The sequence below is a fragment of the Candidatus Methylacidiphilales bacterium genome (assembly GCA_028713655.1).
GTDB lineage: Bacteria > Verrucomicrobiota > Verrucomicrobiia > Methylacidiphilales > JAAUTS01 > JAQTNW01.
Window position 1 is genome coordinate 1 of sequence record JAQTNW010000005.1, and the last position, 57,671, is coordinate 57,671.

Genomic DNA, 57,671 nt, shown 5'->3' on the forward strand with positions numbered 1-57,671 from the left:
TGAAACGCGGGTGCGCGTCGAGCTTTTTGAAACAATCAAGCCGTAGGTCTGGCCCCGCAGCAACTCGGCATGAAACCGGCCCCGCTGCACTTTGAACTGCTTGGCGAGCCGGAATATCTCATAGGCTTCGTCCCGCGAAAAATCATGAACTCTTAAAAAGCTTCTCATAATGTCTTTTTGATTATCTCCAGAGCCTCTTCCAAATGCGCCTGCTCCACATTCAGCGGCGGAAGGAAGCGAAGCACATTACCCCCGGCAGGCACCAGAAGCAATCCCGCGGCGGCGAGTTTTCCGGCCGCCTGGATCGGGTCTCCGTCCAGCACCAGCCCGACAATGCCTCCCATGCCCCGCACAGCGATGATTCCATGTCTGCCCACCATCCGGCCAAGCGCGGCCTTCAAAAATTCACCCTGCTTCCAGATGTTTTGGTCGAGTTTCTTTTCCTCAACTTCATCCAGCACCGCATTGGCAACCGAACAGGCCAAAGGTGTGCCGCCAAAGGTTGTCGCGTGTGTGCCCGGCTGCAGAACATCGGCATGCGCCGCCGCGATCCATACCGCGCCGATCGGGAATCCGCCACCCAGGGATTTAGCCATGGAAATCCCGTCAGGCAGCCAGGGCTCCTTGACGCCCGCATCACCGAGGATCCGTTGAAAACTCTGGAACCGTCCGCTGCGGAAATAACCGCACTGGACGGCGTCCATAAGCAGGAGCAATCCGCGCTCGCGAGTTAATTTCCTGAGACCCAGCAAATACTCCGGTGTTGCGGCGGTGACCCCGCCCTCGCCCTGGATGCCTTCGATCAATACGGCCGTTGTTTTATCCGTGATGGCGGCCTTCACAGCGGACAGATCATTGTAGGGCACATACTTGAATCCCGGCATTGTGGGTTCGAAGCCGATCTTTACCTTTTCCTGTCCGGTTGCGGCGATGCCCGCGAGGGTCCGTCCGTGAAACGAGTTCAGGGCGGTGATGATTTCATAGCGGCCTTTGTCGTGGCCGACCTTGCGGGCCAGCTTGTATTGGGCTTCATTGGCTTCCGCGCCGCTGTTGCAGAAAAACATCTTCCCCGGGCCGACCAGGCCCACGAGGCGCGCGGCGAGCACACCCTGCTGTTCGTTGTAATAAAGATTTGAGGTATGCACCAACTGGGACGCCTGCTTCGCCAATGTTTCGGCAATCCGGGGATGCGCGTGGCCCAGTGAATTGACCGCAATGCCGCCCCCCATGTCCAGATAGCGTTTGCCGTCGGCATCCCAGACATACATGCCCTGGCCATGCGAAAGCACCAAGGTCTGCTTGTAGGTCGGCACAACATATCCGGCATAGAGGTTCCGCACCGCTTCGGCGCGGCTTTGCGCCTCCGTCCGCTCCGCTCCCAAAATATGTTCGATCTTTGACATGTTTCTGTTCCAGCAAGACAGCACCACAGGCGCCCATTCGCCCGGCAATGCCTTATTTTAAAATAATTTCCGTGCCGATGCCCTTGTCGGTAAAAAGTTCCAGCAGCAGCGCATGCGGAATGCGTCCATCAATCAAGTGCACCTTTTCAACGCCCAAATGCAAGGCCTTCAGGCAGGAATTCACCTTGGGGAGCATTCCACCGTCGATAATGCCTTCCTTTTTCAAATCCTCCACATCCGATTCCGTAATCGTTGGGATACGGGTTGAAGCATCTGCCGGATCGCGCAAAACACCATTCACGTCCGACAGGTAAATGATCTTTTCCGCTTCAAGCGCGATGGCCATCTCGGCGGCGGCGATGTCGGCGTTGATGTTATACACCTGCCGGGATTCATCCTGCCCAATAGGTGAAATCACCGGCACAATTTCCTGCTGGATGCATTCCAACACCTTCGGCACCTGGCACCCGGTCACATCCCCGACAAAACCAAGATCCACGTTTTCGCCCTTGTGTTCAAAGGGCGGCGACTTCCGCGCGCGAAACACATCGGCCCCTGAAAACGACCGGGCCTTGCCTCCCAGCTCATTAAGCTTCGCGACGATGCCCGGGTTGATTCCGGTATCGAGGACTTCGGACACAATCTGTACCGATGCCAAATCGGTCACACGCAATCCGGCAATGAACCGCGCCTCCAGCCCCTGTTCCTTCATCCGCCGCGTGATGGCCTTGCCTCCGCCGTGCACAACGACCGGATTGATGCCAACCGCTTCGAGAAAGACAATGTCGCGCAAAACCAGCGACACGAGCTCAGGGTCTTCCATGGCGCTGCCTCCGTATTTGATGACGATGGTATGCCCGCGGAATTTTTGCAGGTAGGGGAGGGCTTCGACAACCACATCGGCCCGCCGGATCTCGGCGGCAAAAGCTGTATCCAAATGAGTGCTCATTCGCCTTTGTTTAAGGAAACATATTCCTCTGTCAAATCATTCACCAACAACCAATAGGACCCCTTGCCAAGATGCAGATCAATGTAGAGGGCAAAACTCGGCTTGCTGGCTACTTTTTTCAGCCGCGCACGCGGCGTCGCCGCAGCCAGGCCGCCTTTCACCGCGAGCAATCCATTGTAATAAATATCCACCAGTTCCTCACGGAGTTTCACCCCGCTATAACCGAGGACATCCATCAACCTCCCCCAATTGGGATCATTCCCGCACCAGGAACATTTCACCAGAGGCGACCGGGCAATGGCTTCGGCGGCCTTCCGCGCATCGGCGTCGTTGTTTGCGCCCTGGACGGCAAGCTCGACGACCTTTGTAATCCCCTCGCCATCCTCGATGATCAAACGGGCCAGTGCGGACAAAACCTTGTTTAGGGCCTCCTGAAATTTTGAAAATTCCGGATGGGTACGCCCGATGGGCTCCGCCATCGCCATGCCGTTGCTCAATAAAATAACGGTGTCGTTCGTGCTTGTGTCGCCATCGACGGAAATCCTGTTGAAAGACTGCTCGACGGCGTCCGCCAGAGCGTGCCGGAGCGCCTTTAATTCGACCGCCGCATCGGTTGTGACGCAACAAAGCATGGTCGCCATGTTGGGATGGATCATTCCAGCGCCCTTGGCCATGCCGCCGATCACGACCTCGCGCCCATCGATCATGATCTTGACGGCGCATTCCTTCGCATACGTGTCCGTTGTCATGATGGCCTTGGCCGCCACCCGCCCGCCCTGATGGCTGAGTTTTTTGACAAGCTTGCCGATTCCCTTTGTAATTTTGGGCATGGGAAGCGGAATTCCTATCCTTCCTGTAGAGCAAACAAGGACTTCCTGCCGCCGACATCCGAGCCTTTTGGCGGTTTCGGCCGAGCTGGCCTTGGCGTCCTTGATTCCCCGGACGCCGGTGCAGGCGTTGGCATTGCCGCTGTTGAAAATGACGGACCGGACCTTGCCCCGCTTGACGTGCTCCATACTCAGCTTGACGGGCGCCGCTTTGACCTGGTTGGTGGTAAAAGTTGCTGCAACAGCTGCGGGGCACTCGGACACAACCAGCGCCATGTCCTTTTTTGAGTCGGACTTGATCCCCGCGGCGACGCCAGAGGCCACAAATCCGCGCGCGGAAGTCACGCCGCCGTTCTTGATCCATTTCGTTTCCATAAAATCCTTACACAAGCCCCGTTGCCTCGTTGAATCCAAAACGCACATTGAATGCCTGCAACGCCTGCAGGGCTGCTCCCTTGCCGAGATTGTCCAATGCGCTGAAGCAGAACAACCGGTTTGTCCGGGGATCGCAACGCACCGCCACCTCGCAGGCGTTTGTATGCATCACCCGCCTGGTTTCCGGCAGTTGGTCCGAGGGAAGTACGGGAACGAAACGTTCACCCGCATAATCGGTTTCATAAATCTTCTGCGCCTGCTCCTGCGTCAACGGGGCCGTCAGCGTCGCGCAGCATGTGGTCAACATGCCCCGCACCACGGGAACAAGATGCGGTGTGAAGGAAAGAGTGACCGCCCCGCCCGCCACACATGAAAGTTCCTGCTCGATTTCCGGAATATGCCGGTGCCTGGGGACGCTGTAGGGCGCGAGGTTTTCATCCCGTTCGCAAAATGAATAGAGCGTGTCGGCCTTTTTTCCGGCGCCGGAAATGCCTGACAAAGAGTTGACGATAATAGTCTCATGCCGGACGAGCTTGTGCCGCAGGGCCGGGGCGAGCGCCAGGATCGCGCTGGTCGGATAACATCCGGGGCAGGCAATCAGCCGCGCCTGTTTCAGTTTCTCCCGGTAAAGCTCGGGCAGGCCGTACACAGACTCCTGCAATAAGGCAGGGGCCGGGTGCGCAGCCTTGTAATATTCCTGGTAAAGGGCCGTGCTCTTCAGCCTGAAGTCCGCGCTCAAATCCAGGACTGTCTTCCCTGCTTTCAGCAGCGGTACGGCATATTCCGCCGCCACTCCGTGCGGCAGCGCCAGAAAGAACACATCGGCGCAGGCGGCCACAGCGTCGGGCGCCAGATTTTGAAAAACCAGATCCGTGGGAGGGGCGGAAGGCCCCAGCACGCGGGCCAGGGGCTGCCCGGCCTGCTGCCTGGATGTGATCGCCGTTATTGAAATGTTAGGATGCCGCAACAAGGCGCGCAGAAGCTCCTCTCCCGTGTAACCGGAGGCGCCGATCACCGCAACTTTCTGGCTGCCGGACATAAGAAGAAAAACATGCAGGAACTCAGCCCGCTTAGCAAGACTGCGCTGACGCCAACACGCGGGATCGGTGAATGATTGTTTGGAGCATAAACAAAAAAAGCGTCCCGGATGAACGGGACGCTTTTTGAAAACGTTTCGCAATCAACGCTTGGAGAACTGGAAGCGTTTGCGGGCGCCCGGCTGGCCTGACTTTTTACGCTCTTTCATGCGCGAATCGCGGGTCAACAAACCTTTGGCCTTGAGCGTGGGGCGCAACGCGGTGTCCACCTGGATCAGCGCCCGTGAAATTGCGAGGCTGGAAGCCCCGGCCTGGCCCTGAAGTCCGCCGCCTGCGGCGCGGATCTGGACATCAAATTTTTTCTGGTTTTCGGTGAGGATCAGGGGCTGCAACGCCTGCAAGCGCTGTCCCGCCGTGCGAAAATACTCTTCAAAGGGCAGGCCATTCACAGTGATGGTGCCTTTGCCGGACTTGAGATTGACCCGGACTACCGATGTCTTGCGGCGGCCAACTGCGTTAATGATTGAAGTGTCTGCCATATATGTAGATATAGAAAAAGGTTGAATATTAACGGACAGTGATTGCCTTGGGTAGCTGGGCTTCATGCGGGTGCTCGGCGCCCGCGTAAATGTGAAGCTTTTTCAGGACGGTGCGGCCAAGACGGTTGTGCGGCACCATGCCCTTCACAGCGCGCTCGATAATCAATTCGGGGCGGCGACGGCGCAAATCCTTGGCAAGTTCGTTCTTCTGACCGCCAATGAAGGCCGAATAGGTGCTGTACACCTTCTGGTCTTCCTTTTTGCCGGTAAAGACCGCCTTGCCCGCGTTGATTACAATGACATGGTCGCCCGTGTCCACATGCGGGGTGAAAATAGCCTTGGTCTTGCCGCGCAACAGGTTTGCTGCTTTCTCCGCGACACGGCCTATGACTTGGTTTTGTGCGTCAATCACAAACCATTTGCGTTCAAGGGACTCTGCTTTAGCCGAAAAGGTCTTCATAAAAAGGAACGTAGAACTTATTTTCCATAACCCACTCTGTCAACGCTTTTTGTTGTCAGAATGAAAAATTCTTTTACACTGGATGATCCAGTTTGGCAGTTGCATGACGGACCCAGGAGCCCGCCACGCAGAAACAAGCCGGAAAACTGAAGCAGTACTACACAGCGAAAACCTATGAAAAAGGCAAAGACGAAAACGACGGCATCCACCTCATCCAAACGGGCGCTTGGCTCGGTTATGAATGGCGCTGAAGTCCTCGTCGCCGCTCTTGAGCGTGAAGGCGTGGATACTATTTTCGCCTACCCCGGCGGTGCCAGCATGATGTTCCACCAGGCGCTCACACGGTCCAAGAAAATCCGCACCATCCTGCCCAGGCACGAACAAGGCGGCGGTTTCATGGCCGAAGGATATGCCCGCGCCACCGGCAAGGCCGGCGTGTGCATGGCCACTTCCGGCCCTGGCGCGACCAACCTCGTGACCTGCGTGGCCGATGCCTTCATGGATTCCATTCCGCTCATCGCCATCACCGGCCAGGTGGCCCGCCCCATGATCGGCAAGGGCGCCTTCCAGGAAACCGATGTGTTCGGCGTGGCCGTGCCGATTGTGAAGCACAGCTACCTTGTGATGGATGTGAACGACATCCCGCGCGTGGTGAAGGAAGCTTTTAAAATTGCCACCACCGGACGCCCCGGCCCGGTGTGGATCGATGTGCCCAAGGACGTTCAAGCCTCCACCACCCAGCCCGTTTTTCCGGATCATGTGGAATTGCGCGGCCTCGGAGAGCCTCCCAAGGCCGATGACCTGGCCTTGCACGAAATTCTCGGACTGATCGAAAAATCAGAGCGTCCCATGCTTTATGTGGGCGGCGGCATCATCTCGTCCGATGCCACAGCCGAACTCCTCAAGTTCGCGGAAGCCACGGACATTCCCGTGACCACAACCCTGATGGGAATCGGTTGTTTCCCGGAAACCCATCCCCTGTCCTGCAAATGGCTCGGGATGCATGGCTCGGTTTACGCCAATTATGCGGTGGATGAATGCGACCTGCTCCTGGCCCTCGGCGTGCGTTTTGACGACCGCGTGACCGGCAAGGTGAGCGAGTTCGCCAAGAAAGCCACCATCGTGCATGTGGAAGTGGACAATGCCGAGATCAACAAAAACAAGACGGTGAATCTGCCCATTCTCAGCGATGTGAAATACGCGCTGAAACGGTTGAACCAGATCATTCAAAAGGAAAACCGCAAGCGGAAGAGATTTCCGGCCTGGCGCCAGAAAATAAACGACTGGAAACGCAAGTATCCCCTCCACTACAACGAAGTGCCCGGCCAGATTCTGCCGCAACGCGTGATCGAGGAAGTGTACAACCTCACCAAGGGCGAGGCCATCATCTCCGTGGGCGTGGGCCAGCACCAGATGTGGGCGGGACAATTTTACGACTTCGCCAAGCCCCGAAGCTTCCTGAGTTCCTCGGGACTCGGCTCAATGGGCTTCGGTTACCCCGCCGCGCTTGGCGCCAAGGTGGCGCTGCCCCATCGCCAGGTGATAGACATTGATGGCGACGGCAGTTTCGTGATGAATATCCAGGAACTGGCCACCGCCACCGCCGAAAACATCCCGGCCAAGATCATCATCATCAACAACCAGCACCTCGGCATGGTGGTGCAATGGGAAGACCGTTTCTTTGACAGCAACCGCGGGCATACCTACCTCGGCTTGCCGCACCGTCGCGAGGAAATGTATCCGAACTTCGTGAAAATTTGCGAAGGGTTCGGCGTGCCGGCGGAGCAAGTGGCCAGGCCGGAAGACCTCATTCCAGCGCTCAAGCGCATGCTGGCGGCCAAAACCCCTTACCTGCTTGATGTGCTCGTGCCCTACACCGAGCATGTGCTGCCAATGATTCCAGCCGGACGCACGGTAAAGGAGATCATCATCGAACCGATGGTGAAAGGCTCAACCCGGATCCACGGGGAAATTCCCGGTTGAACTCGGCGGTTGCCAGAAAATCAGCCAAGCTGCTCCCTATACAGGTCAGAGGCAACTTGCTATACTTCGCGGGTGAACCCCCGGCATGCGTCATGAGGAAACGCCTCATTACCTCAATATGCATCTGAAGAGGCACTCCGACTTGTGGCGTGCTGCAGAAAGCTTGGGTATCCATGCTTGCCATCACGTTTTTTTGGATATAACTCAAGTATAGGCCCATTTCAAACGACATACCCATGAAAGCCCAGACCCTCCAAAAGATCCTGCCCGCCAGCGCACTGCTCATATCGATTCTGATTCATCTGTGCATTTTCGTGGCCATCAGCGGGATCATCGTAATTGTAGCCTATGCTCCCCCGCAAGCCTTTGAGTCCGACAACATTCAGCCCAGCAGTGGCCCGACGGACCAACCGCCGGAGGCGATTCCAGAGCAGCAACCGGATCCGATGGCCACTACGCCGGATACCCCGCCAGACCCAACTCCCCAAACTCAAGTTGCCAACGTCAATACAGATGTCATCACATCCTCCAACCCATCCCAGGAATTTCAAATCGCAGCACCCCCCATCGGGGCCATCGCAACCAACAACCCTGAAAAAAGCAGCTCCGCCAATATTATTAGAAAAATCTCATTGGCGCCCACCATGTCGGCACGCAGCGGCGAGCAACGGGCCGAAGCCATGTCAAGATCCGGCGGCAAGGAGGCAAGCGAACAAGCGGTGCTGAACGCATTGCGCTGGTTGCAAAAAGTACAGAATCCAAATGGGACCTGGGGTGAAAGGTGGCCAGGCGCAATGACAGGCCTGGCAACCTTGTGTTACCTCGGACACGGTGAAACACCCATGACTTCCAGGGAATTTGGGAGTACAGTGGAAAAGGCCATCAACGCCCTACTGGATGCCGGCGCCAAGAATGAAGGAAACATGACACTTCGTGGGAAAGACTTCGGAGACAATGAGAGTACCTATGAGCATGCCATAGCCACCTATGCGCTCTGCGAAGCTTATACCATGACCAAGGACGAACGTCTTGCGCCCGTGGTCACAAAGGCCGTTGGCTACATCCTGAAAGGCCAGGGACCCGATGGCGGCTGGGTGTATCGTTATACAAAAGCCGTACCCAGCGATACCTCCGTAAGCGGCTGGCAAATCCAGGCACTGAAAGCCGCAAAACTGACAGGGCTGCCAATTGATGGCATCCCCGATGCCCTGGACAAGGCCATGAAAAATCTGGATCGCGTGTATAACCCCAAGACTGGAGCCTATGGATACCATGTGCCGACGGATCGCGCTTACTCACTTACCGGCGTAGGCGTCCTGTGCAAAGTATTCTGGCAGGAGAACATCGACGGCAGCATTCGCCAGTCGATAAAAGAAATTATGGCCGGGCCGCCTGTAAAATACGACCTGCCTACCTGCAATTTATACGCGTGGTATTATCATACACAGGCCTGTTTCATGGTCGGTGGCGGCGCTTGGGCAAAATGGAACAGAATGTTCCAGGACGAAATCGACAGAAGCCAGGATGCGGACGGGAGCTGGCCTCCAAATCCTAAAAGCAAGGAAGGGCTGACCACGGCCGATACCGTGGATGGCTCGCTTTACCGCACCTGTCTTTGCACGTTGATGCTGGAAGTCTATTATCGCTATTTGCCCACGGGCAAACTAAGCGGCGAAGTAAAAGAAGACCCGGAGTAGGGCGTAACGAGCCCGGAGGACGGCGCAATCTGTCACTTGCAGGCTTCTCGAATTTGTTCCAACTCCTCCCAACGCTGATAGCCCGTTGAAATGCGCACCTGCAACGCGGCCAGCTCTGCCTCCAACAACTTCGCTTTCCCGCCTCCGTCCTTATACAATTCCGGATCACAGAGCCTTTTTTGCAACTCTCCCAGCTCCGTTTCCAGCTTTTCCAGCAGCCCCGGGATTTCTTCCAATTCGCGCTGTTCGCGATTGCTAAACTTCCTGGGCTTGACCGGTTGCGTAGGTTCCTTCTTTGTTTCCACCCTGGTCCTGGCTGCCGCTGTTCCCGGCCTTTTTGCCGCCTGACTCTGTTTCAGCCAGTCGGCGTAGCCCCCATTATATTCAACGAAACAGCCAGGCCCCTCGTACACCAGTATGCTTGCCACGACATTGTCCAGAAAATCGCGGTCGTGCGAAACCAGCAGCAGTGTGCCGTTGTATTCGACTAGCAAGTCCTCAAGCAATTCCAGGCTTTCCGAATCCAGATCATTGGTTGGTTCGTCCAGGATCAGCACATTGGTCGGTTGCAGAAACAACCGTGCCAGCATCACACGATTGCGCTCACCGCCTGACAACACCTTCGCAGGCATGCGTGCCCGTTCCGGCTCAAATAAAAAGTCCTGCATGTAACTCAAGGCATGGCGCGTCTTGCCCTGAAATGTCACCGACTCAGCCTGGCCCACGACGTTTTGTGCGACGCTTTTGCTTTCATCAATGGTTCCCCGCATCTGATCCAGATACACAACCTGGAGCCTTGTCCCCAATTTGACCGCTCCCGAATCCGGTTTGAGATTGCCGAGCAAAAGTTTGATCAGCGTGGTTTTGCCACAGCCATTCGGCCCAATGATGCCGATCTTGTCCCCGCGCCAAACGGTGGTGGTCAAACCATCCACCACGGGTGTTGTGTCATAGGCAAACGTCACGGCATCGGCCTCAATGACCTTTTGCCCCGACTGGGAGCCTTCCTGGATTTCCATCTTTGCCGTCCCGATCCGCTCTCGGCGCTGCTTGCGCTCAGACCTCATCTGTTCGAGAGCGCGTACACGGCCTTCGTTCCGGGTGCGCCTCGCCTTGACGCCCTGCCGGAGCCAGGCTTCCTCTTGGGCCAGTTTTTTGTCGAAGAGCGCCCTTTGCTTTTCCTCTGCCTCCAATGTGGCCGCTTTGCGTTGTAAAAAGTCGTCGTAGGAACAGTTCCAACTGCTGAGATGTCCGCGGTCGAGCTCGACAATGCGCGTGGCCAGTTTGCGCAGGAAACTGCGGTCGTGCGTGACAAAAAACAGGGTCGGCTTGTGTTCCAAAATCCATTGTTCAAGCCAGAGTATGGATTCAATGTCGAGATGGTTGGTGGGCTCATCCAGCAACAACACATCAGGCTTTCCGGCCAGCGCCCGTGCCAGCAGTACCCGCCGTTTGAGTCCCCCGGACAATCCTTCAAAATCGGCGGATACCGGCAACGACATTTCCTCGGCCAGCGCATCGAGTCGCACATGGGTTTCCCATTCCTCCTCATGCCGTTCCGGGCTCAGGCCGGACTCAATGACCTGCATGACTGTGCCGGAGATATTTTCGGGGATTTCCTGGGTCAGGCGCGTGAACACGAAACCGGGCGGATGGGCAATCTCGCCCGAATTCGGGCTTTCCTCGCCTGCGATCAGGCGCATGAGGCTGGTTTTGCCGGCGCCGTTGCGCCCCAGGAGGCAGACACGCTCACCGGCATCGACCTGCAGATCCACCGCGTCAAGGAGCGGAACCGCGCCATAGCGGAGCGTGACTTCTTTGAATTGAAATTGCGGCATGGCGGCGAGTCTGGAGATCCAAGGGCCGCAGAGGAAGGCCAAAACTTACTGAGAGTTGTACTAACGGTTAATCTTGGTACAGTCCTTGCAGCAGGGGCAAGGGAAAAAAATACATAAGACCAAGCGTCAGGAAAGACAGGAAAGGCGGCGCTTGGAAGGCTGCCTATTATTGGATCAAGGTCACAGCCGGGCGGAAGTGGCTCGCAAGCTCAAGGCCAGTTGCAGCGGCAACTTGTAAATGGAACCAGCGACGGCAAAAGGGCACAGTCCAAGCCCAATCCTTCTGGAAGCAACCAGGTCTCTCCTGACCATAATAGGTTAACTACTTATGGGAAAGTTAGTAAGTTTTAGGAATTCGGCAGCCAAAATCCTCCTCAACGCTCTCCGCAATCTTTTTGTAAAAGAGTCCTCTTGGGTTGTTCATTATATGGCTTTGCAACCTCACAATTCCGCAAGGCGGGCCTCGCCCTTGCTTTGAATCAACACCTTGAAAAGGCTCCCCATCATCTCGGTATGCATCAACGTTTTAAAATGGCGCAGTTGTTGGCCCAGCCCCGGTTCATTGGGGTTCTGCTTCATGCCCTTTTCGATTTCCCGCAAAAAGCCCAGCCTGCCGAGTTCGATCAAAAAGTGGTGCTGGTCAGAGTAACGCAACGTTTTCAGCCCTTGGGCTTCCCCTTCCTCCTTCAAAAGGCTGAAATTGACGTTCGAAGTCAAATCCTGCGCGCCGGGCAGCGACAGCACATCCTCAAACTGCCGGTGCTTGGAATAAGCGCGCAAGGTCCCCTGGGGCCGCTCTGGCTTATATAAATCTTCCGCAAGGCCCCCATAATCGATTATCACAACAACCCCCTGCCCCAAAGTCCGCGCCACCTGCCGCATCCACTCTGCCGCCTCAATATGGATTTCCGCAACATACCCTTCGATCTGCGGCAGTTTCCACCGAATAATTTCACTTTGCAGGGATTCATTGCACGCCGCCTCCACCCAAACAAAGCGCTGAAGGTCCCCATCCCATCCCACAAGTCGTTCCTTCCAATCCTTGCCACGGAAGCAGACGCAATCCACAGGAAAACTGTCGATCAATTCATTGCTGAAAAAAACTCCGTTCAGCGAAGCATCCGGAATTTCATCCAAACCGCCATGCCAGACAATTTTACCATCAGCGGCGTACGGTTCGATTGCTTTTTCCTGCTTGCGGCGCAAGCCTGGCAATGGTTCTATCAAAATATAGGTGCATGCCGAGAAAGCCTCCGGATGCCGTTGGGTAAGCGTGTCAAGAATGTCCCGGCAAAGTTGTCCGTTGTGGCCCCCCTGCTCCACCAACTGCCAGGACGACGGCCTGCCCATCGACTCCCAGATTGTCGCAAACCCATCCGCAAGCAAACGGCCAAAAAGAGGTCCGGTTGAAACACTGGTAAAAAAATCACCTCTACGGCCCAGAGCGGCTGTGCCCGAAGCATAGTAGCCCAGCTCCGGTTCGTACAGGCACAGGCGCATGAAGCTGGAAAAACGGATCGCGCCGGATTTTTGGATGCGAGCGCGGATACATTCGCCCAATGGCTCCGGATTTTCAGGCATGGGCATGCAGGCTAAGCCCCCCTGCGGGTCGGGTCAGCGTTTGTTCCAGTCAAACACGCCTTTTTTATAGGCGTAAAGATGGCCAACTTCCAGGAGAAGCACAAACGCAACCATCGCCTCCAAGACAGACCAGCCCAGGGATTTGACCAGATCGCGGAAACAAACCGCCCACGGGTACATAAAAATCACTTCGATGTCGAAAAGGATGAAAATCATGGCGACCAGGTAGAACTTGACCGAAAAGCGGGGCTGGATGGCTCCTAGGGTGTCTTTCCCGCACTCGTAGGCAACGTCCTTGCCCTTCTGGGCGCGCCCGCGTTTCCCTAGTATGATGGAGGTGGCCACCCCGCCGAGGGCAATCGTCAACGCCACAACCAACTGAAACAAGACCGGTAGATAATTTCGAATCACAACCATCAGTTTATTAGATGCCTGCAATGCCATGACAAGGCTAATTTGCAGGGCTATTGGTCGGCTGTTTTAGCCGTATCATTATTAGAACTTTTGCGCTCGGCGTTTTGGCAGGAGTTATTCTAATTAACCCCGGTTAAATTTTAACTTTTGCTTGGAACCTGCGCAAAACCCTCACATGTTGCAAAACCTATAAAAGCGTCACTAACAAACATTTATTGAAATAAATGGCTTCATTTACTGGACAAGCTCCGGAGTTGGACCTAATGTGGTCATAAGTACTTCCATCCACTCTCGAAGTGCTTAACCAACAAAATATAACTAATTATGGCTAAATCCACCAAGAAAAAATCCGCTCGCCGCAAAGGCGCGCGCTATCCGGGAGTCAGCCGGATTGATCAACCCGAAAAACACAACCACGGTTTCTATGTGCGCCTGACCCGCAATGGAAAACGTTTCGCCAAGTTCTTTTCCGACCTCGGCTACGGCAGCAAGGAAAAGGCACTCTCATCCGCCCGCAGATACTATGCGGAGCTTGAGAAAAAGAACCCCCCGATGTCCCGCAAGGCTTTTGCTCAGATCGAGCGCCGGGCCAGCAAAACAGGCATCGTCGGTGTCAGCAAAATCACCAAGATCGTGAAAGGCCGCGCTTATAAATTCTGGCAGGCCACTTGGAGCCCCGTTGCAGGCCAAGTCAGGAAACAGGCGTTCTCCATCAAGAAATATGGTGAAGGAAAAGCCAAGGAACTGGCAATCAAGGCCCGCAAAAAGGGCTTGAGCAGCATGAAGGATTAATCGATCGCACTCCTCGATAACTTATTAAGTCTTAAAAGCCGGCCGGGATCATCCCGGCCGGCTTTTTCAACACGAACGGAGGATCTAGGGTTTTCGGAAGGAAAACATCATTTCGGAACGATTGCGGTCCGCCAGTTCCTGGAGGCGACGCAAGGCATCCCTGCCCGCCTCGTCCAACAAACCCGAGTTCACTACTTTTTCACGGGCCGTGCGCTCAAATTCGTTCAACGCCTGCTGGCGGTCGGCGGGCTGGACGCGGTTCCAAAGTCCGTCTTCATCCTGAAACGTCAGTTGTCCTGTTTGTTCAATCGATAGAATCCGGACCGGAGGCAAATCCGCAATCACGGCGCCGGTTTGCGGATCCAGCCGGACGACGAACCTCTCCTTCAAATCAAACCCGGCCTTGCCTTCAAACATGCCTTCTATCGTAATGACCTTCTCACTGCCCAGCCAGCGATGCTTCCAGACATAGCGGTGAAGATACTGTTTCTTCATCACCGCAAATTCGGCAATCGGACAACTCTGCTCCTGGATCACTTTTTCGGAAATCCGGATCTCCGGTCGAAGGTTCAGGAGTTCGACAAACACATTTGCGGCGTTGCGAACGGAGGCGGCGCTGGCGCGCGATACGCCGTCGATCATCTCGCCTGGGGCTTCCGAGAGATGATGAAAGCAGGAACGAACTGCCAAGCTCGCGACCAGAATGCCCGCGGCCAGAATAATCGCGAGAATGGCAAAACGTTTCACAATTTCAAATCCGCATCGGTCACGGCGCCTTCGGAGGCGGAACTTACATGCGCGGCATATTTGGCCAGTACGCCACGTGTGTAGTTGGGCTTGGGCTGTTTCCAGGCTTTTTTGCGTTTTTTAATCTCTCCCGGAGCGACCAGCATCTGAATCTGGCGCTTCTCGGCGTCAATCACGATCGTGTCGCCATTCCTGACCAGCGCCAGCGGTCCGCCCAAATAGGCTTCTGGCGTGATGTGTCCCACCACGAACCCATGCGTTCCTCCGGAGAACCGTCCGTCGGTAATCAATGCCACGTCCTTGCCCAAGCCGCGTCCCATGATTGCCGACGTCGGCGACAACATTTCGCGCATTCCAGGCCCGCCTTTCGGCCCTTCGTAACGAATGACGATGACATCCCCCTTTTTGATTTTTCCTTCCAGGATGGCGGACATCGCCGCAATTTCGGATCCGTAAACCCTGGCCTTGCCTTTAAAAAGCAATCCTTCCTTGCCGCTGATTTTTGCCACGGCACCGCCGGGCGCCAGATTTCCGTGGAGAATAACCAGATGCCCGCTCTTTTTGATCGGATCGGAAAGCGGACGGATCACCGTCTGGCCCTCGGGATAGGGTTTCACATCCGCTAGATTCTGCGCGACAGTTTTGCCGGTGACGGTCATGCAGTCGCCGTGCAGCAGCCCGGCGTCCAGCAGTGTCTTCATCAAAGGAGTCAGGCCCCCGATGGCGACCAGTTCCGACATGAGATGTTTGCCTGAAGGCTTCAGGTCAGCCAATACCGGCACACGTTTCCCGATTCGCGTAAAATCTTCCAGGGCCAGCTTGACTTTGCAGGCATGTGCGATGGCCAGCAAATGCAGCACGGCATTGGTGGAGCCGCCCAGTGCCATTACAACGGTGATGGCATTTTCAAACGCCTTGCGCGTCATGATGTCCAGGGGTGTGATCCCCTTTTCGATCAGGTTCAGCACTGCGGCGCCGGCATTGTAACAGTCCGCCTTTTTGGCATCCGAGACGGCGTCCTGGGCCGAGCTGTTCGGCAGGCTCATGCCCATCGCTTCGATTGCGGAAGCCATGGTATTGGCCGTGTACATTCCACCACAGGATCCCGGGCCCGGGATGGCGCAGGCCTCGATTTTTCCGAGGTCTTCGCGCGTGATTTTATTGTTGGCGTATTCGCCGACCGCTTCAAACACGGACACGATGTCCACCGAACGGTTGTTAAAGCAACCTGGCAAAATGGTGCCGCCATAAACAAAGACCGAAGGCCGGTTGAGCCGGGCCATCGAGATCACGCAGCCCGGCATGTTCTTGTCACAGCCTCCGACGGCCACCAACCCATCCAGGCATTCGCAGCCCATGACCGTTTCGATCGAATCGGCGATCACCTCGCGCGATACGAGGGAATATTTCATGCCCTCCGTTCCCATGGAGATGCCGTCGGAAATGGTGATGGTGTTGAAAATAATGGATTTTCCCCCGTTCGCATCCACGCCCCGTCCCGCTTCGACGGCCAGTTTGTCGATGTGCATGTTGCAGGGCGTCACCATGCTCCAGGTTGAAGCGATGCCGATCTGGTTTTTTGCAAAGTCTTCGTTCTTGAATCCGACTGCGTGCAGCATGGCCCGGCTTGCGGAGCGTTCAACCGGCTGGACGAGGCCACCCGAATGTTTTTGATGAAGGGAGCTTGGAGTTTTGGAATTTTTGGCCATTTGGAAATTCCAGCAAAAATCCGGCACGACGCAAGCGTAGCCTGCATGCTCCCGGGATATTACCTGCCTGCGCAGAAGGCCTCCGTGCGTGAATGCGAGGCAAGGGCATCCACTTTCTTATTCATCTCACGGCAGGAGTCTTTTCACAAATCTTTTCCATGGGCTTCGGGCGCGCCGGATTGAGGCGCTGATATCCATCATTCCACCGTTGTCAGGCTGGAATTCACGCAGCGTCTCCAAGCCGCTGACCCCATATCGTTTCTTTAGCTGCAGGCTGATTCTTTCCAATGTCTTCAAATAGGGCGCATAAATTCCCTCCAATACAACATTTTGTTGCAGCGCTTTTTTGGGGCAGAAGGTATGCCACCTGTGTCCATCACTGTGCAGAAGGGAGCTGTAATGAAAAAAAATCAGCGGAAGCCCATCGACGCTCACTCCTTTGCCTTTGGAAAGGAATTCAATGCGATGGGACCCGATATTCCACGGAGCCAAATTGGCTCCGGGATGCCGCAGAATCCTTACCCGTTGATAGCGTTCAGGCCATGTCGTAAGATAGCCCTGGTTCATGAAGCGTCCATCTTCCGTGGCTTCCAATTGGCACCAGTCCAGGCATTGCTCCGTCCATTCCTCCAAACACTGCCGGCCAGTCGAATCCTTGCGCCACAGTCCAAAGCCCGCGTTGAATTCACCGTACATGCGCAAATATTCCGTGTCCTTGTTATAGCGGTGCGGACTCACTCCAATCGATGCCGCTTCAAATTCCTGAAAAAGCGGCTCCGGATCGGAAAAAAACAGGGTGTCGGCATCAATAAATGCAATTGCCTCCCCGTCCGCACAGCGGCTTAACAGATGCTTCAACAGAATGGCCTTGTGTGTGGCGTAAAATTCCCAGGGCTGACGCCGCTCACGCAGTGGAGCCAGTCGCGGTTCCCAATTTTCAACCGTTTTCTGGGGAATAAGTTCCAGACGGGTTTTGAAACGGTCCTCCAGGATGCCCCTCAGTGTCTCATCATAACACACTACGATAATTTGAGCTTCGGGAGAATACTCCAGCAGGGATTCCAGCATCGCTATGCCTTTGGCGGCATAATTCGTGTCAAAATCAGTAACAAACCGTTGCATGATTCCACCCTGTCAAAGTTTCCTGACGATGGCACGCAATTTTTCTCCGGCTTCCTCCAAAATTTCCGGCGGTTGTTCAAACCAGAATTGCAATCTCGCGCGCAACCGCATAATCGCCTCGCCAAATTGTTCCGGCCCCAGTCCGCCCTGGAAAAAAGAGCGCGCAATCCAGGCGCTGCCGGCGCCGAGCCTGGCGTAACCGGCCAGCACCAGATCTGCAGGGACCGGCAGATCCTCCATTTCCGGCCGGGCCACACCTCCAAAACCGAAACGAATTCCAGCCCCCCGGATTTCCCCGGACAAGCGGCGCATGAGATCCGAGGCTGCGACCCCCATGGGACCTGCCAGATTCAATTCCAAACTCAAATCATTCATTCCGATCATGATTTCCTCCACTCCCGGCAGGGAAATAAAATCGCGCAACCGATCCACTGCCGTCGCGGTTTCCAACAGCAATACCGTTTCAGCCCTGCCATCCACCCATTCGATAAAGCGCGCGGCCTCATCCCTTAGGCGAAAACCCGGAAGCATGACGCAGCCTGCTCCAAGAGCCAATGCGCGTTCGATTTCATCCCTGGTTTCGGGATGCGGGCGATTCAAGCGCACAAAGGGCCTTGCCTTTCGTACCAGAGATGTCACGACCTTCAAATCATCCAATGTGTGGCTTGATATGCGGGCGTTGTGAATATGGCCCTGGCGTTCCAATTTTCCCAGGCGCTCAATATCCAACCCAATCCGCTCGATTCCGGCCTCGTCCCCGGGCCGAATCCAGTCAGGATCGTTGCTGATCAAGGTGAGAATAAACTCCCGGGGCGCCTGGGTCATGGCTGTCAATCCAACCGGACCGGAATGTCGTCCGAGCCCGCAGGAAGCAGCCAGTCATCCGGCTTTTCGTAATAAAAAGGCTTGTCGTTCAGCACCAGATAGGACGCCTCATCGACCCCGATATTCCGCAACGCATGCCAGACACCCGGAGGAACAACCACATAACGCGGCCGCAACAAATTGAATGTGGCCACAAGCGATTTTCCACAGGTCGGGGAATGTTTGCGGGCATCATACAAACCAATGCGCACATAGCCGCGGATCGGGAAAATAATGTCGGATTGTTCATGATGGCAATGCCACTGGGACGTATATCCCGGCAAAGCCGAGATATGCACCACGTGCTGGACCTGAAATTCATCCTGAAACCATTCCGGCCGATAGATTTCAGTCAGCGTTCCACCACGGATAACCAGATTTTTCACGTCCTTCACGCGGACGCCGTCAATCGGTATAGGCTTAACCGGGTCCCAATCCGGCGTGACGGTCTGGGAAGCCTGCCTTTCAGGCATCGAAGCGGAAAGATTCTCAGAATCGGTCATCTGCGTCCTAGAAATGCAGGAACAATTTTTTATATCAAGGCCAAAGTCCTGCCCCTCTATCAAGAGGGGCAACGTGGAAAATCTGCATGTCGGAAAAATACTTGACGCAGCGGGTGACTTCGGGGCTAATTGGGCTCAATGAATAATAAATGTTGCTTGGCTTGGGTGACATTGAAATCGGTGCTGGCCGCCTTGCTTTTGCTTGTATCGGTATTTATACAAACGGCACAATCGCAATCCGGCGGAGCGGACGCTGGCACTAAAGTAATGATAGGTGTCCACCTCTTTCAAAGCCAGCTCGGCGCAGGGGCGTGGAACGAACGCATTGCCTTTGTCAATACGACAAGAACCACACTGCCCGTGGGGCAGGTTATTTTTTGGTCGTGCGTCAACCGCCCGGGGCCGAAGATAAATCAGTACGCCAGCAACCAGTCCCTGGATCCCGGAAAAGAGAGTTACCAACTCAACTTGGGACAGACCCTCAGGCCTTCAAAAGAAAGCAATTACACGGCTTGGATAGTGACTCCTTCCCAAACGGCGCCATCCAGGTAGTCATTGCGCCCGGTGTGGTATTGAATCAACTCTTTAAAAGCCCCAAAGGGCCAGAGCAGACCGGCCTCACCTCCTAGAGCCGGAGCCATTTCACAAATCTCCTCCTGGGACTTTGGACACGTCGAATTGCAGCTCCGACATCCACCATGCCATCGTTGTCATGCTGAAGCTCGCGCAAAGTCCCCAATCCGCTGATTCCATGGCGTTGTTTTAACGCGGCGCTAATAGCCTCCAATCTTTCCAAATAGGGCGCATAAATCCGTTTCAACACAACGGGTTGCAGCAGGGCCTTTTTTGGGCAGATCGTGTACCAGCCACCTGAGCTGGTGTGCAACAGCGTGCTGTAATGGAAAAAAATCAACGGCTTCCCATCAGCCAGAACTTCCTTGGAATTGGATTTAATGCGATGTGACCCAATATTCCAGGGGGCAAGATTAGCTCCGGGATGGGGAAAAATCAGCACCTCTTGGTAGCGTTCAGGCCAGACTGTGAGATACCCCTGGTTCATGAAGTGGGCATCCCTGACGCCCTCGAATTCGCAGCGCTCCAGGCATTGCTCGGCCCATTCGTGCAAACACTTTCTGCCTACCAAATCATTACGCCACATTCCAAAGCCCGCATTGAATTCACCATACATGTGCAAATATTCCGTATCCTTGTTAAACCGGTGCGGACTCAGACCCACCGAGGCCTTCTCAAATTCCTGAAAAAGCGGCCCGGGATCCGAAAAAAACAGGGTGTCGGCGTCAATAAAAGCAATCACCCCGCCTGCCTCGCAACGGCTTAACAGATGCTTCAGCAGAATGGCCTTGTGTGTGGCATAAAATTCCCAGGGTCGGCGCTGTTCCCGCAACGGAGCCAGCCGCGGCTCCCAACTTTCAACCGATTTTTGGGAAACGGTTTCCAGGCGATTTTTAAAACGTTCTTCGAGAATGCCCCTGAGTGTCTCATCAAAACACAGCACGGTAATTTGCGCTTCAGGACAATAAGCCAACAGCGATTCCAGCATCGCGATGCCCTTCGCGGCATAATTCACGTCGAAATAAGTGACAAACCGTCGCATGAGCATGCTGGCAATGCAGCAACGATTTACGGGTTCTTTTCCGCATCAAGCTCCTGTTTGAGCTTATCGTATGCGGCCTTGACTTTGGGATTCAGATTTAATGTTTCGTCTGAAATGTTATCCAGCGGGATGTTAACTATCCCGGATTTGTAAATAACAACAACCACATGATCTCTCACCTCAAGGCTGGTAACGCCAGAATACATCTTCCCGTCGCGGGTGCTGACTTTCCTGCCTTCGTCTTCCCTGGGTGCGCTTTGTCTCTTCAGTTCAATTGCCGCCACATCTGCGGGACTGAGCCATTTGCCATCAATTTTTCTTTTCCCGCCCTTAAAAGATGTGGTCTCATCCTTTATTTGCTCTATGTACGCGCCAAGATTTTCCGAGTAACGGGGGTATTTCTTTTGCAGGTCACTGAGCTGTTTGATTTTGGAATCAAGTTTGGTTATATCATCCGCAGTCTGTATATTTTCAGGAAAAATTTCCGGGAGATAATTCACGTCAAAAATGAAATCCTGCTGCACTTTGAGCAGTTGCCCGTCCTTTGTGGTAATGGGAACGAAAAAGCCTTCCTTTTTATAATCGCCGAAATCTGTAAATTCCAGCATACGTGCCGAAACACCGTAATCCGGGACGTAAAAAAGAAAACCGGGCTTGGGCCCGGCATGAAGCGCCTGAGCGCAACAAAACACGCCGACCACAAAAAGACATGCCTTATGGGATAAAGTTATCATGCGCCCGCTCTTCTCAATCTAATCCAATCGGGCACTACTTCAACCCCAGGACGTCAAACATCCCATATACGCCGGCGGGTTTGCCCACCAGCCAGCGCGCGGCGCGCAGGGCGCCGGAGGCAAAGGTATCGCGGCTGGAAGCTTTGTGAACCAGTTCCACCCGTTCTCCGTCCGACGCGAAAATCACGGTATGATCCCCCACCACGTCCCCACCGCGCAACGCATGGACTCCGATCTCATCCGAAGTCCTCGGGCCCGGTTCCCCCACTCTTCCATGCTTGGACAATTCGGCTGCCGTTTTCTTTTTCACCTCAGCCAAAATTTCCACCAAAGTCCGCGCAGTCCCGCTGGGCGCGTCCTTCTTGTGGCGGTGATGCATCTCAACCACTTCCTGGTCAAATCCACTGTTCAAAATCTCTGCCGCCTTGCGCGTCAGATAAAACAGCGTGTTGACGCCGACGGAATAATTGGAGGCGAAAATTACCGGGATTTGCTTCCCGTAAGCCAGAACCTGTTGTTTCACCGCATCCGAATGTCCGGTCGTACCAATCACCAGGGCCTTCTTGTGTGTCGCAGCCAGCTTCGTCACATCCAGCGTGGCGCTGTGATGGCTGAAATCGATAATCGCATCCGCCTTGCCGGCCAGGGGCGCGAGCTCGTCGCCCTGATCCACTTCACCGATGATTTCAAAATCAGAGCCGGTCCTGGCCAGCCGCAAAATAGCCTGGCCCATCCGGCCCTTGGCGCCGACTACTACAATCCTGATCTTCATAGAATTCCGACCTTCTTTAATGTTGCCATCAGTTTCTCACGGTTGCCGGAACTCATGGCCACCAGAGGAAGCCTGACTTCCTCCTGGATCCAGCCCTTGGCGGCCATGGCGGCTTTGATCGGGCCCGGGTTGGCCTCCAAAAAGATGTCGGTGTAAACCCCGTAATATTTCCGGTGCAGCGCCTCAGCCCTCGCGTAATCACCCGCCAGGGCGGCGTCGGTCATGGTCTTCACTTCCGCAGGGATCAAATTCGATGCGACGCTGATTACGCCGCGCGCCCCAACGCTCATAAACGGCACCGTCAAGCTGTCGTCGCCCGACAAAATATCGAATGCATCCGGCAAAGCCTGGCGCAAACGGCTCACCCGGTCCACCGATCCGCCTGCTTCCTTGATGGCCACGATATTTTTCGCATCCCTCGCAAGCCTGACGACCGTTTCAACGCTGATCTCGATTCCACAACGTCCCGGGATGGAATACAAAATCAAAGGCAATCCCGTGCTCGATGCAATGGCCATGAAATGCTGATACAAACCCTCCTGGGTCGGCTTGTTGTAATACGGCGCCACCAGGAGAGCCACATCCACTCCCAGTTCCTCCGCCGCCTGCGTATATTCGATGGCCTCGGCTGTCGAGTTCGACCCCGTCCCGCCGATCACTTTTGTACGCTTCCGGGCCTGCTTCACAGCCAGTTCAATCACCCGGAGATGTTCTTCGTGGTTCAGCGTGGGCGATTCGCCCGTGGTTCCCACCGGCACAATGCCGTCGATGCCCGCTTCGATCTGCCGCTCGATCAGGGCATTGAACGCATCCGCATCCACCAGATTGTTTTTAAAGGGCGTGACCAGCGCCGTGTAGGTTCCTTTATAAGCTGACATCGATTTCTCCTTGGAATACAAAGTCCGCCGGGCCGTGCAACTTCACGTCCGTAAACTGTCCACCTTCGTTCTTAAAAAAAATCTTCAGGATATCTCCGCCCTGCACAAGAACCGAAACCGGCGACTTGAACCCCTTCACCAGCGAGGCAATCAACGCCACTGCGGTGACGCCCGTGCCGCAGGCCAAGGTTTCATTCTCCACACCGCGTTCGTAGGTGCGCACCCGGACTTTGTTGGGCCCCAGCACCTGGGCAAAATTGATGTTCGACCCCTTCGGCTGAAATGCCGCGTGGAAACGCAATTCGGCGCCAAGCCTGGCAATATCGATCTTTTCGATATCCTCCACAAAAAGCACCGCGTGCGGCACACCGGTGTTCAAACAATGCACCGTCAATTCACCCTGGGAGCTTGATATCTTTTGGTTCAAAGCCAGCCCGTTCGGCGAAGTCAGCTCGACTCGCACTTCGTCGCCCAAAAATTCCGCGCCGACTGGTCCCGCTGCGGTGTCGAAGCGGATTTCCTTTTTGCGCGTGCCTGTCGTCTTCTGCGCAAAGCGCGCAAAGCAGCGCGCGCCGTTGCCGCACATCTCGGCTTCGCCGCCGTCTGCATTGTAATAGCGCATCCGGAAATCGGTGTCCTTTGAGCCCGGCTCCAGCGCAAGTAGGCCGTCGGCTCCCACCCCGAACTGGCGATGGCACAGCTTCGCAATCTGCTTGCGGCTCAGCCGCAGGCTTTGCTTCAGGTTGTCGACGCACACAAAGTCATTGCCCGCGCCGCTCATCTTCCAAAATTTAAGTTTCATGCTAGGATTTCACCGCAGAGACACAGAGCTCGCAGAGTTTTCTGGATTCCAAGCTTTAAATATTTAGTTTCAAATCTCAAGGGTTAAGCTGTCTTTTTGCGTCTTTTGTGCCTTTTTGCAGCCAAATCTTATTCCGGTTTTAAGCCTTAAGTTTAAAGTCTCCGCGTTCTCCGCGACTCTGCGGTTAAGACCTCTTTTCCGTCCGGATCAGGTCCTCCAAGGTTTCGCGCTTCCGGGCCACAAGGGCCTTCTTGCCGTCCACCAGGATTTCCGCCACCCGGGGCCGGCTGTTGTAATTCGAGGACATGACAAAACCATAGGCTCCCGCGCTGAGAAACGCAACCCGGTCCCCTTGCTTCAATTGCGGCAGCGGACGCTCCTTGCAAAAGGTGTCGCCCGACTCACAAATCGGCCCCACCACATCCGTCTTGATCCGCCCGCCCTTTGCTTTCCGTAGAGGCACGATCTCGTGGTACGAATCATAAAACGCCGGCCGGATGAGATCGTTCATGGCCGCATCCACAACCAAAAAATTCTTTCGCTTGGTCTTTTTCACCACAACCACTTCGGACAACAAAACTCCCGCATTGCCGGAAATAAAGCGCCCCGGCTCGATCAAAATCTTTAGTCCCAGACCCCGGAGCAACGGAAGCACAGCCTCGGCGTAGTCGGCGGGAGTCATTGGCCGTGGCGAGCGGCGCTTCCACCAGGATGGCGAACCGCTTTCGAGCGCCGGGTCATAGACAATGCCCAGCCCACCGCCAATGTCGAAGAACTCAATGCCATAACGACGCTTCAGATTTGCCACCAGTGGCAGCATCTTTTTAACCGCCGCATGGAACGGCTTGACGGACGTGATTTGTGATCCGATGTGCATTTGCACCCCGCGCAGCCAGATATTGCGAAGCTTCGACGCACGGGCGTAGAGGGCCGGAATTTCCTCGATTGGAATGCCAAACTTGTTTTCATAGGTGCCGGTGGTAATTTTATGGTGCGTGTCCGCATCCACATTGGGATTCACCCGTACGGCCACCGGCGCTTTTTTCTTCAAACGGCCGGCGATCTTATTGATCTGATCCAGTTCGGCAGAACTTTCCACCGTGAAGGCATACACCCCTTCCCTGAGCGCAAACTCGATTTCAGCGGCTGTCTTGCCCACGCCGGCAAAAACACAGCAGTCGGGGCGGCCCCCGGCCTTGATGACCCGGAACAGCTCCCCGCCACTGACAATATCGAACCCGGCACCTTGCCTGGCCAGCAAGCGTAACACCGCCAGATTGGAATTGGCCTTCATGGCATAACAAATCCTGTGATCCAAAGGGGCCAGGGCGTGGCTCAGCCTGGTAAAATGATCACGAAATGTCTGGGCCGAATAAACGTACAGGGGCGTGCCGTGGCGGCGGGCAAGCCGGTCCAGCTCGATACCCTCGCAATACAGCGATCCCTTTTTCAGATAAAAATGGTGCATAATTCAGCCGTGTAAAATGATGAAATTGTAACGAAAAACGGGAATCTGGAAACTCTATTTGAGTTTCTTTTTCCAGCGCAACAATTGCGCCAATACTTGCTTCTGGCCCGGCGCCCCGGTCATCTTCCTGCGCCCCAACGCGGCCCGGACATGGAAGATGCGCGGAATCTTCTCGTCACAGGCCGGATCCAATTGTTTCCAGTCCGGCACTTTCAATTCCGACAGCAGGCAGCCTTTCTTTTCGCTCAGAGCCACGGCCTGGCCGACAATCTCATGCGCGCGCCTGAACGGCACTCCCTTTTGAACCAGCAGATCCGCCACATCCGTCGCCAACAGCAGCGGATCCGAAGCCGCGCATTCGCAGGCAGCCTGGTTCACTTTTACATCCTCCAGCATGGCGGCAAAAATTTCCAGCGACTCCTGCACGGTATCGACACTGTCAAACAGCCGTTCCTTGTCTTCCTGCAAGTCGCGGTTGTATGTCATCGGCAGGCCCTTCAACAGCGTCAAAAGCGCCACCAGATTGCCAATCACCCGCCCGCTCTTGCCCCGGACGATCTCCGCCACATCCGGATTTTTCTTTTGCGGCATCAGGCTTGAGCCCGTCGTAAACGCATCGCCGATCCGCACAAACCCGAACTCCGATGTGGACCATAGGACAAAATCCTCCGCCAGGCGGGAAAGATGCACGGCAACGATCGATCCGGCGGCCACATATTCTAGAATGAAATCCCGGTCGCCCACCGCATCCAGCGAGTATTGGGTCACATCCGGAAATCCTAACAATTTGGCAACCAGCTCCCGGTCAAGCGGAAGGGTGCTGCCCGCCAGCGCTCCCGAACCAAGCGGCAGGACATCCGCACGCGTCCTGGCATCCAGGAGCCGTCCGGCGTCCCGGTCCAGCATTTCGACATAGGCCAGCAAATGATGCGCAAAATAAACCGGTTGCGCCCGTTGCAAATGCGTATAGCCGGGAATCAGAACGTCCGGATATCTGCCAGCCAGATTGACCAGCGCAAACTGCAAGTTGCGGAGCAACTCCATGTCCCGTTCAATCTGGTTCTTGACCCAGAGCCGCATGTCGGTCGCCACTTGGTCGTTCCTGCTCCGGCCTGTGTGCAGCTTGGCGCCCGCAGGCGTGATTTCCGTCAGGGCCGACTCGATGTTCATGTGCACGTCCTCGAGCTCTTCCTTCCAGGGGAAAGCGCCCTCCTGGATTTGCGACAAAATCTGTTTCAGGCCCTTTTCTATCGCGACAAATTCTCCTCTGCTGAGGACGCCGATTTTCAACAGCATCTGCGCATGGGCAAGGCTGCCGGCGATGTCTTCCCGGTACAACCGCCAGTCGTAGTGGACCGATTTGGTGAATTTTTGCACCAAACGGTCGGGCCCGGACGAGAACCGTCCGCTCCAGAGGGCTTTGGATGGAGACTTCTTTTTCATGTCGTCAGATGTCCTGCTGCATCTACCCACTGTTACTACAGGAGGACGGGCAAAAAACCAAAATCTAAAATCGGGAAAGTTACAGAATCACTTGCCGGTTTCAGCGGCCAGCGCTTGGAGTTCCTTCGCTTCCAGCAAGCGCCATTCGCCCGGTTTCATATTATGCAGTTTGAGTGAACCCATCTGCACACGCTGAAGCTTGGTCACTTTATACCCCATTTTCATGAACATCAGCCGGATCTGCCGTTTCAACCCCTGCGTCAGGGTCACTTTCAACCGGTTGCGGCCAATTTTGAAAATCGATTCCATTTTTGCGTAGCCGAATTCAATCGTCATCCCCTTCAAAAAACGCGGCACCAGTGCGAAATCCAGTTCCCGGTCGATCTCCACATGATAAATTTTTTCGAGTTTAAAACGTGGGTGCGTCATTTTTTGCGCCAGATTCCCGTCATTGGTCATGATAAGCAGGCCTTCACTGTCCAAATCCAGGCGCCCGATATAAAACAGCCGCGCCAAATCGGACGGAACGAGATCGAAAACTGTTTTTCTCCTGCCTTGTGAGACTCGGGAACAAACAACACCTTTCGGCTTGTTCAGCATCAGGGTGATGGACTCCTCCTGCCGACAACGCACGCCATCGACTTCAACCTTGTCGGTCGGGAGGACCTGGGTGGCCAGTTGGACGACTGTTTTTCCGTTGATTTTGACTTTGCCGTCGCGGATGAGGGTGTCGCAAAAACGGCGGGAGCCATGCCCTGCGGCAGCCAGAAACTTGTTCAGTCTGGTCATAAGCAGGATGATAAGAGTGGGCGAGCCCGGCCAATGCCGGTCAAAGGCTCGTTCCGTCTTATCTTATTCTTCCGGCTTGGTCTTGGGAATTTTATAGACGTTGGCGTCGGTTTTCCACTGAGCGCGTTTTTTAAGCAGTTCTACCCGTTCAAAACGTTTCAGCACGTTCCGCTTGACCATGATCTGGCTGGAGCCACGGAGGCTTTTGTGTTGCGACATAGAGTGGACAAGGTAGCGATCCGCCCCCGGTCGGCAAGAGTAAAATATCAGCACATTTTAACGCAAAACAAAGGGCGAAAGTCGGATTTCTCACGTCCGCCAAAGTCCGCCGCGGCGGACAGTGTGCAACAAAAAGGCTTGTTGAACCACAGATGGACACGGATAGACGCAGATATGAAGCTTGAAACTTACGACCTTAAATTTGAACCTGGCGTAAGCTGATCCATCCCCCTGATAAGGGAAAACAAGGGGGTTTTGTTAAATCCGCCGTCGCAGTCTTGTATTTATGATTTATCATTCGGGAATCATCCCCCATACTCGAAGTCATGCTGCAGGACCTGCTCAAAAACCTGATTGTCAGCGCCAGCCTGGGCGGCCTGATCGGGCTGCAACGCCAGTGGGATGACCAGCACTTCCATCCGGAACGCAGAAACATCGCGGGCCTGCGCACGTTTACGCTTTGGGCCGCTCTGGGCACCCTCTGCGCCACGGTGGACCTGCAACGCCCCCTGTTTTATCTCGCCGGCTTCCTCGTAATTGCCGTCTTTATCGCCATCTTCATCCATCAAAAACTGGAGACCGCAGACGAGGGATTTGGCCTGACCACCGGGCTTGCCGGACTGATCACGTATCTCATCGGCGGATTGGTGGTCTGGGACCAGTGGAAAATCGCTTTGGTGCTGGCGGTCTCCTTGATTATTTTGCTGGCCTCAAAGCGGCGCGTGCGGGATGTCACCCAGCGCTTTACACCCCAGGACGTCAAACAGGCCCTGCAATTTGCAGCCATTTCGGGAGTAATTTTGCAGCTTGTGCCAAATCGCGAATACGGGCCCTTCCAGGCCTTTAATCCGCACATCCTCTGGCTGATGGTGGTGTTGGTTTCAGGCCTGGGCTTTTGCGGCTACGTCGCCGTACGACTGCTGGGCGAGAAAGGTGGCATCATCCTGACCGGGGTGCTCGGCGGCATGGCTTCGAGTACGGCCACCACACTGGCCATGAGCCGGCAGAGCAAATCCCAGCCCAAACTGAGCAGCGCCTGCGCCCTGGCCATTATTCTGGCCTGCACGATCATGCTGGGCCGCGTCGCCTTCATCACGCTCGCTGTCGAACACAGCGTTTTCTTCAAAGTGCTCCCCGGATTGGCTCTACTGGCTTTACCCGGGTTGGGGTTCGCGGCATGGTTCTGGTTTTCAAAAAATAAAGATAGTGCGACAAAAAAGAGCCCTAATTTCATCAACCCGCTCGGCCTGAAAGTCGCCCTGCAATTTGCCGTCATTTACATGGTGATTGTGTTCATCGCCCGCGCCGCAACCCAGTATTACGGCAATGCGGGGCTGTATTGGGCCAGCTTTATCTCCGGACTGACCGATCTCGACGCCATCACAGTCTCCGTCAGCCAGATGGCGGGCAAAGGCACCATCACACCGGACATCTCAGCCAATGCCATCGTTCTGGGCTGCCTTGCCAATACGATCCTCAAAGGAACAATGGCGTGCGTGCTGGGCGACGCGGGCCTTCGCAAGCCGATTATCATGATATTCGGATCCACCCTTGCCGTGGGCAGTGCGTATCTTTTATTCATCTGATTTTAAATTTTCAAGAAGTTGCCACTTCGCAACCCGGCCTCTAGGCTGATTCCATGTCCCAATCGCACTGGCTCGTCAAACAGGAACCCGAAACGTATCCCTTTGATCAACTGTTGCGGGATCAAAAAACCAGATGGGACGGTGTCCGGAATTTTCAGGCGCGCAATAATCTTCGTTCCATGAAGAAGGGCGATCTCGTTCTCTACTACCACAGCGGAGAGGAACGCGCCGTGGTCGGACTTTGTGAGGTCATCACGGAGGCATACCCCGATCCGACCGCCACCGAGGGCGATTGGTCGGCGGTTGATTTGAAGCCGTTGAAAAAATTGCCCCGCTCAGTCCCCCTCGCCAACATCAAATCAAAAAAGGCTCTGGCCAACATGGCGCTGGTACGGCAATCCCGGCTTTCCGTCATGACCGTAACTGCGGCGGAATTTTCTGAAATCCTAAGCTTGAGCGGTACGTCCTTAAAATAAATTCAATATGCATCTGCCCACTGCCAAACCTGCACTCCTGATTTCCACCGATTTCGACGGTACACTTATCATGGATTATGATGAAAAGCCCCTGGCTCCTGCTTTCTTTTCAAGGCTCGAAAAGCTCCGTCAAAATTACCACGTCGCATGGGTCATCAATACCGGTCGCGACTGGGCTTCGCTGGCTGAACTTCTGATCGAGAAAAAAGCGCCAGTCTTCCCGGACTGGGTTGTGCTGGTCGAACGCGAGGTTCACCGCGTTGAAAGGGGCGAACGCGTCGCCTTGAAACACTGGAACAAGCGCTGTGAAAAGGTCCATCTGGACTTGTTTCATCGAGCCGGGCCGGTTCTTGAACAAATGCGGCAAAAACTGCGGGGCTTCAAAAACCTCTCCGTTATTCAGGACATTGCTTCACCCCTCGGGCTGATTGCGGAATCGGAGGAACAGGCGGACGAAATCCAACGGGTGCTGGCACCCCTGTTCGATGAGTTCCCGGAAATTCACGCCGTGCGCAACACGGTCTATTTTCGTTTTGCCCATATTGACTTTCACAAAGGCAGTTGCCTGGCCGCCATCGCGGTTGAAGAAGGAGTCAGTTCGGATAATTGTTTTGCCATCGGCGATCATTTGAATGATCTCTCGATGCTGGATCCGCGTTACGCGCGACACATTGCATGCCCCTCCAACGCCATCCCGGACGTCAAATCAAAGGTTCGCCGACATGGCGGCTTTGTCGCCAGCAAAGAAGGCCCCGAAGGCGTCGGCCAGGCCTTGGATCATTTTTTTGGGTGAGCGAGGCGATATGGAATGCGGCGGCAAGATGCCGCTTTTCACTGCGGGCATCGCTCGTCGTTGCGAAGAGTCCGGCAGAGCCGGACGACGCGGCAATCCATCAAAATATCTGGATCGCCACGGCCCAACTCCGACATGCGTCGCGAGTGTTCCAGATGGGCCTCCTAATGAACACTTGTGGCAACATGTTAAAATGCAGAATCTTATAACGAAAATCATTTTTGACCATGAGGCGATATGGAGTGCGGTGGCAAGTCCGGCAGCATCTGGACGCGACACCGCTTTGGATTTTCCGCAAAAGTGCAACTCCGACATGGGTCGTGAGTAAAAAGCGTCCGCCGTGGCGGACGCACTCCAAAATTTCCCGTTCATTCCCGCTCAAAACACCTTCTTTGAAGGTTTGGATTCTCGCAATGACGAAAAACTCGTCTATGCTTGCAGATGAAAAAATATGTCCGAAATACGCACAGCAGCCGCAGAACTCAAGGCACTATTACCACATTACATCTCGACGGATTCAAAGGATGAACGCGCAAGTTACTTCCGCGGACTCATGGCAAAGACCGCGGATTCACTCACTGCAATAGATATGTTAATGACAAGCGGTGCGATCTGGCCGTTGCACTGCCGTTGGATTGTCGAGGCTTTTGGATACGCGGCTGCCTTGAACAATGACGCAAAGGTAATCGATCAGATCAAAAAAGCAGGTTTAAACACATACCTTCTGATAACCGATGTAGATGATGCCCAAAGAAAAAATATCCTCGGCTCGTTAAACTTGCCATCTCTACCTAAGATCGAAACTCTGCTAAACAATTTTGATAGGGAAATGGGAGCAAAAGAAGGGCGTCTCTACAAAATCTATCGCCTCTTATGCGAATACGCTCATTTTGAGTTTTATCGGACGGTCGCATATCCAGCCCTCGGGGTTGAAGCCCCAGATGTTTTGGAGAAAGGAAAGGAGTTGTTTCTGAAAACAACCATTGCTTGTGCTTTATCACTTCCCGCCTTTGCACATTGCCCTCCATACTGCGGATTTGATAACAAATACTTTCGTAAAATAACCAACCTACAGGAGAAGTCTTGGAAGGGAGTGGCTGAATATGCCGCAAAAAAGGATAGCTCTTACTGAAAAGACAACTATTTCAGTAAATCAGGATTAGCGCCACACTTTTCTCTGTTTGCTCAACCACGTCCTCTAGCTTACCTGATTTCGAGGGCTTTATATTTTCCTGAGGCAAACTGTTCGAATAGTTTTCAAGCATGGATAGGATGTACGAACTTTTGACCGCATAATTTACATTTTCGGGGATATCACCAGTAACTTTGGCGATTTTGATGGCATCGAGCTTAGCCACCACAATCCCCACCAAATTGCCGTTTTCATCAAATAAACCACCACCCGAGTTTCCAGGCTGAAGCGGTACGCTGATTTGCCATTGGCGCGGATCGTCTTGAATACCGGAAAGGCTGCTGATTTCGCCACGGGTCATTTTAGGGCTAAACCCCTGGAGTTGTATGTTTGGAAATCCCAATGTAAAAACCGTCTGACCCAGCTTCATGCTTTTAGAAGGCCTGACAGGCGCGGGCGTAAAAACCCCGTCGCACTTCAAGATGGCAACATCATTCGCAGTATCAATTTGTATTAACTGGGCTTTTTTAAGGCCTACGGTTGTCACTACACTGATTCGAATGGCATCACGCACAACATGCGCAGCCGTGATGAGCAGGCCATCAGTAGAAACAAAGACGGCTGAGCCGCTTGCCTTTGGCATATCCGCATTCGATTTTTCGTTCTGCAAACTGGATTCACTTGACTTTGCTTGCTTATTTTTTTCGATTTGTGCCAGTATTCGTTTGCTGCGTTGTTGTGCGAGTATTACCAAACTATGTCCAAGTTTATTCTCCAGCTTGTTTCTTTGACTAACAAATATATCTTCACCAGTAGAAGCAGCCAAGTTATACCATGCCAACGCCTCAATTTCATCTCGTGGAACGCCTTCGCCACTCTCGTACATGCCCCCGAGATTGAATTGGGCATTGTCATCTCCATGTCCAGCGGCCTTTTGAAACCATTTCACGGCTTCAACTAAATCTTTTGGAACTCCCGTACGCCCCTGGTAGATACATCCGAGATTGTTTTGAGCATCAACATTTCCTTGCTCAGCAGCTTTTCGATACCATTTTGCAGCCTCCGCAAAATCCTTGGGAACAGCCTTGCCTGTCACGTACATGCCTCCGAGTCTGCATTGAGCCTCGACATCCCCCTTTTCTGCTTTGGAACGCAGTTCATCAATTAGGGCTGCGGTTGCATTGTGGCAATACAGGGACAAACCAATCACTAGAAGCAGGAGTAGATTCTTCATTAGATCAATCCAAAAACCTGCCAATACCTATGCATTTTGTTTGTTTTGGAACGCTGAGTCCTTCCGGCAAGAGAATACTCTACTGACGCCAAATATTTTCCATAACTCGATTGCATTGTTAAGGATTTAAATTCTCTATTTTACCATCCACACTAAATCCTATAAATGATCTTTGTTTCTCATACTGGAGCGCTTCTAAATAAATAGTAATGGAGAACCTTTCTGGGGAGTAAAATGAAATTCTATTTCCTTCATCCCCATATATTCCAAAAAGAATATTTTTACCGAGATACCCAATCATTAATAATTGTTCTCTTGTATTGTTATCAACAACAAAGACTTCTCTGCCTTCTTTGCATTTATTTGCTTCCCTTATGATCAATTGAAGGCGTCCAAATATATCGCGAGCTTCTTCACATCCTGCGTCCACTGCTGCAAAATCGATTGACTTGATGATAGTTGAAAAGCTTGGCTTTTTCATTTTTCCTGTGCCTAACGCATATTAGTTTTAATTCCAGCTATCTCGGTAGGTAAAATCCAGATTGAAGCGGAGTGTTTTAAAAAAAACACCCTACGCACATCAACAGCATGCATGGATCCGGGCTTCAGACAAGTCGCGATTTGGTGACAGCGGGCGGACAATCGCGAGGAGTTTCAGGTTTCCTGCCTTCGTCGGTGGGTGCCGACTATGGCGAGCAGGCAAGTTTTCAGTTTCAAGCCTGTTTCTGATTTTTCTCCGCGCCGCTGCAGATACATCCTGCGTTGATATTTGTTTGCTTACAGGAGCGCGACCGTCCCGGTCGCACCGTTCGGCATCTTGCCGAACGGAAGGCAATGTCGCAGGCGGGACGCCTACGACTGCGGACAAGATGTCCGCGCTCCCTTAAATCAAAAAATCAACCACGCTGGGATGGATCAAGAATCACAAGTCCTTTGAAGTATTTCCGGTAAAACCCGCGGTCGCGGGTAACCAAACAGCCGGCGCGGCTCTGCGCGTGACCTCCTATCAAAAAATCGGTGATGATCCTTTCTCGTTTGCCTCCCGCCTTGCGGTAGGCCTTGAACGCCTGCCCAGCCAAAAACGCGCCGCTCCGACCCACGGATTCCACCTCAATCCCAATTTCTTCCAGCACGGAATCGAACCTGGATGCCGAGGAAAATTGCGATGCCAGCTCCGCATAAACAGGCTCGCAAATGACAAGTTGCCCGTCCAAGGCCGCCTCTTCAATCGCCTGCCGGGAGTTTTGAAGAAACAAGGGGTCGGGCAAAAAAACATCCAGCAAAACCGAGGTGTCCAAGGCGCTGATCATCTTCCACGCAGATCCTCGATCAGGCTATTGGTCCGCTTCCCCCCGCCCTTCAGGATGCCCTCAAACCGTTCAATCCCGCAGCCGGAACGCTTTTTACGCAACACCAGGCGGTGGTTTTCCTCCACCACCTCCACTTCCGTGAGGGGTTTGAGCCCGTGACGCTGGCGCAGCTCGATGGGAATCGTAATCTGACCACGTTCTCCTACTTTCATACCTTAAAATATGAATCAAACCCATGCGTCTGTCGAGAATTGTTTGTTTATCGATTGCGAGCAGGACAATCAAACCGTTCGGCATCTGGAACACTCGCGACACATGTCGGAGTTGCCGAACGGAAAACAATGTCGCAGGCAAGATGCCCGCGCTCCTGTAAAACAAATCACAATTCTGCCTCCGGCTCCGCATCCTCCGAAACCACGACCGGGGCAATGGCAACGAGCTTGTCTCCGCGGTCAAATGTAACCAGCTTCACTCCCTGGGTGTTGCGTCCGCATTCGCGGATGTCTTTCACAGGAGTCCGGACCATCTGGCCCTTGGCGGTGATCAACATGATTTCATCGGAGTCCGTCACGGTCAAGGCGCCCACGACACGGCCCGTCTTTTCACCGGTCTTCATCGTGATGATGCCTTTGCCGCCACGCGATTGCTGGCGGTACTCGTCAAAAGCCGTCCGCTTGCCGATGCCCTGTTCGCCGGCCACCAGCAAGGTCGCCTTCGCGTCCACGATGGATAGCGCCACCACTTCGTCCTTCTTTTCAAGTGTTATGCCACGGACGCCGCCGGCCGGACGGCCCATACTGCGGACATCTTCCTCATTGAAGCGAATGCTCATGCCGTCACTCGTGATCAACACAGCCTCGTCATGGCCTGAGGTCAGCTTTACGGATATCAGCGCGTCGCCCGACTCGATCCCGATCGCGATAATGCCGCCCTTGCGGAAATTGGCATATTGATCCAGCGGTGTCTTCTTGACCGTGCCGAGTTTCGTCGCGAAAAACACAAATTGCTCGCCGGAACTCCAGGTCACATCGTCGCCGTTCGCACCGCGCTTGGATTCCACACGCAACAGTGCCACAACTTTTTCGGTGCTTTGCAATTGGAGCACATTGGCAATATTGCGCCCTTTCGCCGATCTCGAGCCCTCGGGGATCTCGTGCACTCGCTCGACATACACCCTGCCTGAGTTCGTGAAAAACATCAGGTAATCGTGCGTGCTGGCGGTAAACAAATGCTCCACAAAGTCGCTGTCTTCCTCCGCTTCCACAGTGCGGGTTGTCTGCCCGATGACGCCCTTGCCGCCCCGCCGCTGGGCGCGATAGCTGGAAATCGCCGTGCGTTTGACCAAGCCGCTGTGCGTTAGTGTGATGATCACGCCTTCATTGGCGATCAGGTCCTCAATCGCCATTTCACCTTCATCCGGCACGATCTGCGTACGACGCGGGGTCGCATGCTTATCCCGAATGGCTTTCAGCTCCGCCTTGATGATGGTAAGCACCCGTTTTTCGCTTTTCAGAATGTCCACCAGATCTTCGATCTTTTTGAGCAGCTCGGCATATTCCTGCTTGATCTTTTCACGTTCCAACCCGACCAATTGATAGAGGCGCAGCTCGAGGATCGCGTCAATCTGCTGCTCACTGAACAGATAGCGTCCATTGACCAGGCGCGCTTCGCTGCGGATCATGATGCCGAATTTTTCGACATTCTTGCGCGTGAACTCATAGCCCATCAATTTCAGGCGGGCTTCGTCGCGCGTTTTGGACTCGCGGATCAGTCGGATGAACTCATCCATGTTCGCCATCGCGATCAGGAAGCCTTCCAGCACCTCGGCGCGCTTCTCCGCGTTCAACAGCTCAAACCTGGTCCTGCGAATGATCACCTCACGCCGGTGCTCAATGTAGCAAACGATCAATTCCTTGAGGTTGAGAACCTTGGGCCGGCGCTGGTCAATCGCCAGCATGTTGGATGAAAAGCTCGATTCCAACGACGTCAGCTTGAACAGATTGTTGATGACAACCTTGACGGCCGCATCGCGTTTTAACTCGATAACCACGCGCGTGTTTTCATCCGACTCATCGCGGATCGCCGTGATGTCGCCCAGCGTTTTTTCATTTACGAGTTCGGCGATGCGTTCCACCAGGGTGGCGCGGTTGACGTTGAACGGGATTTCATCCAGGACGATGATTTCCTTGCCGCCCTTCATTTCCTCGGTGTGCAGTTTGCCCCGGATTTTGACCGTCCCGCGGCCGGTCTTGAAATAGGACTTGATGCCGTCCATGCCGAGAATCGAGCAGCCGGTCGGAAAATCAGGGCCCTTGATATATTTGATCAACGCTTCCTGCTTCATCTCCGGGTTGTCGATCACCGCGCAAATGCCATCGATCACCTCGCCCAGGTTGTGTGGCGGGATGTTGGTCGCCATGCCAACCGCGATGCCGGTTCCGCCGTTGACCAACAGATTGGGGAACGCGGCGGGAAACACCACTGGCTCGGTCAAACGCTCGTCATAGTTCGGGACGAAATCGACCGTGTCCTTGTCCATGTCCTCCATCAGGCTGCCGCCCAGCGCGGTCAAACGGGCCTCGGTATAACGCATGGCTGCCGGAGGATCGCCTTCCACGGAGCCGAAGTTCCCCTGCGGGTCGATCAACGGATCGCGCATCGCCCAGGGCTGGGCCATGTGCACGAGAGTCGGATAAATCACGGCCTCGCCGTGCGGATGGTAGTTGCCCGAGGTGTCACCGCAAATCTTGGCGCACTTCATGTGCTTGCGGCCCGGGTACAAATTCAATTCATGCATCGCGTACAAGATGCGGCGCTGGGAAGGCTTCAAACCGTCCCGCACATCCGGCAACGCGCGGGAAATGATGACCGACATCGAGTAGTCCAGGAACGAGTCCTTGATCTCGTCTGCCACATTGATCTTTTCCACCTTCTCGTTCTGCGCAAAAAGCGAGCCGGACATTCTGATTTCATCTGCCATAATTTTTTCCAATTAACCTATAAAACGGGTATTCCAAGCCGCTGGGCGGCCGCCATCATCCGCGCATCGTTGGTGACGAGCGGAAAATCCTGTGCCAAATCGCAAGCCGCCAGGTGAAGCGCATCCAGCGAACGCAGCGGAACGGCTGGATGGCAACTTTGCATCATCTGCTGTGCTTTGCGAAAAGATGTGCTGTCTGCGGGCAGTAGTTTTAGTTCAGCCGAGTTCACCTGCCTCGTGAACCCTGTCCATGCGGCTTGCCGCGCTTCAAATGTTATTCTCCCGTTCCGTTCCTTGGCAAGCAGCGCGCTGAACACCTCGGTGTAGGCCAGTTCCAAACTGGCCGAGGGCTGGCCATCCACCAAGGCGATGTAATGTTCGCTATCCGGTTCCGGCGTCAATAGTTTGACAATGATGCTGCTATCCAAATACATGTGGGTCACCAGCGTTCGTCACGTTCCGCCCGGATCAACTCGGTTGAGAAGGGGCCTGCTGTTTGCATGGGCATGGAAGCCAGCAACTCACGATCCACCCGGAAAGGCTTGCGTTTCGGAGCAGAATCCACCGGCACCAAGCGGGCTTTGGGCTTGCCGTCACTGGTAATAACAACCTCCTTGCCCCCCGCCACCAGTTCCAACAAAGCTGACAAGTGTGCCTTGGCGGAACGGATGTTGATCGAAGGCCCGAAGGACGGAAGCACCATGACAGCGTCCCTGACCCGCGCCGATGAAGACCCAGTGGGGAGCTTGTATTTTATGACCTTCTGCTTTTTCATACTCTAAATGTAGTCACAAGTGGTCTCAATGTCAATATATTTCGAATCCTCACGTGACTACACGTCCAGATTCCGCACATTCAACGCGTTGTCCTCAATAAACTGTCGGCGCGGCTCGACTTCGTCGCCCATCAGCGTGGTAAACATTTCCTCCGCCTCGACGGCATCCGTCAAATCCACCCGCAGGAGCTTGCGGCGATCGGGATTCATCGTGGTCTCAAACAGCTCCTTGGCGTTCATTTCACCCAAGCCCTTGAACCGCTTGATTTGCACACCCCGGCGTCCGATCTCCAAAATCCCTTCAAGAATCTCCGGCAAGGCATGCAACGGTTTCGTCTTTGCATCGTCCCCCTCACCTTCCACCAGTTCGTAGAGCGGCTTTCCCTGTGAGGAATAATGCTCAACCCTCAAGCCCTTCTTTTCCAATTTATCAAGCAGCACCAGGATGGCCTTGCTTTCCGTCAGGACAACGTAACGCGCACGGCGCGTCGGGCCGCTTTTCTTCTTTTCAGCAGCTTCCTCTGCCGACTCTTCTCCGAAAATTCCAAGGTCCGGATTGTTCTTCGCAAACTTCGCCAGTTCCTCGTCCGTATGGAAATAATTCACGGACTCCTCATTGCCCTCGCGGATGCGCACCAGATGGTGTGGGAGTTCGCCTGACTTCTTATTGCGGGTTTCCAGATACGCCTCAAAATCGCCGCCGTGGCGCTTGATGCTGGTGGCATACTTGTCCAACTGCTGCAGCAATTCCAGAATCTCCGCCAATTGTTTCTGGTTGAATTCCTTTTTGTCCGCAAGGCTGCGAAGTTTCACGTCCTCCGTCCCGAGCTGGATCAAAATCTCGGTCATCTGGTGGTCGTCCTCGACATATTCCTCGCGCTTCTTTCTCCGGATCTGGTACAGCGGTGGCTGTGCGATATAAACATACCCCTGCTTGATGAGGAGCGGCATTTGGCGATAAAAGAATGTCAGCAACAGCGTGCGGATGTGCGAGCCATCCACGTCGGCATCGGTCATGATGATGATCTTGTGATAGCGCAGCCGCTCCATATTGAAGGCACCCTCGCCGTCGCCATCGCCGATTCCCGTGCCGATGGCCGTGATCATGGTCCGGATTTCGTTGTTCTGCAGCACCTTGTCCAGGCGCGCCTTCTCCACGTTGATGAGCTTGCCTCGGATCGGAAGAATCGCCTGGAACTTGCGGTCGCGCCCCTGCTTGGCCGAGCCGCCGGCTGAGTCGCCCTCGACAATGTACAATTCCGTGTTTGCCGGGTCGCGGTCCGAGCAATCGGCCAGCTTGCCGGGCAGGCCGCCGGTCCCAAGGGCGGTTTTGCGCACCGCTTCGCGGGCTTTGCGCGCAGCTTCGCGGGCACGGGCCGCAGTCAGCGCCTTGTCCACGATTTTCTTCGCAACGGACGGGTTGGAATCGAAAAAGCTCATCAGCCCTTCGTAGATGGCCGAGGCCGCAACGCTTTCAACCTCCGGTGAGAGAAGTTTCACCTTGGTCTGCGACTCGAATTTCGGGTCGCTGTGCTTGATGGAGATCACCGCAGCCAAGCCCTCGCGCACGTCATCGCCTGAAATCGCGGGGTCTTTTTCCTTCAGGATATTGTTGGACTTGGCGTACTGGTTGATTGACCGCGTCAATGCCGTCCTGAAACCGGAAAGGTGCGTGCCGCCATCCGGGTTATGCACCGTGTTGGTATAACAAAGCACCATTTCGCTGTAGCCGTCGTTGTACTGCAGCACCGCATCCAGATGCACCTCGACTTTTTTCTCCGCTGTCTCCACATCAGTCTGTTTGCGGATGATGACCGGCTTGGAGTGCACGGGAACTTTGCTTTTGTTCAGCTGCTTGATGAACTCCTCAATGCCGTCCTTGTAATAGTAAACTTCCGGCTCGCTCTTTGGCGTGCGTTCATCGAGGAAGGTAATTTTCAGTCCGGAATTCAAAAAGGCCAGTTCACGCAGACGCTGGGTGATCCGGTCCGACTTGAATTCCATGGTCTCCTTGAATATCTCATTGTCCGGCTTGAAGGTGATAAGGGTGCCGGTCGATTTGCTTTTGCCGATCACTTCAAGCTTTTGGGTCGTCTTGCCGCGCTCAAAAGCCATGTGATAGACCTTGCCGTTGCGCGACACCTCCACCTCAAACCATTCGGAAACCGCGTTGACGCATTTGGCGCCAACGCCGTGAGTGCCGCCTGAAAATTTGTAACCGCCCTGCCCGTATTTGCCGCCGCTGTGGAGGGTTGTTAGCACCAGTTCAACGCCGGGTATTTTGTATTGGGGATGCGGATCCACCGGAATGCCGCGCCCGTTGTCGCGGATGGAAATCGAGCCATCCACATGGATCACGACCTCAATCTTGTCGCAATGGCCGGCCAGATGTTCGTCCACCGAATTGTCCAGCACCTCCGAAACGCAATGGTGCAGAGCCCGTTCATCGGTCCCGCCGATATACATTCCCGGCTTCTTCCGGACTGCTTCCAAGCCTTCCAGTTTGCCCAATTTCGATGAATCATAATGATCTGGCATATCGGGAAATATTCTCAAAAACAAGCAGTGTCAGCAACCTAATTCTGGAGAAAAATCGCATCACAACCCATTAATTTTGAATGGGTTATGCGGCTTGCAAACATGCGCTGTGCGGAAGGAAAATGAAAGGCCCCGGAACCGCTTCGACAGCTCCGGGGCCAGCTTACTAACAAGGGAAACTGGATCAACTGCAACCGAGAGAAGATCCGCAATTCAAACAAGTGGCGCATGAGCCCGTATGCTTGATCTTGCTGCTGCCGCATTCCGGACAAGCCATCCCATCGCGGTAGCGTACCGTCAGCCCATCGCTCTCTTTTTCTCCGGAATGGCGTATCGCCATCTTGTGGACATTGGCTGTGGGCGAGTCATGCTCCACCGCCAATTCGGGCACCGGCCTATTTAACGTTTTTTTTTCAGCCTCCCGCACTTCCTTCATCGGGAATTCGGGCTGGTTGAAGTTCGGCGAATTGGCCTCGCGGTAACCCTCGATAAACTGGCAGCCCAGCCAGCGGAAAATGTAATCCGTGATCGACTTCGCAATCGGGATGTCGGGATTCTTTGTAAACCCGCTGGGTTCATACCGCGTATGGGCGAACTTCTTGACCAATGCCTCCAACGGAACGCCATACTGGAGCGAGAGCGAAACCATCGTGCCCAACGCATCCATCAGGCCGCCGATTGTGCTGCCTTCCTTGGCCATCGTGATGAAAACCTCACCCGGCTGCTTGTCATCAAACAAGCCCACTGTGATGTATCCTTCATGGCCTGCGATATCGAACTTGTGCGTGATGGAAATACGTGTGTCGCTCATACGGCGGCGCACGGGCCGGGGCATTTCGGCAACCACGGGCGCCGGAGCTTCATCCTTGCCGCCCATGTCCTTCGTCTTTTTCGTGTTCAGCGGGGCCGAACGCTTCGATCCGTCGCGGTAAATGGCGATGGCTTTCAAGCCCAGTTTCCACCCTTCGATGTAGGTGTTCATGATGTCCTCGACCGTGGCCGTGCTCGGCAGGTTCACCGTCTTGGAAATGGCGCCGCTCAGGAACGGCTGCGCCGCGGCCATCATGCGAATATGCCCTTTATAGTGGAGGGACCGGGTTCCATTGGCCGGTTTGAAGGCGCAATCGAAAACCGCAAGGTGTTCTTCCTTCAACGCCGGGGCTCCTTCGATGGTGTCATTTTTGTCAATATACTCAACCATGGCAGCGGTCTGTTCGTCCGAATACCCCAGGTTTTTCAACGCCTGCGGGACCATCTGGTTGACAATCTTCAGCATGCCGCCGCCCGCGAGAAGCTTGTACTTCACCAGCGCAATGTCAGGCTCGATGCCGGTCGTGTCGCAGTCCATCAGGAAACCGATGGTCCCGGTCGGGGCCAGTACGGTCACCTGCGCGTTGCGGTACCCGTGTTCATGCCCCTTTTCAAGGGCTTCATCCCAGGCGTTGCGCGCCGCTTCCTGCAGGTAGGCCGGGCAGCTCGGGTCGATATGATCCACGCTCTGGCGGTGCAACCGGATGACCTCCAGCATGGACTCCACATTGTCCTTGGACAAGGGCTTATCGATGTTGAAACAGCGCGCATCCCGGTAGCCCGGGAACGGGCCGACATGCGACGCCAGCTCGGCGCTGACTTCGTAGGCATGGCCGGTCATGATGGCGGTCAGGGCGCCCGCCAGCCCGCGGGCCTCGTCGGAATCATAACCATATCCATAACTCATGATAAGCGAACCAAGATTCGCGTAGCCCAGGCCCAAGGTGCGATAAATATGGGAGTTGACCGTGATGGCCGCCGTCGGATAACAGGCGTTGTCCACCAGGATTTCCTGAGCGGTAATGAAGATGCGCACCGCCGCCTTGTAGCGTTCCACATCGAAGGTTCCATCCTCCTTTTTGAATTTGACGAGGTTCAGCGATGCCAGATTGCAGGCCGTGTCGTTGAGGAAGAGGTATTCCGAGCACGGGTTGGTGGAATGCTGGCGGTCGGTGCCCTTGCAGGTGTGCCACTTGTGGATCGTGTCGTCAAATTGCATGCCCGGGTCCCCGCAGGTCCAGGTGCCTTCGGCGATTTTTCTTAACAACTCTCTGGCGCTCTTTTTCTCCACCTTGCGGTTGCCCATCACGGTGCGCGTCCACCACTCCCCGTCCTTCATGGCTGCTTCGACAAAGCTGTCACTGGCGCGGACGGTCAGATTTTCGTTCTGATACATCACGGAACCGTAGGCGTCGCCGTTGAAATTGCCGTCGTACCCCTGCTCAATGAGCGCCCAGGCCTTTTTCTCTTCCTTCATCTTGCACTCGATGAATTCCTCAATGTCCGGGTGCCAGTCCTTGAGCGTGTTCATCTTGGCCGCGCGGCGGGTTTTGCCGCCCGATTTCACCACATTGGCGATCTGGTCATAGACCTTTAAAAACGACAACGGCCCGCTGGGGCGCCCGCCGCCGCTCATTTTTTCGCGGGTGGAACGGATGGTTGAAAGGTCCGTGCCCGTGCCCGAACCAAACTTGAACAGCATGGCCTCGCTGCGCGCCAGTTCCATGATGGATTCCATGTTGTCATCCACGCTCTGGATGAAACACGCGCTGCACTGCGGCTTTTCATATTGGGTCGCCGCGCGCTCAGCCTTGCCGGATTCGCGATTGTAGAAAAAATTGCCGCGGCCGCTGGTTTTGCCGGTGCCATACTGGTGGTGCAAGCCCACGTTGAACCAGACCGGCGAATTAAACGCGCCGAACTGGTTGACGCAAAGCCAGGTCAGCTCTTCATAAAAAATCTCAGCGTCTTCCTTCGAGGCAAAATAGCCGTCGGCGATTCCCCAATCCGCGACCGTCCGCGTCACGCGATGGATCAACTGCTTGATGGAGTTTTCCCGGCCGCCCTTCGCCGGGTCAGTGCCATGCGAGATGTCGCCATAAAAATATTTTGAAACCGCTATCTTCGTGGCCAGAAGGCTCCAGGATTTCGGGACCTCAACATTCTCCTGCTTGAAAATAATTTTGCCGCCGTCATCCGCGATTTCAGCGGTTCGGAGCTCCCACTCGATCTCATCATACGGATGCACGCCGTCCCGGCTAAACACACGTTTAAAACTCATGCCTGTGCCTGTGGGAGCGGTTTGGCGTCTCCCCAATTTACCGGTTGCAGGCTCGTTTGTGCGTGAAATTTTGCTGGAAGCTTGGATCATACTTTTCCCTCAGATATCTAATTTAGCTTAACTATTCAAATGTTCTATGTACTTGTCGTGAAATCTACTCAAAATCCGACGATGAATTGCGAAAGTAACTCTACTAATTGTAGTGTCAAACCAAAATCTCGTCAAATATCCACAATATGTGGATAGAATGCGAATATCCTGTGGATATCAGGATTGGGGCGACATTTGGGCTTCGCTCTTGCCTTTCACAACCCATTGCAGCGGGCAACCTTCCAGATCAAACTCGGCCCGGACCTGGCGTTCCAGGTAACGCTGGTAGTCCGGCGTCCATAATTTCTTGTCGTTTATAAAGGCCACAAGCGTGGGAATTTCAACCCCCTCTTTCTTCGGGGAAACATAGTAAATCTTCATGGATTTACCCAGATTCGAGGCCGGATTCTGCAGGCTGAGCGCCTTTTGGATCACTCGATTCAAAATACCCGTCGGCAAAGCCTGCAATTTGAGTGCCCTGATTTTTTTCATCGCCTGCAGCCAAAGCTCCAGGCCCTTGCCTGACTCAGCGCTAATAAACAACACTGGCGCATAGCTGACAAAAAACAGCTCCCGGCGCACGGCTTCCTCATATTCCTTGCGGAACTCCTGGTCGTTCGTGGCTTTTGCCTGCTTCAACGCTTCCTTCGACACCAAATCCCATTTGTTCACCAAAATGACGCAGGGCTTGGCCGCGTCCTGGATCAATCCCGCGATCTTCTTTTCCTGTACACTGACACCTTGCAAAGCGTCAACAACCAGCACGCAAAGATGCGACCGGTTGATCGTGTGGGCCGTCCGCCCGGTCATGGCCTGCTCCAGTTCATCCTTGATGCGGCCCTTCTTCCGCATGCCGGCCGTATCCACAAAGCAATACGACTGCCCGTAGTGCGTGAACTCCACATCCACCGCATCACGCGTCGTGCCGGCAATCGGGCTGACAATGACACGGTCCTCTTTCAACAGCGCGTTGATCAGGGAGGATTTCCCCACATTAGGCCGCCCCACCATGGCCACCCGGAATTGCGTCTCGGATCTATCGGGCGGCGCCTCCCCGGCAGTCCAGTTTTCAGCCAGGGCCGACATGAGTTCGTCCATTCCCAGCCCGTGCGCCGCCGAAATCGGAAACACCTTGGAAAATCCAAGCCGGTAAAACTCGGATGCGGCATCCGCCTGCTTTCCGGAATCAACCTTGTTCACCACCAAAAAAATGCGCTTCTTCTGCGCCCTGCGAAGCTTGGAAGCCACCGCGGCATCCAGCGGATTCAGCCCGTCCCGCCCGTCCACCACCAGCAAGATGTCCGAAGCCGTTTCCATGGCAATATCGACCTCGCGCTGGATGGCCTCTTCAAAACCTGACTGGTCCTCGAGACCTATCCCACCGGTATCCACCAATGTGAACGGATGCCCCTGCCAGACGCAATCATGGCTGACCCGGTCCCGCGTCACCCCCGGGAAATCATAAACCAGGGAAATCTGCTTTCGCGCAATCCGGTTGAACAGCGCCGATTTGCCGACATTCGGCCTCCCCACAATTGCAACGATCGGACTCATGTAAAAAGCCTCAATGGCGCGACCCGCCGGACACGGTCGCGGCGCTGCCATTGGCCAGTTGGATGCCGCGCGACATATAGACAACCAGTGAAATAAAGGTGAAAAGCCCGGCCAACCACACCATCTGGCGGATGGGCAAAAAACTCAGCTTCAACAAAATGGCTGACACAGTTGCCAGTTGCAGGCAGGTGGCAACCTTGCCGGTCCAGTGGGGTATGACCTGGATCTTGTGGTTCAGAACATGCAGCACCAAAAACCCCACAAGCTGGATCGCGTCGCGCCCGAGCACCAGAACCAAAAACCAGAGTGGCAAATGGTTCAATCCCGGCACTTTAATAAAACTCAATGTGACAATCGCCGAAAGCATCAGCGCCTTGTCCGCAATCGGGTCCAGGAGCGCGCCGATTTCACTCCTCTGTTTGTACTTGCGCGCGATCCAGCCATCCAACGCATCGGAAACGGATGCCGCCAAAAAAGCCCCGACCGCAATCCACCGGAACAATTCCTGGTGCGACGGCAGGTCGTAGTACAACAACCCCGCGATAAACACGGGGATGAGCAAAATCCGGAAAATGGTGATGTACGTCGCGAAAGTCATGTGCCAGGTTTTCTGAATTCTAAATTCTGCATTCTTCCATTTTCACTGCGCTTCCGCGCTCGCGACGGATGTCGCGAATTGCGTCTTTGCGTTAAATCTTCCCCTCATCCAGCATCCGCAAGGTCCGGTTCAGCCGCGACAGCACGCGTTCCTTGCCCATCACTTCCAGCATGGGATACAACGAAGGCCCGATCGGGCGCCCGGAAACGCCCAAACGGCACGGATGCACAAACGCGGCCGTTTTCAACCCACCCGCCGTTGCCGATTCCACCAGGGCTGCCTCCAAAGCCTCAGCCTTCCATGAGGACAGTTGCGTAAATTTTGCGATCAACTCCCGGAGCCGCTCCACCGCCACATCCGCTTTCAATGTCTTGGCCACTGCCTTGGGATCGTATGCAAATTCCTCATTCAAAAACGGCTCAATCCATTCCGGCAAATCGCGGCCCAGCTTGATTTTTTCCCGAATAACATCCAACGCACCCTGCAAATAAGCGGCGTCGATTTTCGAAATATCCACTCCCTTGTGCGCCAGATAGTGGCGCGCATATTCATGGTAGGCCTGCGGTGTGAACGCGCGCCAGTATTCGCCATTCACCCAATAAAGTTTGTTCAAATCGAAGCGCGCATTGCCCCGGTTGACCTGCGGCAAATCAAACTTTTCGATCACCTCGCCGATGTCGATCACCTCGCGGTTGTCCTTCGGCGACCAGCCTAACAGACAGAGATAATTCCGCAGCGCCTCGGGCAGGTAACCCTGTTCGATGTACTCGCCAACCGAGGCTCCTTCGTCGCGCTTGCTCATCTTCGACCCGTTCGTGTTCAGGATCAGCGGGATGTGCGCGTATTTCGGCGGCTGCGCCCCCAACGCCTCGAACAAGGCGATATGCTTGTGCGTGTTGGACAAATGGTCCTCGCCCCGGATGACGTGGGTGATTTTCATCTCCAGATCATCCACCACATTCACAAAATGAAACACCGGCGAGCCGTTCTTGCGCACGATCGTCGGATCCGGTTCCGTTGTCCGGTCAAACGTGATCTCGCCGCAAATCAAATCCTTAACGATGCCCGGCGTTTTCGGCAGCCGGAAGCGGATCGAGCCGTCGGGGTCACTGTAGGCTTTGTCAGCAGCCAATAGTTTTTCGACATACCCCTTATAGAGATCCGAACGCTGGCTTTGATAATATGGACCCAGGTCCCCTTTCCCCCCGCCGCCTTCCTGAGCGCCTTCATCCCAGTCCAAGCCCAGCCATTTCAACCCCTTGAAAATAATGGCCACAGCCTCGGGCGTATTGCGCGCGGCGTCGGTGTCCTCGATGCGCAGGATGAATTTGCCTCCCGTATGACGGGCATACAGCCAGTTGAACAGCGCCGTGCGGGCGCCTCCAATATGCAGCAAACCCGTCGGCGACGGGGCAAAACGAACACGAACATCACTCATAAATTTATCCAGGGGGATTTGAACCAGCTATTTAACCGCAACCGACGCCAGGACGGCAACTACAACATTTATAAAACTCAGCGGACATAAAATGGCCGAACCAGCAGAGGAAAATGAAGAATGTGGAATTCGGAAAACTAGGACCGCCACGGCCTCGTCATTGCGAGGAGCACAGCGCAGCCGGATGACGCGGCAATCCAGGGCAATTAGATGGAGGGATGGGTGCCGCGAGCCCCATCCTGCGTATCCCACACGCGTCATATTTATCCCGGGGGATTTTGGCGGTAAACCCAGACGGGTTCTTTCTCTCCAGCGTTGGCCTCCTCGATAAAGCGATCTATGATCTTGCGGTTGGGTGAAAGCGAGCAAACCGGATCGGTCGCGGCGGGATCACCGACGAGCAAGGCCGCCTGGCAGCGGCAGCCGCCATAGTCAATCTCGCGCTGGGGGCACTCACGGCAGGGCAACGGCATCCATTCCGTACCGCGGAATCGGTTAAAGCTGGCCGATTCATTCCAAATAGCCGCGAGACTTTGTTCCCGAACATTATCGAAAGAGAGGCCCGCGATGCTGCTCGCATTCGGGCAAGGTAAAACCTGCCCCATCGGATTGACCGTCAAGTAACGGCGGCCCCATCCCTGCATGCATGGTTTGGGACGATCTTCATAATAATCAGGCAGGACATAAAAAATATCCATTTTTCCCGCCAGCCGCGCTTTGGCAGCACGGCCCACCTCGATTGCTTCTTGAACCTGCCTGTGTGCGGGCAGCAGTTGGGGTTGGTTCAATTTTCCCCAGCCATAATACTGGACGTTTGCAAGTTCCAACCTCACCGCACCAAGTGATTCCGCAAAACGGATAATCTCAGCCAGGCGCCCGATGTTAGCGCGATGCAGTACAACATTCAGACTAAGAGGCAATCCCGCCTCGCGAATACTTTGCACTGCATTGAGCTTCGAATCATGAGCTTTGCTCCCGGCAATGGCATTGGCCAGTGCCGGCTCATCAGCCTGAAAACTAATCTGCACTGAATCGAGCCCGGCGTCCTGCAGTTCCCTCGCGCGCGCAGCGGTCAGGCCGATTGCGCTCGTAATAAGGTTTGTATAGATCCCGAAATTGCGCGCCGCCCGAATCAACTCTGCCAGATCTTTCCGGCCAAGCGGTTCACCTCCGGAGAGCCCGAGTTGCAGGACGCCCAGGGCGCCGGCTTCGGCGAATACGCGCTTCCACTCCCCGGTGGAAAGTTCCTGGCCGTCGGGATATTGCGCTGGATTGGAACAATAGGGGCAATGGAGCGGACACCGGTAGGTGAGTTCCGCCAGCAAGGCATAAGGCCGCTCTTTCATGACGAAAAGACCATCAGGTTCCGTTGCTTGAGGTCGGCTAACGTTTCCAGCACATCGCGACGGAGCTCCTCTTCAGCCTCGTCATACTCTTCCTGCAGGCCGCGGATGATGCCTTCAATGGTAAGATCGCCCTGGCAACGACTGACGATCTCATGCGCCGTCTGGTTCAGGATCAGGATTCCTTCAGGATAAAGCAGCACCGGGCTCCCGCTCACCTCGTCGATTTGCAAACGCACGCGTGGCGCCAGAGTTGGCCAGCTTTGTGGATCGAGATCATTCATGGGACGGAAGGTGTCGTAACCGCTCCGGGGCCATATTTCAGGTGAATGCCATCCAGGATGGCCCAAAGCAGATCGCACTTGAAGATCAGCGCGCGCACGGCCTCGCGCTGAAGTTCCGCAGTATCACAATACTTAAGTGTAAGTGCCAGCGCACCATCGGAATCCTTGCGGGCCTGCGTCAGGCGGCGCTGGAAATAATCGAACCCCCAAGGCTTGACCCACTTGTAGTTCACTTGAAAAGCTTCGAGCCTCTTGGCCATGAGATCGGGCGCGAACAACTCCGTCAGCGAGGAGGACATCGAGATGATCCAGGGTTTCTCGCGGCAAAAGTGGACATAGGCATCAACCGCAAAGCGCACAGATGGCGCCACATGGTCGCCTAACAACATTTCCTCACGTGGAATCCCGCAAGCCGCGCCCAGGCGGAGCCAAGCCTCGATTCCGCCCTCTTCACCCTGCGCGCCATCGTGCTCCACGATGCGGTACGTCCAGAGTCGGCGGATCTCATGCGAAGGGCAATTCGAGAGGATGGCCGCGTCCTTGACTGGAATATTCTTTTGATAATAAAAGCGATTGATCACCCATCCCCGGATCGCTTCCGGCGCAAGCTGGCCGGTGTTCATCAGCAAATGAAAGGGATGCTTATCGTGGTAAGATCGGACGCCGATTTCCCTCAACTTGTTGATGAACGTATCGTGGTCCCAGAGAGCTTCGCTCATAAGGTAAACTCCATGCCATCCTGCCCGATTGTGACCCCGGCGGCCTCAACTTCCGCGCGCTCGGTGGAGCCAGGCTGTAAAATCGGATTGGTGTTGTTGATGTGAAGAAAAATCTTATAACGCGCGCGCAGATTACGCAAGACATTCAAGCCATGCGTCTGAATGGGAAGATGCCCCATTTCCAGCGCTGTGCGCGATGTTCCTTTCACTCGTTTTAACTCGTCGTCGCACCAGAATGTGCCATCGAAGAGCACTGCATCCGCCTCCCCCAGCGCGGCAAGCAGGTCCGGCGTCAGGCAACCCACATCCGGCGCGACGAGCAGTTTTCCTCCGGTCCGATCGTCCTTGATTTCATACGCAACGCTTTGCGCTCCATCCCCGGCATTTCGGGGAAAATAAAGGGGTGGCGACTGCGCAAGGGCAATAGCCCGATAGGACAAGCCGCTTGCCCTTCCATTTTTCGATGGTAAAGGCGAAAAATTGTCCCGTGGCGGCTCATGCCACTGCAGGCCACAAAAAGCACCCAGCAGCGCCTCGATTCGAAGCCCCTCGACAAGGGTTTCACGCACGGCATGGGTGGCGTGAATCGTCAGGGCATCCCCTTCCCTCAACAGCAACAAGCCCAGCGCGTGATCGAGATCCGCATTTGTCAGCAGAACCGCTTCAATGGGGTTGAAGCGGAGGGCTGTTCCCTCCGGATGAAATTTCGGAAAGGCTTCCACCTGGGCGCGCAAGTCGGGCGAAGCGTTGACAAGATACCAGCGGCCTCCATCGGCGGAAAAGGCGACCCCCGATTGAGTCAATGGCGGAATGCGCCCCTTTCTTGCCTCCTGGCAATTGGGGCAACGGCAATTCCACTGAGGTAATCCTCCTCCTGCGGCCGCGCCGAGAAGTCGTACAAAAATACTAACTCCTCAAGAAAGCTAACTTAGGCCGTGGCGGAGTACGAGGTGCTCTCGAAAAAGATGGGGACTTCCTTGAGCGCGGGTTTGTTCCACGATTTCTTGGTCTTCCTATTCATATTTTTCATAGGTCTATTAGCTAAATATCTTTTGAAAAATAATCAAGGTTTATTACGGCCTTTATTCCCAAAAAAATCAAAAACACCAAAAAACCGGGCTTTTTCCCTTAGCCCCCCTTAAAATTCGTAGGTCAGGCCCGCATAAAAGCCGCGGCGATTGCCATATTTCACCGCCCCTTCCCCAATGCCAGTACCACTGTTCAGAACATAAACCTGGTCAAAAACATTGAGGACATCAAATCGTACCGTCAAATCTCCCGCACCCCATATCTTTTTGAATGTGTGTCCAATGCCAAGATTCACCGGGTAATAGGATTGAAGCTTGTCCTGATTGGCGAATCCCGATCGAATTCCATCCCCATACAGAACGTCGCCGTGTATCGTGCTGTCCATCCAAGTGTAAGAAGCCCCTGCGGAGGCGGTATAAAACTGTTGCTGGTCAAAACGAACGTTATGGTTGGAAATGTAGGCCAGTTCATCGGCACCGAATTCAAACTGGCTGGCAACGATATTCCTTGCCCAGGAATCCATTGCTGCGAAATTTCCGTAGGCGGAAAAGCCTTCATGGGTGTAATTCACCGATAATTCCGCGCCATACATCGAGGCCGTGGCGTAATTGTAGGGCGAGCGGATATTGGCCGCGCCGAACTGTCCGTCATCGATCTGGTCTGTCGCCTGTTTGTAATAGCCGTCAACACCCACTTCCAGGCCGGGTAAAAAATGATGGGTCACCCCGGCATCAACATAGTGGGAGCGCTCGGCTTTGACGGGATTGTCAGTATCCAGATCGGCGGCATTGGTGGTGTTGTCGAACTGGCTGACCGTACCGGGTGATATATTCATCAATTGAGGCGGATCGAAGTAGCGCGCGTAACCCGCGTGGAAGGCCGTGTTTTTATCCACTTGGTAAACCGCATTGATGCGGGGACTGAGTTGATTTTCATCTGTGTAGGCTTCAACCTGCTCAAAGCGCAAGCCAAAATTGATCGTCAGTTGCCCGGTCACTTTCCATTCGTCCTGGATGTAAAAGGCAAAATCGTAGCCGCGTTTGAAATGGTCGTCCGTAATGGCATATGGGTCGCCCATGGGATTTCCGCTCGGATCCGTGTTATAAACCTGCGTACTATTGTGGGTGCCCGCGCCTTGGGTATCGCCTAGAAAGCCTGCCCGAATCGTATGTGAATCACCCGCGTGATAGGTAAAATCGGCTTGGGCGCCATTGGTAAGAATATACTGGCTGACCCGGCCCGCCACTCCGCTGAAATAAAGATCGCCGTTCATATCGGGATTGAATAAAACCGAGCTGTAACGGTTCACCTGCGAAATTTGGAGGGAAAAATCGTCGATCGTTTGCTGATAAGCGATGAATCCGTAGTAGGTCTGCTCGTGTTGCGTTTCATTCAGGCTGCTCGAATCAACGGGCGTCGGAGCCGTGGTTGTCCCGCTGAAATCCAAGCTGGTAACCTGCCCAGGCGTATTGGGAATCTGGTAATCGGCGGCGGAGCCGCTGAAAACAAAGCTCAAGCGCCCCGCATCCCCGAGCTGCCGGGAAACATAGGCAAAACCTTTATATTGGTTGGTCTCATCGTGGATGGCCACACTGCTGGAGGTCGGATTTTCCAGGCCAAGGCTGTCGTGTATGTAACTGCCCGTGAAATAAAAATCGGTGCCGCCCGAGGATCCCCCATAAGAAAAAGTGGGTTTCGCTGTGTCATAACTCCCGCCATAAAAACTGGCAGCTCCCCCATTCAGATTCGTTCCGGTTTTCGTTCGGATATCAACGATGCCGTAGTTTCCTTCGGGATAATAAGCTGACAGTGCGCCCACTTTCGTCGTGACGCTCTGGACAAACCGGGTGTCGATGTCCTGGTCGAATCCGTTAATCCCGGAGGGCAGCAGTGTTCCATTGATATAATAGCGGTAATAGGGGTCCTCCCCGCGGAAATGGATTGATCCGTAGCTGTCATCGGAAACACCGGGCGTGTGTGCGAGAATCTCGTTGAATTTGGCGCCTTGCCCCTGTCCAATCGTATTGATTTGTTGCTGATCCAGGGTGTACATGCTCGTCCCTGCGCTCAAATCGATCTGCTGACGATTCGACTCGCCCGGTCCCAGCGCAGTGGCCGTGACAATAATGGGAGGCAATTGGATCGGTTCCCCGGGTGGAACTGTCGAGGCGCTCGGAGTGGTATCTGTTTCTTTGCTTTTTATTTCGGATTTATTCTGAACCGCCATTGAAGCAGTGTCCGTGATCTGGGCGTTAAGTCCCCTAATGCTGAGGCCCAGAAAAAGGAGAATGAGCAAAGATATCCCGTTCATGATTAATCCCGGTCTATTTTTCTCGTTTTGTGTTAATGATTTGGCCGAATTTGTCCTGCCAGCAGCACCCGTCACGCCGCGTGAAACACCGGATTAAGCGCTTCGGCCAATACATCCAGCTCTTTCAATTCGGGCTCCGTGATCGACTTGAACTTCATGGCCAGATCCAGCGCAATGGGAAGTGTCATCGGCCAGGGTTGTATTGGAAACTCACGGCCCACGAAAGTCAATCCCTGCCTGATACCCGGGTTTTAACAACACTGCGCCGAGTTGAATTTCGCCCTGTTTCACCCTCCGAAACAGGCATATTTTAGTGACGGGAACCCGCATTCAATAAGATTGACGCTTCCATCGTCCTGCTTAATCCTTAGTATGTGAATTATTTGCAACGCGCCCGGCTTGTGATCGATATCGAGGTCGAAAGCCTACTCAGCTTGAAAAAACGCCTGGACGGCGATTTCAACAAGGCGGTTGAACTGACCGTCGCGGCCCTCAAGCACCGCAACAAAGTCATCGTCATCGGCGTCGGCAAGTCCGGCCATGTCGGCGACAAAATCGCCGCCACCCTCACCAGCACCGGGGCGCCTGCCGTTGTTTTGAACGCCCTCAACGCGGTGCATGGCGATTTGGGAATCGTCTCCAAGGGCGACGTTGTGCTCGCGCTGAGCTACAGCGGCGAAACCGAGGAACTGCTGCGCATCCTCCCGGCCATCAAGCGCGAAGGCATCACCTTGATCGCCTTGAGCGGCAACCCCGCTTCCACTCTCGCAAAAAATGCCGATGTTTATCTCGATGTCTCCGTCTCGCGCGAGGCTTGCCCACTCAATCTCGCCCCAACCTCCAGCACCACAACCATGCTGGTCATGGGCGATTGCCTGGCCATGGCGGTACTCGAGGCGCAGGGCGTAAACAAGGATGACTTCGCCCGTTTTCACCCCGGCGGAATCATCGGCCGCAACCTTCTGTTGAGCGTGGCCGATGTCATGCGCTCCCTGGACAAGGTCTCCGTCCTCAAAAACACGGACAAAGTCAGCGCCTGCCTGCAGGAAATGACCGCCAAACGCTGCGGCGCCACCGTGGTCGTCAACTCCAAAGGCCAGTTGGAAGGCATCTACACCCATGGCGATTTTGTCCGCAGTTATCAAAACAACAAGGACATCGGAAATATGCCGCTCGGCAAGGTGATGACCCAAAATCCGATTTGCGTACGGGTTGACAAACTCGCGGTCGAAGTCCTCAATATCTTCGAAAATCACCGGATCGAGGATCTCATCGTGATCGACAAGAAGCGCAAGCCTGTCGGTTTGATCGACGTCCAGGATTTGACCCGGTTGAAACTTTTGTAATTTACTTTTGTAATTTGTAAATCGAACCCAAACTGAAAGAACTATGATAGCCAAAGACTTGAAAAAGGGCGTTGCCATCAAATGGAAAAACGATGTCTGTATTGTACAGGAAACCACGCATCGCACGCCGGGAAACCTCCGCGCGTTTGTGCAAGCCACCCTGCGTTCGATTTCCAACGGGCGATCCTTCGACGAGCGCTTCAGCTCGACGGCCACGGTCGAAACGGTCAACGTTTCAAACGAAAAATGGGATTATTCCTACAAGGATCAGTCGGGCTACAATTTCATCAATCCCGACACCTACGACAACCTGGCCCTTGCGGAAAATCTGGTGGGCGACGCCAAAAATTACCTGACTGAAAACCTCCAATGCACCATCACGTTTGTGGAAGGCAAGGCCGTGGAAGTGGAACTGCCGCCTGTCGTTGAACTCAAGATCAGCGAGTCGGCCGACGGCGTGAAAGGCGATTCCTCCAACAATGTGATGAAACCCGCCACGCTCGAAACCGGCCTGCAGGTGCAGGTGCCGCTGTTTATCAAGGAAGGCGAAAAAATCCGCATCGACAGCCGTACCGGCAAATACCTGAGCCGCGCGTAAATCCGCGTTGGATTTCAGGAGAGGGAGCGCGGGCGTCCCGCCTGCACCGAGAGGCATCCTGCCTCTCGGATGTATTAGATGTTTCCCAGAAAATCTGTTTTTAGTTGCACCGCTGCAGGATTGTTATGCCGCTGAATCTCAATACAACCTTCCCTGTCTCGTAAACCGTGTGTTCGAACTCCGCCTTCATCTCCTGGGCGTTGTCTGTCTCGTAGAGCGTAACGGTGAGAGTTTCCTTCTGCTTCTTGTCCGTTGACTCGTACTGATCGGTAAATGGCTTGCCCCACTGGCTTATTTTGACTGCAAGCATATGCTTGATCACAGCATCTCGGCCTGGTGTACCCGTCCAGATATCGGAAACAATCAGATGCTCACCCTTCTTGTATCCAACCAATACAGTGGAGTCCAGACCTTGATGCCACTTGGCCGGTACAGATTTAAAATCGTTCGGGATCTCTGTAGCATGCAAAACGAATGGCAATAAACAGAGCGCGTAAATCTGCATCCAACAAGCCGCTTTGTCTCCCAACTTCACCAAGTCATATTACCCTAACGGTTAGAAAATTAGCAATTGGCAATATTGTCCCTTAAAATCCGCGTCCATCCGCGCAATCTGCGGATAAACCTTTGTTTGGTTGAAGTAGGGACGACAGCAGCGCCCGTGCCTCCATTATTTTTTGCGGCTTGGCGCAAAAAATTAATTCATAGCGCAGGTACAAAACAAATTCCGGTCGCCATAGACGTTATCGACCCGTGAAACCGGCGGCCAATATTTGTTTTCCTTGAGCCAGGTCACGGGATAAACCGCCAGCTCGCGCGAATACGGACGGTCCCAGGCGTCCGACAGCACATCAGCCGCGGGATGCGGCGCGCGTTTCAGCGGATTGTTGACCCGGTCCAGCTTACCCTCTTCAATTTGCGAAATCTCCTTCCGGATCGAAATCAGGGCATCGCAAAAACGATCCAGCTCCCCCTTCGACTCGCTTTCGGTCGGCTCAACCATCAACGTTCCGGGAATCGGCCACGACATCGTCGGCGCGTGAAACCCGTAATCCATCAAGCGTTTCGCCACATCCTCGACTTCCACACCCGAAGCCACCTTCAGCGGACGGAGATCCAGAATGCATTCGTGCGCCACATAACCGGCCTTGCCCTTGTAGAGAACCGGATAATAAGGCTCCAATCGCTTGGCAATGTAATTGGCATTCAAAATCGCCATGGAACTTGCCCGTGCGAGGCCCTGCCCGCCCATCAACGCGATATACACCCATGAAATGGGAAGGATGCAACCGCTGCCCCAGTTCGTGGCAGAAACCGCACCCGCTGAATCAGCAGCGGCGGGATCGCCCGGTAAAAACGGTTTCAGGTGCGCTGCCACACAAATCGGGCCCATCCCCGGACCGCCGCCGCCGTGCGGGATGCAAAACGTTTTGTGGAGGTTCAAGTGGCAAACATCGGCCCCGATGCTGCCGGGACTGCAAAGCCCCACCTGCGCGTTCATGTTGGCGCCGTCCATATAGACCTGCCCGCCGTTGTCATGCACGATGCGGCAAATCTCGCGGATGGATTCCTCAAAAACGCCATGTGTGGAAGGATAAGTGACCATCAATGCGGCAAGATCGTCGCGCATGGCCTCGGCTTTCGACTTCAAATCGCCCAAGTCAATTTCACCCTGCGCATTACACGCCACAACAACAACTTGATAGCCCGCCATCACGGCGCTGGCAAAATTGGTCCCGTGGGCCGACTGCGGAATCAGGCAAACATGGCGTTTCCCCTGCCCGATGGATTCATGATAAGCCTTGATGGCCAGCAACCCGGCATATTCACCCTGGGAACCGGCATTGGGCTGGAGCGAAACCGCTTCAAAGCCTGTCAACTTTGCCAGCCAAGCCTCCAAATCCAAAATGAGTTGTTTGTAGCCGGCTGTCTGGTCCACTGGCGCCAAGGGATGTATATTGGCAAACTCCGGCCAGGTAACCGGGTACATTTCGGCCGCCGCATTCAATTTCATTGTGCAGGAGCCCAGCGGAATCATCGAATATGTGAGGGAAATGTCCTTGTTTTCAAGCTTCTTCATGTAGCGGAGCATCTCGCTTTCGGAGTGATGGCGATGAAAAACATCGTGCGGCAAAATCGCTTTGCTCCGTTGGGTCTCCAAAATCGAATCTTCAAGTTCAGCGGCCACTTCCGCGGCTTTCGGCAACGCCTTGCCCGATTCATTGAAAATGCCCAGAAGCAAATCAACCTCGTCGGGCGTGGACGCCTCATCCAGGGCGATCCCGATGCAGCCGTCATCATGGACGCGCAAGTTAATCTGCTGCGACAGGGCTTTTTTCAGGAGAGTCTTTTGCTCTGCTGGCGTTGTTTTTAATGTCAGGGTATCGAAGAACAGCCCATCTTCGAGCTTGTAGCCCAACTGTTTGAGCCCCGCAACCAGCACGCGCGCCAGCCGGTGGACATGCCCGGCTATTTTCCGCAAGCCGTCCGGACCGTGATAAACCGCGTACATCGAGGCGACCACAGCCGGCAATACCTGCGCCGTGCAAATATTGCTGGTGGCCTTCTCATGGCGGATGTGTTGTTCGCGTGTCTGAAGTGATAGTCGCATCGCCTTCCGCCCTGCGCTGTCCTGTGAAACTCCAATCAGGCGTCCGGGCATCTGCCGCTTGAATTCGTCGCGCGTGGCAAAAAACGCCGCATGCGGCCCGCCGAATCCCAGCGGCATGCCGAATCGCTGTGTGCTGCCAACCGCCACATCCGCCCCCAGTTCGCCGGGCGGCTTGAGCAGCGTCAAAGCGAGGATGTCAGCCGCCAGGACGACAAAAGCCCCCGCTTCCTTCGCGCTCTTGATAAACTTTTCGTCAACGGAAACAAGGCCGCGAG

At 54.6% G+C, this 57,671-nt stretch carries 52 protein-coding genes (1 of these 52 running past the window's edge); 9 read left to right on the forward strand and 43 right to left on the reverse strand.

From position 1 onward, the window contains the following. Window positions 1-164: 164 nt before the first annotated feature. The 6 genes from PHD76_02580 to rplM all read right to left on the reverse strand — a co-directional run bounded on the left by PHD76_02580 (window position 165) and on the right by rplM (window position 5,590). Window positions 165-1,403 (reverse strand): acetylornithine/succinylornithine family transaminase, encoded by a 1,239-nt coding sequence (locus tag PHD76_02580; protein ID MDD5260710.1) that lies wholly within the window; start codon window positions 1,401-1,403, stop codon window positions 165-167. A gap of 52 nt (window positions 1,404-1,455) precedes the next feature. Further along, the gene (gene argB / locus PHD76_02585) at window positions 1,456-2,352 is read right to left on the reverse strand and encodes an acetylglutamate kinase (protein MDD5260711.1); all 897 of its coding nucleotides are present in this window, start codon (window positions 2,350-2,352) and stop codon (window positions 1,456-1,458) included. Beyond that, window positions 2,349-3,554, reverse strand: coding sequence for a bifunctional glutamate N-acetyltransferase/amino-acid acetyltransferase ArgJ (gene argJ, locus PHD76_02590; GenBank protein ID MDD5260712.1), 1,206 nt, complete (start codon window positions 3,552-3,554; stop codon window positions 2,349-2,351). Before argJ ends, argB begins: the two co-directional genes overlap by 4 nt. Window positions 3,555-3,561: 7 nt before the next feature. Next, the gene (gene argC, locus PHD76_02595; GenBank protein MDD5260713.1) at window positions 3,562-4,593 is read right to left on the reverse strand and encodes an N-acetyl-gamma-glutamyl-phosphate reductase; all 1,032 of its coding nucleotides are present in this window, start codon (window positions 4,591-4,593) and stop codon (window positions 3,562-3,564) included. Between the two features lie 141 nt (window positions 4,594-4,734). Next, window positions 4,735-5,130, reverse strand: coding sequence for a 30S ribosomal protein S9 (rpsI, locus tag PHD76_02600; GenBank protein MDD5260714.1), 396 nt, complete (start codon window positions 5,128-5,130; stop codon window positions 4,735-4,737). A 28-nt stretch (window positions 5,131-5,158) separates the two neighbouring features. Then, on the reverse strand, window positions 5,159-5,590 hold the full coding sequence (rplM, locus tag PHD76_02605; GenBank protein ID MDD5260715.1) for a 50S ribosomal protein L13: 432 nt from the start codon (window positions 5,588-5,590) through the stop codon (window positions 5,159-5,161). Between the two features lie 174 nt (window positions 5,591-5,764). Between rplM and ilvB the strand changes: the two genes are divergently transcribed. Together ilvB and PHD76_02615 are read left to right on the forward strand one after the other, a co-directional pair. Next, window positions 5,765-7,573 (forward strand): biosynthetic-type acetolactate synthase large subunit, encoded by a 1,809-nt coding sequence (ilvB, locus tag PHD76_02610; GenBank protein MDD5260716.1) that lies wholly within the window; start codon window positions 5,765-5,767, stop codon window positions 7,571-7,573. A gap of 236 nt (window positions 7,574-7,809) precedes the next feature. Further along, a complete protein-coding gene (locus PHD76_02615; protein ID MDD5260717.1) occupies window positions 7,810-9,270 on the forward strand; it encodes a terpene cyclase/mutase family protein in 1,461 nt (486 codons plus the stop codon). Window positions 9,271-9,302: 32 nt separating this feature from the next. On the opposite strand, the gene PHD76_02620 is transcribed toward PHD76_02615, so the two are convergent. From PHD76_02620 to PHD76_02630, 3 genes are all read right to left on the reverse strand, one after another. Then, window positions 9,303-11,108, reverse strand: a complete 1,806-nt coding sequence (locus PHD76_02620; GenBank protein MDD5260718.1) for an ATP-binding cassette domain-containing protein — start codon at window positions 11,106-11,108, stop codon at window positions 9,303-9,305. Between the two features lie 441 nt (window positions 11,109-11,549). Further along, window positions 11,550-12,689, reverse strand: a complete 1,140-nt coding sequence (locus PHD76_02625; GenBank protein MDD5260719.1) for an SAM-dependent methyltransferase — start codon at window positions 12,687-12,689, stop codon at window positions 11,550-11,552. A gap of 33 nt (window positions 12,690-12,722) precedes the next feature. Then, window positions 12,723-13,100 carry an NADH-quinone oxidoreductase subunit A gene (locus PHD76_02630; protein MDD5260720.1) on the reverse strand — a complete coding sequence of 126 codons (378 nt, stop codon included), beginning with the start codon at window positions 13,098-13,100 and terminating at the stop codon, window positions 12,723-12,725. Window positions 13,101-13,427: 327 nt separating this feature from the next. On the opposite strand from PHD76_02630, the gene PHD76_02635 reads away from it, so the two are divergent. Then, on the forward strand, window positions 13,428-13,895 hold the full coding sequence (locus PHD76_02635) for an AP2 domain-containing protein (protein MDD5260721.1): 468 nt from the start codon (window positions 13,428-13,430) through the stop codon (window positions 13,893-13,895). 84 nt (window positions 13,896-13,979) lie between these two features. Here the strand turns inward: PHD76_02635 and PHD76_02640 are convergent, their stop codons facing one another. The 15 genes from PHD76_02640 to PHD76_02710 form a co-directional block, all read right to left on the reverse strand. After that, window positions 13,980-14,642, reverse strand: coding sequence for a DUF4230 domain-containing protein (locus PHD76_02640; GenBank protein ID MDD5260722.1), 663 nt, complete (start codon window positions 14,640-14,642; stop codon window positions 13,980-13,982). Beyond that, window positions 14,639-16,351, reverse strand: coding sequence for a dihydroxy-acid dehydratase (gene ilvD / locus PHD76_02645; GenBank protein ID MDD5260723.1), 1,713 nt, complete (start codon window positions 16,349-16,351; stop codon window positions 14,639-14,641). The genes PHD76_02640 and ilvD overlap by 4 nt, the downstream gene beginning before the upstream one ends. Before the next feature lie 126 nt (window positions 16,352-16,477). Continuing rightward, window positions 16,478-17,473 (reverse strand): putative nucleotide-diphospho-sugar transferase, encoded by a 996-nt coding sequence (locus tag PHD76_02650; GenBank protein ID MDD5260724.1) that lies wholly within the window; start codon window positions 17,471-17,473, stop codon window positions 16,478-16,480. Window positions 17,474-17,485: 12 nt separating this feature from the next. After that, window positions 17,486-18,298, reverse strand: coding sequence for an aldolase/citrate lyase family protein (locus tag PHD76_02655; protein MDD5260725.1), 813 nt, complete (start codon window positions 18,296-18,298; stop codon window positions 17,486-17,488). Window positions 18,299-18,303: 5 nt separating this feature from the next. After that, window positions 18,304-18,840: a dTDP-4-dehydrorhamnose 3,5-epimerase family protein gene (locus PHD76_02660; GenBank protein MDD5260726.1), complete on the reverse strand. Its 537-nt coding sequence runs from the start codon at window positions 18,838-18,840 to the stop codon at window positions 18,304-18,306. Window positions 18,841-19,343: 503 nt separating this feature from the next. After that, entirely contained in the window at window positions 19,344-19,481 is a 138-nt protein-coding gene (locus tag PHD76_02665) for a hypothetical protein (GenBank protein ID MDD5260727.1), read from the reverse strand. Further along, a complete protein-coding gene (locus PHD76_02670) occupies window positions 19,466-20,455 on the reverse strand; it encodes a putative nucleotide-diphospho-sugar transferase (protein MDD5260728.1) in 990 nt (329 codons plus the stop codon). The genes PHD76_02665 and PHD76_02670 overlap by 16 nt, the downstream gene beginning before the upstream one ends. Window positions 20,456-20,481: 26 nt before the next feature. After that, a complete protein-coding gene (locus PHD76_02675; protein ID MDD5260729.1) occupies window positions 20,482-21,189 on the reverse strand; it encodes a hypothetical protein in 708 nt (235 codons plus the stop codon). Between the two features lie 34 nt (window positions 21,190-21,223). Continuing rightward, window positions 21,224-21,961, reverse strand: coding sequence for a 4-hydroxy-tetrahydrodipicolinate reductase (gene dapB, locus PHD76_02680; protein ID MDD5260730.1), 738 nt, complete (start codon window positions 21,959-21,961; stop codon window positions 21,224-21,226). Continuing rightward, a complete protein-coding gene (gene dapA / locus PHD76_02685; protein MDD5260731.1) occupies window positions 21,958-22,839 on the reverse strand; it encodes a 4-hydroxy-tetrahydrodipicolinate synthase in 882 nt (293 codons plus the stop codon). The genes dapB and dapA overlap by 4 nt, the downstream gene beginning before the upstream one ends. Next, on the reverse strand, window positions 22,826-23,641 hold the full coding sequence (gene dapF / locus PHD76_02690) for a diaminopimelate epimerase (GenBank protein ID MDD5260732.1): 816 nt from the start codon (window positions 23,639-23,641) through the stop codon (window positions 22,826-22,828). The genes dapA and dapF overlap by 14 nt, the downstream gene beginning before the upstream one ends. Before the next feature lie 184 nt (window positions 23,642-23,825). Beyond that, window positions 23,826-25,109 (reverse strand): diaminopimelate decarboxylase, encoded by a 1,284-nt coding sequence (lysA, locus tag PHD76_02695; GenBank protein ID MDD5260733.1) that lies wholly within the window; start codon window positions 25,107-25,109, stop codon window positions 23,826-23,828. Window positions 25,110-25,163: 54 nt separating this feature from the next. Then, a complete protein-coding gene (gene argH, locus PHD76_02700; protein MDD5260734.1) occupies window positions 25,164-26,552 on the reverse strand; it encodes an argininosuccinate lyase in 1,389 nt (462 codons plus the stop codon). Between the two features lie 87 nt (window positions 26,553-26,639). Beyond that, a complete protein-coding gene (locus PHD76_02705; protein ID MDD5260735.1) occupies window positions 26,640-27,341 on the reverse strand; it encodes a pseudouridine synthase in 702 nt (233 codons plus the stop codon). 63 nt (window positions 27,342-27,404) lie between these two features. Continuing rightward, window positions 27,405-27,560, reverse strand: coding sequence for a small basic protein (locus PHD76_02710; GenBank protein MDD5260736.1), 156 nt, complete (start codon window positions 27,558-27,560; stop codon window positions 27,405-27,407). Window positions 27,561-27,886: 326 nt separating this feature from the next. On the opposite strand from PHD76_02710, the gene PHD76_02715 reads away from it, so the two are divergent. The 4 genes from PHD76_02715 to PHD76_02730 all read left to right on the forward strand — a co-directional run bounded on the left by PHD76_02715 (window position 27,887) and on the right by PHD76_02730 (window position 31,547). Beyond that, on the forward strand, window positions 27,887-29,146 hold the full coding sequence (locus PHD76_02715) for an MgtC/SapB family protein (protein ID MDD5260737.1): 1,260 nt from the start codon (window positions 27,887-27,889) through the stop codon (window positions 29,144-29,146). Between the two features lie 53 nt (window positions 29,147-29,199). Continuing rightward, window positions 29,200-29,622 carry an EVE domain-containing protein gene (locus PHD76_02720; protein MDD5260738.1) on the forward strand — a complete coding sequence of 141 codons (423 nt, stop codon included), beginning with the start codon at window positions 29,200-29,202 and terminating at the stop codon, window positions 29,620-29,622. A gap of 7 nt (window positions 29,623-29,629) precedes the next feature. Continuing rightward, window positions 29,630-30,415 carry an HAD-IIB family hydrolase gene (locus PHD76_02725; GenBank protein MDD5260739.1) on the forward strand — a complete coding sequence of 262 codons (786 nt, stop codon included), beginning with the start codon at window positions 29,630-29,632 and terminating at the stop codon, window positions 30,413-30,415. A gap of 451 nt (window positions 30,416-30,866) precedes the next feature. After that, window positions 30,867-31,547, forward strand: coding sequence for a hypothetical protein (locus PHD76_02730; GenBank protein MDD5260740.1), 681 nt, complete (start codon window positions 30,867-30,869; stop codon window positions 31,545-31,547). A gap of 13 nt (window positions 31,548-31,560) precedes the next feature. Here the strand turns inward: PHD76_02730 and PHD76_02735 are convergent, their stop codons facing one another. From PHD76_02735 to PHD76_02815, 17 genes are all read right to left on the reverse strand, one after another. After that, a complete protein-coding gene (locus tag PHD76_02735; protein ID MDD5260741.1) occupies window positions 31,561-32,781 on the reverse strand; it encodes a tetratricopeptide repeat-containing serine protease family protein in 1,221 nt (406 codons plus the stop codon). A 118-nt stretch (window positions 32,782-32,899) separates the two neighbouring features. Then, on the reverse strand, window positions 32,900-33,262 hold the full coding sequence (locus PHD76_02740) for a hypothetical protein (protein MDD5260742.1): 363 nt from the start codon (window positions 33,260-33,262) through the stop codon (window positions 32,900-32,902). A gap of 415 nt (window positions 33,263-33,677) precedes the next feature. Continuing rightward, window positions 33,678-34,091, reverse strand: a complete 414-nt coding sequence (locus tag PHD76_02745; protein MDD5260743.1) for a PIN domain-containing protein — start codon at window positions 34,089-34,091, stop codon at window positions 33,678-33,680. Continuing rightward, window positions 34,088-34,303, reverse strand: coding sequence for an AbrB/MazE/SpoVT family DNA-binding domain-containing protein (locus PHD76_02750; protein ID MDD5260744.1), 216 nt, complete (start codon window positions 34,301-34,303; stop codon window positions 34,088-34,090). Before PHD76_02750 ends, PHD76_02745 begins: the two co-directional genes overlap by 4 nt. Window positions 34,304-34,470: 167 nt before the next feature. Continuing rightward, window positions 34,471-37,071 carry a DNA gyrase subunit A gene (gene gyrA, locus PHD76_02755; protein MDD5260745.1) on the reverse strand — a complete coding sequence of 867 codons (2,601 nt, stop codon included), beginning with the start codon at window positions 37,069-37,071 and terminating at the stop codon, window positions 34,471-34,473. A gap of 17 nt (window positions 37,072-37,088) precedes the next feature. After that, window positions 37,089-37,505: a type II toxin-antitoxin system VapC family toxin gene (locus PHD76_02760; GenBank protein ID MDD5260746.1), complete on the reverse strand. Its 417-nt coding sequence runs from the start codon at window positions 37,503-37,505 to the stop codon at window positions 37,089-37,091. A gap of 5 nt (window positions 37,506-37,510) precedes the next feature. Continuing rightward, on the reverse strand, window positions 37,511-37,846 hold the full coding sequence (locus tag PHD76_02765) for a type II toxin-antitoxin system prevent-host-death family antitoxin (protein MDD5260747.1): 336 nt from the start codon (window positions 37,844-37,846) through the stop codon (window positions 37,511-37,513). A 57-nt stretch (window positions 37,847-37,903) separates the two neighbouring features. Continuing rightward, window positions 37,904-40,384, reverse strand: coding sequence for a DNA topoisomerase (ATP-hydrolyzing) subunit B (gyrB, locus tag PHD76_02770; protein ID MDD5260748.1), 2,481 nt, complete (start codon window positions 40,382-40,384; stop codon window positions 37,904-37,906). A gap of 184 nt (window positions 40,385-40,568) precedes the next feature. Then, window positions 40,569-43,565: a vitamin B12-dependent ribonucleotide reductase gene (locus tag PHD76_02775; GenBank protein MDD5260749.1), complete on the reverse strand. Its 2,997-nt coding sequence runs from the start codon at window positions 43,563-43,565 to the stop codon at window positions 40,569-40,571. 177 nt (window positions 43,566-43,742) lie between these two features. After that, window positions 43,743-45,119 carry a ribosome biogenesis GTPase Der gene (gene der / locus PHD76_02780; protein MDD5260750.1) on the reverse strand — a complete coding sequence of 459 codons (1,377 nt, stop codon included), beginning with the start codon at window positions 45,117-45,119 and terminating at the stop codon, window positions 43,743-43,745. A 10-nt stretch (window positions 45,120-45,129) separates the two neighbouring features. Continuing rightward, window positions 45,130-45,717: a CDP-alcohol phosphatidyltransferase family protein gene (locus PHD76_02785; GenBank protein ID MDD5260751.1), complete on the reverse strand. Its 588-nt coding sequence runs from the start codon at window positions 45,715-45,717 to the stop codon at window positions 45,130-45,132. A 91-nt stretch (window positions 45,718-45,808) separates the two neighbouring features. Then, window positions 45,809-47,155 (reverse strand): glutamate--tRNA ligase, encoded by a 1,347-nt coding sequence (gene gltX / locus PHD76_02790; protein ID MDD5260752.1) that lies wholly within the window; start codon window positions 47,153-47,155, stop codon window positions 45,809-45,811. 263 nt (window positions 47,156-47,418) lie between these two features. Then, entirely contained in the window at window positions 47,419-48,501 is a 1,083-nt protein-coding gene (pqqE, locus tag PHD76_02795) for a pyrroloquinoline quinone biosynthesis protein PqqE (GenBank protein MDD5260753.1), read from the reverse strand. Beyond that, window positions 48,498-48,782 (reverse strand): pyrroloquinoline quinone biosynthesis peptide chaperone PqqD, encoded by a 285-nt coding sequence (gene pqqD, locus PHD76_02800; protein ID MDD5260754.1) that lies wholly within the window; start codon window positions 48,780-48,782, stop codon window positions 48,498-48,500. Before pqqD ends, pqqE begins: the two co-directional genes overlap by 4 nt. Beyond that, a complete protein-coding gene (pqqC, locus tag PHD76_02805; protein ID MDD5260755.1) occupies window positions 48,779-49,501 on the reverse strand; it encodes a pyrroloquinoline-quinone synthase PqqC in 723 nt (240 codons plus the stop codon). Before pqqC ends, pqqD begins: the two co-directional genes overlap by 4 nt. After that, window positions 49,498-50,406, reverse strand: coding sequence for a pyrroloquinoline quinone biosynthesis protein PqqB (gene pqqB / locus PHD76_02810; GenBank protein ID MDD5260756.1), 909 nt, complete (start codon window positions 50,404-50,406; stop codon window positions 49,498-49,500). Before pqqB ends, pqqC begins: the two co-directional genes overlap by 4 nt. Window positions 50,407-50,639: 233 nt before the next feature. Next, window positions 50,640-52,841 carry a TonB-dependent receptor gene (locus tag PHD76_02815; protein ID MDD5260757.1) on the reverse strand — a complete coding sequence of 734 codons (2,202 nt, stop codon included), beginning with the start codon at window positions 52,839-52,841 and terminating at the stop codon, window positions 50,640-50,642. Between the two features lie 374 nt (window positions 52,842-53,215). Between PHD76_02815 and PHD76_02820 the strand changes: the two genes are divergently transcribed. Then, window positions 53,216-54,187, forward strand: coding sequence for a KpsF/GutQ family sugar-phosphate isomerase (locus tag PHD76_02820; protein ID MDD5260758.1), 972 nt, complete (start codon window positions 53,216-53,218; stop codon window positions 54,185-54,187). Between the two features lie 43 nt (window positions 54,188-54,230). Further along, window positions 54,231-54,785 (forward strand): elongation factor P, encoded by a 555-nt coding sequence (gene efp / locus PHD76_02825; GenBank protein ID MDD5260759.1) that lies wholly within the window; start codon window positions 54,231-54,233, stop codon window positions 54,783-54,785. 100 nt (window positions 54,786-54,885) lie between these two features. On the opposite strand, the gene PHD76_02830 is transcribed toward efp, so the two are convergent. Next, the gene (locus tag PHD76_02830; GenBank protein ID MDD5260760.1) at window positions 54,886-55,290 is read right to left on the reverse strand and encodes a hypothetical protein; all 405 of its coding nucleotides are present in this window, start codon (window positions 55,288-55,290) and stop codon (window positions 54,886-54,888) included. Between the two features lie 192 nt (window positions 55,291-55,482). Further along, window positions 55,483-57,671, reverse strand: the 3' portion of a protein-coding gene (gene gcvP / locus PHD76_02835) for an aminomethyl-transferring glycine dehydrogenase (protein ID MDD5260761.1). The gene runs 679 nt beyond the window's last position; 2,189 of the gene's 2,868 nt are visible here — the last part of the coding sequence; the start codon falls outside the window, past its right edge; the stop codon is at window positions 55,483-55,485.

Bases quoted from the DNA above. Each gene is read 5' to 3' on its own strand.
- PHD76_02580 (MDD5260710.1), bottom strand. From the start codon at position 1,403: ATGTCAAAGATCGAACATATTTTGGGAGCGGAGCGGACGGAGGCGCAA.
- argB (MDD5260711.1), bottom strand. From the start codon at position 2,352: ATGAGCACTCATTTGGATACAGCTTTTGCCGCCGAGATCCGGCGGGCC.
- argJ (MDD5260712.1), bottom strand. From the start codon at position 3,554: ATGGAAACGAAATGGATCAAGAACGGCGGCGTGACTTCCGCGCGCGGA.
- argC (MDD5260713.1), bottom strand. From the start codon at position 4,593: ATGTCCGGCAGCCAGAAAGTTGCGGTGATCGGCGCCTCCGGTTACACG.
- rpsI (MDD5260714.1), bottom strand. From the start codon at position 5,130: ATGGCAGACACTTCAATCATTAACGCAGTTGGCCGCCGCAAGACATCG.
- rplM (MDD5260715.1), bottom strand. From the start codon at position 5,590: ATGAAGACCTTTTCGGCTAAAGCAGAGTCCCTTGAACGCAAATGGTTT.
- ilvB (MDD5260716.1), top strand. From the start codon at position 5,765: ATGAAAAAGGCAAAGACGAAAACGACGGCATCCACCTCATCCAAACGG.
- PHD76_02615 (MDD5260717.1), top strand. From the start codon at position 7,810: ATGAAAGCCCAGACCCTCCAAAAGATCCTGCCCGCCAGCGCACTGCTC.
- PHD76_02620 (MDD5260718.1), bottom strand. From the start codon at position 11,108: ATGCCGCAATTTCAATTCAAAGAAGTCACGCTCCGCTATGGCGCGGTT.
- PHD76_02625 (MDD5260719.1), bottom strand. From the start codon at position 12,689: ATGCCTGAAAATCCGGAGCCATTGGGCGAATGTATCCGCGCTCGCATC.
- PHD76_02635 (MDD5260721.1), top strand. From the start codon at position 13,428: ATGGCTAAATCCACCAAGAAAAAATCCGCTCGCCGCAAAGGCGCGCGC.
- ilvD (MDD5260723.1), bottom strand. From the start codon at position 16,351: ATGGCCAAAAATTCCAAAACTCCAAGCTCCCTTCATCAAAAACATTCG.
- PHD76_02650 (MDD5260724.1), bottom strand. From the start codon at position 17,473: ATGCAACGGTTTGTTACTGATTTTGACACGAATTATGCCGCCAAAGGC.
- PHD76_02655 (MDD5260725.1), bottom strand. From the start codon at position 18,298: ATGACCCAGGCGCCCCGGGAGTTTATTCTCACCTTGATCAGCAACGAT.
- PHD76_02660 (MDD5260726.1), bottom strand. From the start codon at position 18,840: ATGACCGATTCTGAGAATCTTTCCGCTTCGATGCCTGAAAGGCAGGCT.
- PHD76_02665 (MDD5260727.1), bottom strand. From the start codon at position 19,481: ATGGCTCCGGCTCTAGGAGGTGAGGCCGGTCTGCTCTGGCCCTTTGGG.
- PHD76_02670 (MDD5260728.1), bottom strand. From the start codon at position 20,455: ATGCGACGGTTTGTCACTTATTTCGACGTGAATTATGCCGCGAAGGGC.
- PHD76_02675 (MDD5260729.1), bottom strand. From the start codon at position 21,189: ATGATAACTTTATCCCATAAGGCATGTCTTTTTGTGGTCGGCGTGTTT.
- dapB (MDD5260730.1), bottom strand. From the start codon at position 21,961: ATGAAGATCAGGATTGTAGTAGTCGGCGCCAAGGGCCGGATGGGCCAG.
- dapA (MDD5260731.1), bottom strand. From the start codon at position 22,839: ATGTCAGCTTATAAAGGAACCTACACGGCGCTGGTCACGCCCTTTAAA.
- dapF (MDD5260732.1), bottom strand. From the start codon at position 23,641: ATGAAACTTAAATTTTGGAAGATGAGCGGCGCGGGCAATGACTTTGTG.
- lysA (MDD5260733.1), bottom strand. From the start codon at position 25,109: ATGCACCATTTTTATCTGAAAAAGGGATCGCTGTATTGCGAGGGTATC.
- argH (MDD5260734.1), bottom strand. From the start codon at position 26,552: ATGAAAAAGAAGTCTCCATCCAAAGCCCTCTGGAGCGGACGGTTCTCG.
- PHD76_02705 (MDD5260735.1), bottom strand. From the start codon at position 27,341: ATGACCAGACTGAACAAGTTTCTGGCTGCCGCAGGGCATGGCTCCCGC.
- PHD76_02710 (MDD5260736.1), bottom strand. From the start codon at position 27,560: ATGTCGCAACACAAAAGCCTCCGTGGCTCCAGCCAGATCATGGTCAAG.
- PHD76_02715 (MDD5260737.1), top strand. From the start codon at position 27,887: ATGCTGCAGGACCTGCTCAAAAACCTGATTGTCAGCGCCAGCCTGGGC.
- PHD76_02720 (MDD5260738.1), top strand. From the start codon at position 29,200: ATGTCCCAATCGCACTGGCTCGTCAAACAGGAACCCGAAACGTATCCC.
- PHD76_02725 (MDD5260739.1), top strand. From the start codon at position 29,630: ATGCATCTGCCCACTGCCAAACCTGCACTCCTGATTTCCACCGATTTC.
- PHD76_02730 (MDD5260740.1), top strand. From the start codon at position 30,867: ATGTCCGAAATACGCACAGCAGCCGCAGAACTCAAGGCACTATTACCA.
- PHD76_02735 (MDD5260741.1), bottom strand. From the start codon at position 32,781: ATGAAGAATCTACTCCTGCTTCTAGTGATTGGTTTGTCCCTGTATTGC.
- PHD76_02740 (MDD5260742.1), bottom strand. From the start codon at position 33,262: ATGAAAAAGCCAAGCTTTTCAACTATCATCAAGTCAATCGATTTTGCA.
- PHD76_02745 (MDD5260743.1), bottom strand. From the start codon at position 34,091: ATGATCAGCGCCTTGGACACCTCGGTTTTGCTGGATGTTTTTTTGCCC.
- PHD76_02750 (MDD5260744.1), bottom strand. From the start codon at position 34,303: ATGAAAGTAGGAGAACGTGGTCAGATTACGATTCCCATCGAGCTGCGC.
- gyrA (MDD5260745.1), bottom strand. From the start codon at position 37,071: ATGGCAGATGAAATCAGAATGTCCGGCTCGCTTTTTGCGCAGAACGAG.
- PHD76_02760 (MDD5260746.1), bottom strand. From the start codon at position 37,505: ATGTATTTGGATAGCAGCATCATTGTCAAACTATTGACGCCGGAACCG.
- PHD76_02765 (MDD5260747.1), bottom strand. From the start codon at position 37,846: ATGAAAAAGCAGAAGGTCATAAAATACAAGCTCCCCACTGGGTCTTCA.
- gyrB (MDD5260748.1), bottom strand. From the start codon at position 40,384: ATGCCAGATCATTATGATTCATCGAAATTGGGCAAACTGGAAGGCTTG.
- PHD76_02775 (MDD5260749.1), bottom strand. From the start codon at position 43,565: ATGATCCAAGCTTCCAGCAAAATTTCACGCACAAACGAGCCTGCAACC.
- der (MDD5260750.1), bottom strand. From the start codon at position 45,119: ATGAGTCCGATCGTTGCAATTGTGGGGAGGCCGAATGTCGGCAAATCG.
- PHD76_02785 (MDD5260751.1), bottom strand. From the start codon at position 45,717: ATGACTTTCGCGACGTACATCACCATTTTCCGGATTTTGCTCATCCCC.
- gltX (MDD5260752.1), bottom strand. From the start codon at position 47,155: ATGAGTGATGTTCGTGTTCGTTTTGCCCCGTCGCCGACGGGTTTGCTG.
- pqqE (MDD5260753.1), bottom strand. From the start codon at position 48,501: ATGAAAGAGCGGCCTTATGCCTTGCTGGCGGAACTCACCTACCGGTGT.
- pqqD (MDD5260754.1), bottom strand. From the start codon at position 48,782: ATGAATGATCTCGATCCACAAAGCTGGCCAACTCTGGCGCCACGCGTG.
- pqqC (MDD5260755.1), bottom strand. From the start codon at position 49,501: ATGAGCGAAGCTCTCTGGGACCACGATACGTTCATCAACAAGTTGAGG.
- PHD76_02815 (MDD5260757.1), bottom strand. From the start codon at position 52,841: ATGAACGGGATATCTTTGCTCATTCTCCTTTTTCTGGGCCTCAGCATT.
- efp (MDD5260759.1), top strand. From the start codon at position 54,231: ATGATAGCCAAAGACTTGAAAAAGGGCGTTGCCATCAAATGGAAAAAC.
- PHD76_02830 (MDD5260760.1), bottom strand. From the start codon at position 55,290: ATGCAGATTTACGCGCTCTGTTTATTGCCATTCGTTTTGCATGCTACA.